This is a genomic window from Sulfitobacter sp. THAF37 (genome assembly GCF_009363555.1).
In the GTDB taxonomy this organism is placed as follows: domain Bacteria; phylum Pseudomonadota; class Alphaproteobacteria; order Rhodobacterales; family Rhodobacteraceae; genus Sulfitobacter.
Genome location: NZ_CP045374.1, coordinates 57672 through 113926, shown reverse-complemented (window position 1 = coordinate 113926; position 56255 = coordinate 57672). Strand labels below are relative to the sequence as shown.

55 protein-coding genes (2 of these 55 cut by a window edge) are annotated in these 56255 nt (G+C 62.9%); 20 read left to right on the top strand and 35 right to left on the bottom strand.

The window, feature by feature from the left end; all coding sequences use genetic code 11:
• Both FIU94_RS18475 and FIU94_RS18470 read right to left on the bottom strand, forming a co-directional pair.
• A protein-coding gene (locus FIU94_RS18475) for a YVTN family beta-propeller repeat protein (protein WP_152467300.1) crosses the window boundary here: on the bottom strand, positions 1-671 show its 5' portion. Its footprint begins 289 nt before the window's first position; the window shows 671 of its 960 coding nt (coding positions 1-671); the start codon lies at positions 669-671; its stop codon lies off the left edge, out of view.
• Positions 668-1810, bottom strand: coding sequence for an ABC transporter substrate-binding protein (locus FIU94_RS18470; protein WP_152467299.1), 1143 nt, complete (start codon positions 1808-1810; stop codon positions 668-670). The genes FIU94_RS18475 and FIU94_RS18470 overlap by 4 nt, the downstream gene beginning before the upstream one ends.
• Before the next feature lie 177 nt (positions 1811-1987).
• Between FIU94_RS18470 and pedF the strand changes: the two genes are divergently transcribed.
• On the top strand, positions 1988-2686 hold the full coding sequence (gene pedF, locus FIU94_RS18465; protein ID WP_152467298.1) for a cytochrome c-550 PedF: 699 nt from the start codon (positions 1988-1990) through the stop codon (positions 2684-2686).
• A gap of 4 nt (positions 2687-2690) precedes the next feature.
• A complete protein-coding gene (locus FIU94_RS18460) occupies positions 2691-3593 on the top strand; it encodes an ABC transporter substrate-binding protein (protein ID WP_152467297.1) in 903 nt (300 codons plus the stop codon).
• A 163-nt stretch (positions 3594-3756) separates the two neighbouring features.
• On the opposite strand, the gene FIU94_RS18455 is transcribed toward FIU94_RS18460, so the two are convergent.
• On the bottom strand, positions 3757-4623 hold the full coding sequence (locus FIU94_RS18455) for an FAD:protein FMN transferase (RefSeq protein ID WP_254702682.1): 867 nt from the start codon (positions 4621-4623) through the stop codon (positions 3757-3759).
• A 2-nt stretch (positions 4624-4625) separates the two neighbouring features.
• The gene (locus tag FIU94_RS18450) at positions 4626-6722 is read right to left on the bottom strand and encodes a 4Fe-4S binding protein (RefSeq protein WP_152467364.1); all 2097 of its coding nucleotides are present in this window, start codon (positions 6720-6722) and stop codon (positions 4626-4628) included.
• Between the two features lie 108 nt (positions 6723-6830).
• Between FIU94_RS18450 and FIU94_RS18445 the strand changes: the two genes are divergently transcribed.
• Positions 6831-7607 (top strand): ABC transporter permease, encoded by a 777-nt coding sequence (locus tag FIU94_RS18445; RefSeq protein WP_152467295.1) that lies wholly within the window; start codon positions 6831-6833, stop codon positions 7605-7607.
• On the opposite strand, the gene FIU94_RS18440 is transcribed toward FIU94_RS18445, so the two are convergent.
• The 6 genes from FIU94_RS18440 to pqqA are packed head-to-tail and all read right to left on the bottom strand — an operon-like array spanning position 7604 to position 11420.
• Positions 7604-8308 (bottom strand): VWA domain-containing protein, encoded by a 705-nt coding sequence (locus tag FIU94_RS18440; RefSeq protein ID WP_254702681.1) that lies wholly within the window; start codon positions 8306-8308, stop codon positions 7604-7606. The two genes, FIU94_RS18445 and FIU94_RS18440, sit on opposite strands and share 4 nt — an antisense overlap.
• Positions 8309-8324: 16 nt before the next feature.
• A complete protein-coding gene (pqqE, locus tag FIU94_RS18435) occupies positions 8325-9410 on the bottom strand; it encodes a pyrroloquinoline quinone biosynthesis protein PqqE (protein ID WP_152467294.1) in 1086 nt (361 codons plus the stop codon).
• A complete protein-coding gene (pqqD, locus tag FIU94_RS18430) occupies positions 9394-9672 on the bottom strand; it encodes a pyrroloquinoline quinone biosynthesis peptide chaperone PqqD (protein WP_152467293.1) in 279 nt (92 codons plus the stop codon). Before pqqD ends, pqqE begins: the two co-directional genes overlap by 17 nt.
• Positions 9672-10415, bottom strand: a complete 744-nt coding sequence (gene pqqC / locus FIU94_RS18425; RefSeq protein WP_152467292.1) for a pyrroloquinoline-quinone synthase PqqC — start codon at positions 10413-10415, stop codon at positions 9672-9674. The genes pqqD and pqqC overlap by 1 nt, the downstream gene beginning before the upstream one ends.
• Positions 10412-11299 carry a pyrroloquinoline quinone biosynthesis protein PqqB gene (pqqB, locus tag FIU94_RS18420; protein WP_152467291.1) on the bottom strand — a complete coding sequence of 296 codons (888 nt, stop codon included), beginning with the start codon at positions 11297-11299 and terminating at the stop codon, positions 10412-10414. Before pqqB ends, pqqC begins: the two co-directional genes overlap by 4 nt.
• A 13-nt stretch (positions 11300-11312) precedes the next feature.
• Positions 11313-11420 carry a pyrroloquinoline quinone precursor peptide PqqA gene (gene pqqA, locus FIU94_RS18415; RefSeq protein WP_152467290.1) on the bottom strand — a complete coding sequence of 36 codons (108 nt, stop codon included), beginning with the start codon at positions 11418-11420 and terminating at the stop codon, positions 11313-11315.
• A 168-nt stretch (positions 11421-11588) separates the two neighbouring features.
• Here pqqA and FIU94_RS18410 point away from each other — a divergent pair, with 168 nt between their 5' ends.
• Positions 11589-11984 carry a cytochrome c family protein gene (locus FIU94_RS18410; protein ID WP_152467289.1) on the top strand — a complete coding sequence of 132 codons (396 nt, stop codon included), beginning with the start codon at positions 11589-11591 and terminating at the stop codon, positions 11982-11984.
• A gap of 13 nt (positions 11985-11997) precedes the next feature.
• Positions 11998-12519 carry a CoxG family protein gene (locus FIU94_RS18405; RefSeq protein ID WP_152467288.1) on the top strand — a complete coding sequence of 174 codons (522 nt, stop codon included), beginning with the start codon at positions 11998-12000 and terminating at the stop codon, positions 12517-12519.
• A 34-nt stretch (positions 12520-12553) separates the two neighbouring features.
• Here FIU94_RS18405 and FIU94_RS18400 read toward each other — a convergent pair whose 3' ends face one another.
• From FIU94_RS18400 to FIU94_RS18365, 8 genes are all read right to left on the bottom strand, one after another.
• Complete coding sequence (locus tag FIU94_RS18400; RefSeq protein ID WP_152467287.1) at positions 12554-13567, bottom strand: ABC transporter permease; 1014 nt, start codon at positions 13565-13567, stop codon at positions 12554-12556.
• Entirely contained in the window at positions 13564-15066 is a 1503-nt protein-coding gene (locus tag FIU94_RS18395; protein WP_152467286.1) for a sugar ABC transporter ATP-binding protein, read from the bottom strand. The genes FIU94_RS18400 and FIU94_RS18395 overlap by 4 nt, the downstream gene beginning before the upstream one ends.
• Positions 15067-15130: 64 nt before the next feature.
• Positions 15131-16210 carry a TMAO reductase system periplasmic protein TorT gene (torT, locus tag FIU94_RS18390; RefSeq protein ID WP_152467285.1) on the bottom strand — a complete coding sequence of 360 codons (1080 nt, stop codon included), beginning with the start codon at positions 16208-16210 and terminating at the stop codon, positions 15131-15133.
• Between the two features lie 79 nt (positions 16211-16289).
• Positions 16290-17261 carry a biotin-dependent carboxyltransferase family protein gene (locus FIU94_RS18385; protein ID WP_152467284.1) on the bottom strand — a complete coding sequence of 324 codons (972 nt, stop codon included), beginning with the start codon at positions 17259-17261 and terminating at the stop codon, positions 16290-16292.
• A complete protein-coding gene (locus FIU94_RS18380; RefSeq protein ID WP_152467283.1) occupies positions 17251-18126 on the bottom strand; it encodes an allophanate hydrolase subunit 1 in 876 nt (291 codons plus the stop codon). The genes FIU94_RS18385 and FIU94_RS18380 overlap by 11 nt, the downstream gene beginning before the upstream one ends.
• Positions 18123-19502, bottom strand: a complete 1380-nt coding sequence (locus tag FIU94_RS18375; protein ID WP_152467282.1) for an acetyl-CoA carboxylase biotin carboxylase subunit — start codon at positions 19500-19502, stop codon at positions 18123-18125. Before FIU94_RS18375 ends, FIU94_RS18380 begins: the two co-directional genes overlap by 4 nt.
• A 1-nt stretch (position 19503) precedes the next feature.
• On the bottom strand, positions 19504-19737 hold the full coding sequence (locus tag FIU94_RS18370; RefSeq protein ID WP_152467281.1) for an acetyl-CoA carboxylase: 234 nt from the start codon (positions 19735-19737) through the stop codon (positions 19504-19506).
• An 18-nt stretch (positions 19738-19755) separates the two neighbouring features.
• Positions 19756-20544 (bottom strand): 5-oxoprolinase subunit PxpA, encoded by a 789-nt coding sequence (locus FIU94_RS18365; protein ID WP_152467280.1) that lies wholly within the window; start codon positions 20542-20544, stop codon positions 19756-19758.
• A 121-nt stretch (positions 20545-20665) separates the two neighbouring features.
• Between FIU94_RS18365 and FIU94_RS18360 the strand changes: the two genes are divergently transcribed.
• Entirely contained in the window at positions 20666-21565 is a 900-nt protein-coding gene (locus FIU94_RS18360) for a LysR family transcriptional regulator (RefSeq protein WP_152467279.1), read from the top strand.
• A 23-nt stretch (positions 21566-21588) separates the two neighbouring features.
• On the opposite strand, the gene cls is transcribed toward FIU94_RS18360, so the two are convergent.
• The 10 genes from cls to FIU94_RS18310 all read right to left on the bottom strand — a co-directional run bounded on the left by cls (position 21589) and on the right by FIU94_RS18310 (position 33779).
• Positions 21589-23022 carry a cardiolipin synthase gene (gene cls, locus FIU94_RS18355; RefSeq protein ID WP_152467278.1) on the bottom strand — a complete coding sequence of 478 codons (1434 nt, stop codon included), beginning with the start codon at positions 23020-23022 and terminating at the stop codon, positions 21589-21591.
• A gap of 179 nt (positions 23023-23201) precedes the next feature.
• On the bottom strand, positions 23202-23882 hold the full coding sequence (locus tag FIU94_RS18350; RefSeq protein ID WP_152467277.1) for an endonuclease/exonuclease/phosphatase family protein: 681 nt from the start codon (positions 23880-23882) through the stop codon (positions 23202-23204).
• A 186-nt stretch (positions 23883-24068) separates the two neighbouring features.
• Positions 24069-25007, bottom strand: coding sequence for a phosphatase PAP2 family protein (locus tag FIU94_RS18345; protein WP_172975956.1), 939 nt, complete (start codon positions 25005-25007; stop codon positions 24069-24071).
• 88 nt (positions 25008-25095) lie between these two features.
• Positions 25096-26001: a hypothetical protein gene (locus FIU94_RS18340; protein WP_152467275.1), complete on the bottom strand. Its 906-nt coding sequence runs from the start codon at positions 25999-26001 to the stop codon at positions 25096-25098.
• Between the two features lie 2 nt (positions 26002-26003).
• The gene (locus tag FIU94_RS18335; protein WP_152467274.1) at positions 26004-26846 is read right to left on the bottom strand and encodes a bifunctional 2-polyprenyl-6-hydroxyphenol methylase/3-demethylubiquinol 3-O-methyltransferase UbiG; all 843 of its coding nucleotides are present in this window, start codon (positions 26844-26846) and stop codon (positions 26004-26006) included.
• A gap of 3 nt (positions 26847-26849) precedes the next feature.
• Positions 26850-28040, bottom strand: a complete 1191-nt coding sequence (locus tag FIU94_RS18330) for a glycosyltransferase (RefSeq protein ID WP_152467273.1) — start codon at positions 28038-28040, stop codon at positions 26850-26852.
• Entirely contained in the window at positions 28037-29734 is a 1698-nt protein-coding gene (locus FIU94_RS18325; protein ID WP_152467272.1) for a hypothetical protein, read from the bottom strand. The genes FIU94_RS18330 and FIU94_RS18325 overlap by 4 nt, the downstream gene beginning before the upstream one ends.
• Entirely contained in the window at positions 29706-30698 is a 993-nt protein-coding gene (locus FIU94_RS18320; RefSeq protein WP_152467271.1) for a glycosyltransferase family 2 protein, read from the bottom strand. Before FIU94_RS18320 ends, FIU94_RS18325 begins: the two co-directional genes overlap by 29 nt.
• Before the next feature lie 614 nt (positions 30699-31312).
• Entirely contained in the window at positions 31313-32395 is a 1083-nt protein-coding gene (locus FIU94_RS18315; RefSeq protein WP_152467270.1) for a ParB/RepB/Spo0J family partition protein, read from the bottom strand.
• A complete protein-coding gene (locus tag FIU94_RS18310; RefSeq protein WP_152467269.1) occupies positions 32373-33779 on the bottom strand; it encodes an AAA family ATPase in 1407 nt (468 codons plus the stop codon). Before FIU94_RS18310 ends, FIU94_RS18315 begins: the two co-directional genes overlap by 23 nt.
• Positions 33780-34364: 585 nt before the next feature.
• On the opposite strand from FIU94_RS18310, the gene FIU94_RS18305 reads away from it, so the two are divergent.
• From FIU94_RS18305 to FIU94_RS18290, 4 genes are all read left to right on the top strand, one after another.
• On the top strand, positions 34365-35642 hold the full coding sequence (locus FIU94_RS18305) for a replication initiation protein (protein ID WP_152467268.1): 1278 nt from the start codon (positions 34365-34367) through the stop codon (positions 35640-35642).
• 112 nt (positions 35643-35754) lie between these two features.
• Positions 35755-36459, top strand: coding sequence for a TetR/AcrR family transcriptional regulator (locus FIU94_RS18300; RefSeq protein ID WP_152467267.1), 705 nt, complete (start codon positions 35755-35757; stop codon positions 36457-36459).
• Entirely contained in the window at positions 36449-36928 is a 480-nt protein-coding gene (locus FIU94_RS18295; protein ID WP_152467266.1) for a DUF3237 family protein, read from the top strand. Before FIU94_RS18300 ends, FIU94_RS18295 begins: the two co-directional genes overlap by 11 nt.
• Positions 36929-36971: 43 nt before the next feature.
• Positions 36972-38345 (top strand): aminotransferase, encoded by a 1374-nt coding sequence (locus FIU94_RS18290; protein WP_152467265.1) that lies wholly within the window; start codon positions 36972-36974, stop codon positions 38343-38345.
• Between the two features lie 7 nt (positions 38346-38352).
• Here FIU94_RS18290 and FIU94_RS18285 read toward each other — a convergent pair whose 3' ends face one another.
• From FIU94_RS18285 to FIU94_RS18265, 5 genes are all read right to left on the bottom strand, one after another.
• Positions 38353-40026 (bottom strand): NAD(P)/FAD-dependent oxidoreductase, encoded by a 1674-nt coding sequence (locus FIU94_RS18285; protein WP_152467264.1) that lies wholly within the window; start codon positions 40024-40026, stop codon positions 38353-38355.
• A 5-nt stretch (positions 40027-40031) separates the two neighbouring features.
• The gene (locus tag FIU94_RS18280) at positions 40032-40832 is read right to left on the bottom strand and encodes a carbon-nitrogen hydrolase family protein (protein ID WP_152467263.1); all 801 of its coding nucleotides are present in this window, start codon (positions 40830-40832) and stop codon (positions 40032-40034) included.
• Positions 40833-41160: 328 nt separating this feature from the next.
• A complete protein-coding gene (gene pcaF, locus FIU94_RS18275; protein ID WP_152467262.1) occupies positions 41161-42360 on the bottom strand; it encodes a 3-oxoadipyl-CoA thiolase in 1200 nt (399 codons plus the stop codon).
• Positions 42357-43052: a 3-oxoacid CoA-transferase subunit B gene (locus FIU94_RS18270; RefSeq protein ID WP_152467261.1), complete on the bottom strand. Its 696-nt coding sequence runs from the start codon at positions 43050-43052 to the stop codon at positions 42357-42359. The genes pcaF and FIU94_RS18270 overlap by 4 nt, the downstream gene beginning before the upstream one ends.
• A complete protein-coding gene (locus tag FIU94_RS18265) occupies positions 43052-43771 on the bottom strand; it encodes a 3-oxoacid CoA-transferase subunit A (protein ID WP_152467260.1) in 720 nt (239 codons plus the stop codon). The genes FIU94_RS18270 and FIU94_RS18265 overlap by 1 nt, the downstream gene beginning before the upstream one ends.
• A gap of 105 nt (positions 43772-43876) precedes the next feature.
• Between FIU94_RS18265 and FIU94_RS18260 the strand changes: the two genes are divergently transcribed.
• The 3 genes from FIU94_RS18260 to FIU94_RS18250 all read left to right on the top strand — a co-directional run bounded on the left by FIU94_RS18260 (position 43877) and on the right by FIU94_RS18250 (position 46685).
• The gene (locus FIU94_RS18260; RefSeq protein ID WP_152467259.1) at positions 43877-44638 is read left to right on the top strand and encodes an IclR family transcriptional regulator C-terminal domain-containing protein; all 762 of its coding nucleotides are present in this window, start codon (positions 43877-43879) and stop codon (positions 44636-44638) included.
• A gap of 71 nt (positions 44639-44709) precedes the next feature.
• The gene (locus FIU94_RS18255; RefSeq protein WP_152467258.1) at positions 44710-45762 is read left to right on the top strand and encodes an MBL fold metallo-hydrolase; all 1053 of its coding nucleotides are present in this window, start codon (positions 44710-44712) and stop codon (positions 45760-45762) included.
• Complete coding sequence (locus tag FIU94_RS18250) at positions 45759-46685, top strand: 3-hydroxyacyl-CoA dehydrogenase NAD-binding domain-containing protein (RefSeq protein WP_152467257.1); 927 nt, start codon at positions 45759-45761, stop codon at positions 46683-46685. Before FIU94_RS18255 ends, FIU94_RS18250 begins: the two co-directional genes overlap by 4 nt.
• Here the strand turns inward: FIU94_RS18250 and FIU94_RS18245 are convergent.
• Both FIU94_RS18245 and pobA read right to left on the bottom strand, forming a co-directional pair.
• Positions 46682-47779, bottom strand: a complete 1098-nt coding sequence (locus FIU94_RS18245) for a Xaa-Pro peptidase family protein (protein WP_152467256.1) — start codon at positions 47777-47779, stop codon at positions 46682-46684. The two genes, FIU94_RS18250 and FIU94_RS18245, sit on opposite strands and share 4 nt — an antisense overlap.
• A gap of 77 nt (positions 47780-47856) precedes the next feature.
• The gene (gene pobA / locus FIU94_RS18240; RefSeq protein ID WP_152467362.1) at positions 47857-49029 is read right to left on the bottom strand and encodes a 4-hydroxybenzoate 3-monooxygenase; all 1173 of its coding nucleotides are present in this window, start codon (positions 49027-49029) and stop codon (positions 47857-47859) included.
• Between the two features lie 163 nt (positions 49030-49192).
• On the opposite strand from pobA, the gene FIU94_RS18235 reads away from it, so the two are divergent.
• The 7 genes from FIU94_RS18235 to FIU94_RS18205 form a co-directional block, all read left to right on the top strand.
• Positions 49193-50077, top strand: coding sequence for a helix-turn-helix domain-containing protein (locus tag FIU94_RS18235; protein ID WP_172975955.1), 885 nt, complete (start codon positions 49193-49195; stop codon positions 50075-50077).
• Positions 50078-50165: 88 nt separating this feature from the next.
• Positions 50166-51746 (top strand): ABC transporter substrate-binding protein, encoded by a 1581-nt coding sequence (locus FIU94_RS18230; protein ID WP_152467254.1) that lies wholly within the window; start codon positions 50166-50168, stop codon positions 51744-51746.
• 189 nt (positions 51747-51935) lie between these two features.
• A complete protein-coding gene (locus tag FIU94_RS18225; protein WP_254702691.1) occupies positions 51936-53501 on the top strand; it encodes an ABC transporter substrate-binding protein in 1566 nt (521 codons plus the stop codon).
• A gap of 117 nt (positions 53502-53618) precedes the next feature.
• Positions 53619-54599, top strand: a complete 981-nt coding sequence (locus tag FIU94_RS18220) for an ABC transporter permease (RefSeq protein WP_152467253.1) — start codon at positions 53619-53621, stop codon at positions 54597-54599.
• A 1-nt stretch (position 54600) separates the two neighbouring features.
• Positions 54601-55563 (top strand): ABC transporter permease, encoded by a 963-nt coding sequence (locus tag FIU94_RS18215; RefSeq protein WP_152467252.1) that lies wholly within the window; start codon positions 54601-54603, stop codon positions 55561-55563.
• Positions 55564-55566: 3 nt separating this feature from the next.
• A complete protein-coding gene (locus FIU94_RS18210; protein WP_152467251.1) occupies positions 55567-55968 on the top strand; it encodes a hypothetical protein in 402 nt (133 codons plus the stop codon).
• Positions 55969-56019: 51 nt separating this feature from the next.
• On the top strand, positions 56020-56255 hold the 5' end (the start) of the coding sequence (locus FIU94_RS18205; protein ID WP_152467250.1) for an ABC transporter ATP-binding protein. 745 nt of this gene lie beyond the right edge of the window; 236 of the gene's 981 nt are visible here — the first part of the coding sequence; it begins with the start codon at positions 56020-56022; its stop codon lies off the right edge, out of view.

Here is a 56255-nt window from a genome sequence, read left to right as displayed (position 1 = left end):
ACGCGGTCAGGATGGACGCCCTGAACGGCGAATTCGATCTTGGCCTTCTCGGACTGATCCGCCACGTCGAATACCGTGATTGTCCCCCCGATTTCGGAGCTGACCCACATTTCGGTTCCGTCCTTGACGAACTCCGCATGGCGCGGGCGGCTGTCGACCAGCGTATTGGCAAAAAGCTTTTGCGTCTCCGTGTCGATCCAGTGCGCCATGTTGGTGGTCTCTGATGTGGTTATGGCGATCTTGCCGTCAGGCGACACCGCCATGCCCTCGGGCTCCACGCCCACGTCGATCTGCGCGATCACCTTGCGGGTCTCGGTATCGACCACCGTGGTTATCGCGTCATCCTCGTTGGCAATATAGAGGTGGCGATCATTGGGATGCAGCACGAACTGCTCCGGGTCGTCGCCCGACGGCAGATCGTTTAGGATTTCGCCAGTCTCCGGGTCCATCACCTGTACCGCATTGCTGTCGGATGCGCAGATATAGACCCGGCTATAATCCTTGGAAAAGATGATCCCGCGCGGTCTTTCTCCGGTTTCGTAGGTCTGGACGACCTCCAGCGTCTCGGTCGAAATCACAGAGATCGTGTCGTCCTTTTCATTGGTGACCCAGATTTCACCAGCATGGGCGGCAGGGGCCATGAGGGCAAGTGCAACGGCAATTCTGATCATTCGAAAACCTCGCATGTGCTTTCCGGGCGGTCGAGACCCAGACTGTCCATTTCATTGACCCGATGCAGAAACCCCTCAAGCGGGGCCTGCGCGACCAGCGCACGCGGATGCGCCACGGCGATGGGCTGGCGCAGTTGACCGTTCCAGTCGCGATAGGTCAGGGGACGCCCCTTGAAGCCCGCCAGTTCAAATTCATCAGACAGGATATAGCCGCGCAGGGTGTCGACATCGCTGGCGTTGGTACGGGTAACCGCCTCGCCCAGCGTGCGCAGGGCGGCCCATGCGGCGTAGTCCTGCGCGTTCATCTCGCGCCCGTTCCGTTCGGTGAATCGCGACTGCAACTGGGCGGCGCCCCATTGTTCGATCACCGGCGACCAGGAGACCGCACTCAGTCCTTCGGATCCCACAACGGGACGCGCCGCCCAGGTGTTGTATAGAACATAACGCCCGAAATCATGGACTTCGTCGGCCAGGATCAGCGCATCGTAATCGCCAAAGTCCTGGGTAAACAGCGGCACCTCCTGTGCCGCGTTGCGCCGCATGTCGGCGTCAAAGACCCACGACTTTTCGCCTTTCAGACGAAGCCCGAACTTGGTCAGGGACCGCCGCATCGCCTCGGCATAGCTCTGGTCGGCGGCATGGGTGCCGACGATCATCACCAGATCCGTCCAGCGTTTCTGAACCAAGAGCTGCGCCAGCGCATCGGTGCGCATCGCGTCCGAGGCACCGGTATGAAGCACATTGGCGCGGCAATCGCCACTGCGAAGATCGGGATCACCGGCAGATACATTGAACAGCAGCGCCCCGCGCGCTTCGGGCAGATCGGCAATGCCCAGCATTTCCGCGGCGCTGGCATCTATCACCAGATAGGGCGTAACCCCCAACATCTCGCGCGCGACCGGCAAAGGGTCCTCTCCCTCGGCCACGGCAGCGGTGATCAGCTCATAGGTCTGGCCCAGAAACTTGCCGGTGGTCCGGTTGTCCTCCAACCCGGTGCGTGCGCCTGCAAGGCCGCTGTCCTCGGGAACCGGATCGAGATTCGACAGAGTTGGCGGCCTTGGCTGGGCGATCGTCAGATAGCCAACCGTCAGGCTCGTCTCTGCGCAAAGGAGAGCCGGAGTTAGCGTTGCTATCGCCATCAAAACTAATCGACGAAAGAGGTTTGATCGTATCATGAAGCCAGAATAGTCAGACCGTGGGACTTGTCTCTAGGACGTTGGTCTCGTTTTGATCGAGACACAACCAAAGTCCAATATCGCCCTGCCCCTCCTGTACCTTAGGAAGGTGGCAACAAATATGGCACAGGGAATCGCGATATGACGGGTACATTTGGAAGATCACTTGCTCTGGGCACGGCTCTGGCCGCTGCCGCCACTCTGGTTCTGGCACATGGTGACGTGGCGCCACAAGCCGTGGACACAACCGGTCTGCCTGAGGTGGGCGAGGACTGGCTGACCGAAAACCCCTATCGCGCGGACAAGGTCGGTGAAGATGTCTGGCTGCGCGCGATCGAGATTGGCGCATCGGGATACAACCAGAACTGCGCACGCTGCCACGGTCTCGAAGCGGTTTCGGGCGGGCTGGCACCCGACCTGCGGTACCTTGAGGCAGAAGAATACGGCGACGAATGGTATGCCGAGCGTTTCCGCGATGGATACACCCAGAACGGCATCACCAAGATGCCCGCCTTTGGCGAGCTGCTGGGCCAGGAAGCTGCCTGGGCGATCCGGACCTATGTCGAAGCCCGGCCTGATGAAGGCGCGCTCGATGACTACACGGACGAACTCAAGGGCCTGCGGGATCAGATTGCCGGATATGCCACCGACGCGTCCGGTGCCGACCAGGATGCCCTTGTCGCCCGGCTGAGCGAGATTGCAGCCGAGGTGGAAACCGGGTCCGGCGCACCGGTAGCCGACAGTGTCGCCTACCGCGCGGCTTACCTGATTGATGGCACACCCGAAGGCTACAAGGCGGCTGAAGAGGCATTGACGATTGGTCTGTCCGCTGCACACTAGGTTCATGGCCAAACGCATTCTTCCGACCCTTTCGCTGGTTCTGAGCCTGCTCCTGACGGGGCAGGCCCAGGCGGCTGACCCCTGTGCGGATTACGTCCCGCAAGCCAAGCCGCAGAATGTCGGACGCGACATCGTCGGCCAGGAACTCGACCAGATCGTCGAGCAGGGCCATATGCTCTTTGCCGTCTACGAGGATTATCCGCCCTATTCCTGGCAGGACGGCAGCACGCCGCGTGGCGTCGATGTCGACATCGCGCGCCTGATCGCCGAGGACCTGGGTGTCGAGGCACGGTTCAACTTTGTCGCCGCGGGCGAAAACCTGGACGCCGACCTGCGCAACAATATCTGGAAAGGCGCGCTGATCGGCGGTCGCATCTCCAATGTGATGATGCGCGTGCCCTACGACAGCGCCTTCAAGTGCCGGGTCGAACAGGTCGTGTTTACCGGCCAATACGCGGGCGAAAGCATCGCGATTGCCTATTCAAAAGCAGACTATCCCGAAGACAAGCCAGTCCCCGCCTATTTCCGGTTCGACCTCGTCGGGGTCGAGAACGACTCGATCTCTGACTTCTACCTCTCGGGCTTTGTTGGCGGTCAGCTGCGCGCGAACATCCGCCGCTACCCGTCCACAGGCGCCGCGATGGGGGCACTGGACGCGGGCGACGTCAAGGCCGTGATGGGGCCGCTGGCAGAGCTTGAGTATGGCCTGACCGACACAACCGCCGTTCATCAGCCACCACTGGCCGGTTTTGCAGTCAGCCGCTGGACACTGGGCGTGGCCGTCAACTTCCGCTACCGGCCATTGTCCTACGCCGTGGACGACGCGATTTTCGCCGCGCTTCAGGACGGACGCATCGCCGCGATTTACGCCAGCTATGGCCTCAGCCACAGCGCACCCGAACGATGATGACCTCGGTCTGACATACCGGACCCGCATGTCTCGGTCGATTATCGCGCTCATCTGAAAAGGCGATGACCGGCCACACGGTCATTGCACCAAACGAGAGACTCTCCCGGCAACTGGATTGGGGCGGAATGATCTCCGCCCCATTTTTTTGGGCAACGCCCGGTCAGAGAGAGGTCAGATCGCCTTGCCAGTCGACGAGCGTGACGCGCCGCACACCCGCCGCCTGACGAACCTGCCGGATCAGGGGCATATCCGCCAGCACCAACGCGGTGGACAATGCGTCGGCCATTGCGGCGCTGTCCGCCTCCACGGAAACGGTAGACCAGCGCGGCTGTCGTGTGGGGTGCACGATGTGACCGCCGCCCCCAAGGGGGGTTGCCAGCGGGCTTGAGGTTGCAATGGCACCCCGGTTCAGCCTGCGCGTCGCCAGCAAGCCATACTGCGGGTCTTCCACGCCCAGGCGCCAGTCGCCGCCGGTGGCGCGATATTCACCGATGTTGACCAGGGCGTTCTGGAATCCTGCACGTGCCAGTGCATCCGCCACGGCATCTGTTGCGAAGCCTTGCGCGATCCCGTTGAAGGTGAGAGCTTGTCCCGGTGCCAGACGGATCCTGTCCATGTCGAATGAAAGCCGGCCCCAGCCGACCAGATCGAATGCACCCTCCGGATCGTCGCCCGCGGCCATGGCGCGCCATACCGGTTGCACCGTCGGATCGAACAGACCTCCGGTCATCCGGTGCGCCGTATCAGCCAGGCCGAAAAGCCTCCTTAAAGGTGCCGAAGGCCGCAGATGCCCTTGCCGGTTCAGGCGAACCAGTTCTGAGCTGGGCAGGAACAGGGAAAAGCGCTGCTCCATCTCCCTCACGATCCGCTGCGTCCGATGCAGCGCCGCTTGCACAGCCTCATCGGGCCCGAACAACGTGATCGCCACCTCGGCGCCAAATGCCCGGCCCTGCCAACTATGCGAATGGCCAAGCGCCGGTGTCGCGGCGAAGGCTGCGGAAATGGTCAGAAAACGCCTGCGGTTCATTTTCATTCTGCCGCCAACTCCCGTCCACGCCCTTTGGCGGCCAGCACCAGCGGCACGCAACGGGCGGGATCATCATGGATAGCCACGCAATCAAGGCATTGGAAACACTCCGAATACTGGATTTCCCCGGTCTTCTTGATCGCCCCGTAGTTGCATTTGACCCGGCACAACTGGCAGGGCGACCCGCAGTCTGCCCTGCGCGCGATCCAGTCGCGGCCACGGATCAGCCCACCGATCGCCATCACGGCTCCCAGCGGGCACAGATAACGGCAGAAGCCCTTGAACAGCACCATTGAGAACAGCAGCAACGCCACCGCATAGGCCACGTAATACCATTCGCGCACGAAATAAGTGGTTATGGCGGTCTTGAACGGTTCCACCTCGATCGCCTTGTCAAGCGCGGCGGGCGCGCCGAACAGCAGCACCACCAGACCGGCCAACACCCCATACTTCAACAGCTTCAGCCGCGCATCCCAGACGCCCCGCGGTTTGATCACCGGCAGGCGCAGCAACCGGCCCAGATGATGGGCAAATTCCTGCATCGCCCCGAACGGGCACAGCCAACCGCAAAACAGCCCCCTGCCCCACAGCACAAAACCCACAATCGTCACCGCCCAGATCAGCAATGAGAACGGATCGTAAAGCAGGAAGGCAAGACTGCCGCCGTCCAGCGCGGTCCGTGCCACGGCAAGGGGTGTCGCGATGGAAAGTTGTCCCTGCCCCCACCAGCCGATGAAACCCAGCACCACCGCCAACACCCCCAACCGGAACGGTGTGAAGAACCGATGCCCCGCCAGCCGGTTCATGCCGAACAGCAGTAGCCCAATGAGCCCCGCAAGGAACACCGTCAGCGCAACCAGATCAACCGCGCGATTGCGCAGCGCTTCGACCCAGGGCGGGGCGGGCTTGATGACCTCCGGACGGGAATAGAACCGCTCTGGCACACGGTGGGTGGAGGTCAGGGTGACCGAGCCTATCTCAGGCTGAAAGCTTCCGTGTTCGCGCAGCGCGTCTATCTTGAGCGTCCATTCCGATGTCGGATCGAATCCCAGCCGCCGGTCCGTCCGCAGGATCAGCGCGGCGCCGTCATGCAAGGCTTCGGGCAGATCGTCGTTCAGGTCGACATAAATATCGCTGTCCCGAAAGGCGATGGGAAACCCCCCCTGTTCGGCGCTGATCAGGTCGGGTGATGTGTTGCGCACGAAATCTTCGGTCACCAGCCCGTGTCGGCCCGTCTCGATCAGCAGCACGGGTTCGTCGGTGTCGGAAATCTCCAGAAAGTTCTGCAACTCTTCGAACGCGCCATCGCTCAGCACCGCCCGCGCGATCGAGGGCGCGCCGATGTCGATCACCCATAGATCGAGGTAAGGTGCCTCTGGCGCCTCTTTCGCCTCTGGATCGTCGTCTTCCCACAACGTGCCCGCAAAGGCTGCGTCAACTTCGGCATTGCTCACAATCTTGCGTGTGGCAATGCCCTCGGCCACCAGATCGTCCCAGCTCAGCGTCTCCCGGTAGTCGCGGTCGGGATAGGCAGGCGGACCGGTGGAAACACCGCTCATTTTTTCGCGTGCGACCTGCAGTGTCGCGGCCAGAATGCTTTCGTGCGCGATCCGAACAGATGCCGTGCCCTTTGTCACTCCGTCGAGATAGACCAGCGCCGATCCTTCGGCAGCACCGCCATAGGGCGACCCCACGACCAGCGTGTCGGAAATAGAATGTCCGCGGTATTGCTTGAAGTAGTCATAGAACAACTTCTCCGGCAGACCCGAGACAAAGATCGGTTCGTTATGCGAAATCAGCTGGACGTCAAGAAACCTGCCATCGAGATCAAGCACCACCAGCATGTTGATCGAAGCCCCGGAAAAACCCGGGAGCGGCGCCATCGGCTCGGTCTCAAAGACATAGCCCGCCTCGGCGCCCCCTGAATTCAGCAACTGCCAGACACCCTTGTCATTGATCCGTTCGCCCAGGCTCATGGGCGGTACGATATAGGGTTCCAGAACGTCGCGCGGCAAGGGACCATCCTGCGCGGCAGCGATGCCCGCGCACCATAGCAGCCCCGCCAGCAGCACCGCGGTTATCTTTCCCAAGACCTTCATCATCGGTAGCCTATGCCGAGCCAGCGCCCCGCCCTATGCGACCTTGGTCTGAACCTTGGTAATACTTCTGTGCGGTCGGCGCGGTTCCATGCAAGGCTGACAGCCGACATGAACCGCACGCCCGCCGATATCAAAGCAGTGAGCCTGTCGCTGGTCGGCTTCGCCGCCCTGTGGTGGATTGCGGCGTGGCTTGGGGATGACCCCGCCGTGCTGCCTGACCCGGCAGAAGTCTGGCAGATCTTTCTGAAGGAAACCGCGTCCGGGGTTCTGCCGCATCATTTCACCGCCACCCTTCTGCGCGTCGCAGCGGCGTTCTTGCTGGCCTTGGGCATTGGCATCGTCCTCGGGATCGCAATGGGGGCCAACGCCCGGGTCAACCGATGGCTGTCAACCTGGGTCGTGCTTCTGTTGAACATCCCGGCGTTGGTGGTGATCGTGCTTTGCTACCTGTGGATCGGCCTTAACGAGGTGGCCGCAATCACAGCGGTCGCACTGAACAAGACAGCGATGGTCGCCGTATCCCTGCGGGAGGGGATGCATGCGCTGGATCCGAAAGTGCGCGACATGGCGCAGGTTTTCCGAATGGCGCCCCTGACGCGGCTGCGCTACATCATCCTGCCGCAACTCTGGCCCTACTTCGCGGCCTCGGTGCGCAACGGGCTGGCAATCATATGGAAAATCGTGCTGGTGGTGGAATTCCTGGGTCGCAGCAATGGCATCGGCTTTCAGATCCACCTCTATTTCCAACTTTTCGAGACCGGTTACGTGCTGGCCTATGCGCTTAGCTTCGTGGCCTTCATGCTCCTTCTCGAAGTGACCCTGATCAGCACGATAGAAACCCGCGCCACCCGCTGGCGACTGGGGACCGCAGCACGGAAGAGCTAGTAAAGCAGCGCACAGCCCAGGGTGCGTTCCATCGCGGCGACAAGTTCATCCACAGTCTCTGCGTCCACATATTCCCCGCCGGTTTCGGTGGCGAGGCATTCAGCGATACTGATCGTCTTGTTGTAGCCGCTCACGCCCTGGCTGTCCCAACCGAAATGTTCGCCCCGCACCTTGAAACCGATCACATGCACCGTGGTCGCCACACCCTCGGCGGCAATTTCGGTTGCAAGCCTGCAGGGCTGTCCGCCGCAGGTTTCCTTGCCGTCGGTCACCAGCACGATGGTTGCCGGTTTGCGGGTGTGATCTAGGGTTCGCGCCGCGAGGCCGACCGCGTCGGTCAGGGCGGTCCTGCCCTCGGGCTGCAACCCTTCGATGGCATCAATGATGGATGACGCGGCATCCGGACGAGGGGCAAACTTCAGGTCTATGCCGGAACAGACCTCCGTCGCCGCGCCCGGCCCGTAAATGATGAGCCCGATCCGCCGGTTCGGGGCAATCTGCGGCATGACCGAACGCATCGCACGGCGGGCATCAAAGATGCGCGGTTCCCCGATCTGGTTGAACCCGGTCTCGGCCATCGACCCGGATCCGTCAAAGACGATCATCGCATCCTCTGTACAATCCGCAACGAGCGGGGCCGCCACAAGTGACAGCGCCGCAGCCGCAGAAACCGTCCGCACCCAGACACCGGAAAACACCATGACCTTGCCACTCCCGCTACCCCCGATAGACGTACTCGGGTGCTGAAACCGCGTGTATGTCCTGCTCCAGCAGCGCATCCAGCACCGCACGGCCTTCGGACTTGCGGCAGACCGGATCTGGGGCCGCAGCATTGCCCAGGATCGCCATCGCCTGACAGCGGCAACCGCCGAAATCTATATCCCGACGTTCACAGGCCTGACACAGATCCGGCAACCAGTCGGTGCCACGATAGGCGTTGAACGCAGGGCTGTTGTACCAGAGTTCCGAAAGCGACTGGTTCAGCACTGTATCGAATGTCAGATGCGGGATCGTTTCGGCCGCGTGACAGGGCAGAACCGTACCATCCGGCGTGACGTTCAGGCCCGTGGAGCCCCAGCCATTCATGCAAGCCTTGGGAAAGTCGGAATAATAGTCCGGCGGCACGAAGTCGATCACCAGTTCGCCGCGCAATTCTTCCACGGCTTTCGCCACCGTCACCTTCGCCGCATCGACCTGCGCCCGGCTTGGCTGCAGTTGTGCGCGATTGACCAGCGCCCAGCCCTGGAACTGCACGCAAGCAATTTCGATCCGCCGCGCGCCAAGGCGCTGCGCCATCCGGATCGTGGCGGGCAGATCGTCGAGATTTGCCCGGTGCATCACGGCATTCAGGGTCAACGGAAAGCCGATGTCGGCAATCACCTCGGCCACATGCATCTTGCGGTCAAAACCACCTTCGTAGCCGCCGATCCGGTCCGCCATCGCGGCGGTGACACCCTGCAGCGACAGCTGCACGTGATCAAGCCCGGCCTCGTCCAGCGCCTTCAGGCGACGTTCCGTCAATCCGATGCCCGAGGTGATCAGGTTTGTATATAGCCCCGCCTCACGCGCAGCCACGACAAGCTCGACCAGGTCGCGCCGCGAGGCAGGCTCTCCCCCGGACAAATGCAGTTGCAGCACACCAAGGGCGGCGGCCTGACGGAACACATCCGCCCAGGCTTCGGTCGAAAGCTCCTTGTCCTTCGCGATCAGCTCGGTCGGGTTCGAGCAATAGGGGCAGGCCAGCGGGCAGCGATGGGTCAGTTCCGCCAACATCGCCATCGGCGGATCAACGCGGTTTGACATGCACCATCCCTTTCTCGACCAAATCCTTGACGAAAGCGATCACGTCGGGTTCGATCACATCCAGCGGCGCGTCATAGACCTGTGCCAAAGCCCGCGAAATGTCCGCAAGGTCGGCGGCGCCGTCCAGTTGCCCCAGCACCGCCACGCCCACCTGATCCAGCATCAAGACGCGCTCAGGGCCCAGCAGGACTTCGGTATCCCGCACCTTGTCGAAATGGGTCCGCACGCCGCGGGGCAGAAAAGGCACATCATCGCGCTGCATCAGCCCAGCCCCTGGCCCGGCTGCCAGCCACCGGGCGGAATGCGCCCCGGTTCGACATAAGCGGACCACAGCGCGTCAAGCTGCGCCCAAAGCACCTCGGTCTTGAAGGTCAGCGCAGCCACGGCGGCGTCCTGATCGGCGCGGGTACGGGCGTTGTCCATCACCCATTGCAGGCCAAAGGCCACGTCCTTCGGGGCTTCGGTCAGACGGTTCCGGAAATAGGACAGGGTATCGGTATTCGCGAAATCATAATGTTCCAGCAGGCCCGCAATACGGTTCTTGTGAATGGCCGGGGCAAACAGCTCGGTCAGTGACGAGGCCACCGCCGGCAGCAGTGGTTCGTCCCGGACGAACCGCACGTAGGCATCCACCGCAAATCGGGTCGCGGGCAGAATGCCGACCTCCGACCGCACGTAATCGGGGTCAAGCCCGACGCCTTCGGCCAGTTTCAGCCACCGTGCGATGCCGCCCTCTCCGGGCGTACGGCCATCGTGATCCTCGATCCGGGAGCGCCAGATGCGGCGCAGGTCGGGGTCATTCACACGCGACATGAAGGCCGCGTCCTTCATCGGGATCCGGGTCTGGTAATAGTAACGGTTGATCACCCAGGCGCGCACCTGATCCGGGGTGCAGCCGCCGGAATGCAGAAGATCGTGAAACGGGTGTTTGTCGTGGTACTGGCGTTCTCCGACGGCGCGCAAGCGGGCCTCGAAATCTGCCGGGCTGTCGGGCGTGTCTGTCACAATGTGATCTCCATCCCGTCACTGGCAATCTCCCAACCGGCCGCCAGCACCGATGCCCGTTCGGGACTGTCAGGCTGCAGAATCGGATTGGTGTTGTTGATGTGGATGTACATCCTGCGACCTGCGATATCTGCCAGCCGCTCAAGACTGCCGAGCGGACCATTCTGCGGCACATGCCCCATCCGCGCCCCGGTCTTTTCGCCGGTACCGGTGCGCTGCATATCGTCGTTGTTCCAGACCGTCCCGTCAAAAAGCAACAGATCGAACCCCTGCAAACGCCGCTTCAGCCAATCGGGGATCGCAGCGCATCCGGGCACATAGGCCACCCGCCGCCCGCCGCTTTCCAGGATCAGACCCACCGTCTGCTCGCCAACCTCTTCAAGGTTCAACTCATCACCTTCAAGAAACAACGCAACCTTGCCGGGCACCGCAAACGGCGTGATGGTCAGACCGGGCACAGGTTCAAAGCTGGCATCGAGTTCGATCCGTTGTTGTTTTACCAACTCGGGGTCCAGAACGCCGAACACGGAATTGCTGTTCAGAATGTCGAGGCCGCTGGCCGTCGCATGGACCGTAAAAGGCGTCTTTTCCCGCAAGGTCAGCGCACCGGCGATGTGATCAATGTCGCCATTGGTCAGCACCAGGGCCGCAATCGGCGTGTCGCGCAGACCACGCGGGTGCAACTGCGGCGTCCTGTCCAACTGGCTGCGGATATCAGGAGAGGCATTCAGGACGACCCAGTCTCTCCCATCGGGCGACACCGCGACAGAGGATTGTGTCATCCGCGGGATCAATCCGGCGCGGGCGTCCGCACAATTCCTGCAGCCGCAATTCCATTGGGGCAGCCCGCCGCCGGCGCCTGCCCCAAGTATCACCAGTTTCATGTCTGTGGTGTGATCAGATCAGTTCACGACCGGCGTCACGATCATCGTCCTCACCGGGACCGTACATGTTGATCTCCATGCCGCACTTGATTTCGCGCGCCTTAGGTTTGTTCCACGCCATTGCATATTCCTCCCTGTTACTCGCCACACCCTAACGGGAATCGGCATCTCTAAATATGCGACTTTAGGACTATGTAACACCCGGCACTTTAGTCCAAAAGACCAACGTCTAATGGATCGGCACCAGCCGAGAACCTACAAATGCAGCGCACAATCAAAAGGTCCGTTCATGCGCTTACTCAAAAGTCTTCTGACCACCGCCATCCTGACCATGCCCCTGTCAGCCCTTGCAGAGGGCGACGCCGAAAAAGGCGAAAAGGTCTTTCGAAAATGCCGAGCCTGCCATGAGGTCGGGCCGGAGGCCAAGGACAAATCCGGCCCAGCCCTGAACGGTATTGTCGGTGCCGCAGCGGGCGCATCCCCGGACTTCGGTTATTCCAAAGCGATGAAGGAAGCTGCCGAAACAGGGCTCATCTGGGACGAAGCCTCGCTCGCTGCATTCCTCACCAAACCCCGCGAATTCCTCAAGGGTACCAAGATGTCCTTTCCCGGCCTGCGCAAGGAAGCGGATGCGGCGAATGTGATCGCCTATCTGGCCCAATTCGAAGCCGTGTCGGAAAATTGAAAGGACATCAAAGATGAACCTGAGTGATACCAAAACCATCAATGCTGACCGCGAGACCGTTTTCGCGGCTCTGCTGAACCCGGAAGTGCTCAAAGCCTGTGTGCCGGGTTGTCAGGAAATGTCCGGCTCGCCCGAGGACGGGTTCGAGGCAACGGTGGTGCAAAAGGTCGGCCCGGTAAAGGCGACCTTCAAGGGCGCAGTGCAGCTCTCCGATATGAACCGTCCCGAAAGTCTGACCATCACCGGCGAAGGCAAGGGCGGTGCCGCCGGATTTGCCAAGGGCGGCGCGAACGTCCGTCTGGAAGCGGACGGCGACCAGACGATCCTGCACTACGAAGTCGAGGCCAAGGTCGGCGGCAAGCTCGCACAACTTGGCAGCCGGATCATCGACGGGTTTGCCAAGAAAATGGCCGATCAGTTCTTTTCCAATTTTCAGGAAGCCGTCGGCGGGCCAGACGAAGCCGCGCTTGCCGGTGCGGAAGCGGAGGCTGAACCGGCAAAGCCGAAAGGCTGGTTCCAGAGACTGAAAGGCTGATCCGAGGTCGATGCCGTGCGCTTTGCTGCCCGGCTCATCTTCCGCTCATGATCATGCGGAAACGAAGCTGGTCAAAGATCACCGCAAGGATCAGCAGCGCACCAAGCAACACCATCTGCATGTAGGAACTGACCTGCGCGAGGTTCATGCCGTTCTGGACCAGGATGATGAAAAAACCGCCCAGGACAACGTTTTCAACGCGCCCCAGCCCTCCTCTTAGCGACACGCCGGCGATGACGCAGGCCGCGATGGATTCAAGCGCGATTGTGCCGCCCAGATTGGCTTCGCCGGATTCGACGCGGGCGGTCAGCAAAAGACCCGTCAGCGCCGCAATCAGAGAGCATAGGATATAGGCCATCATCAGCGTGCGCTTGGTGTTGATCGCCGAAAGATGTGCGGCCTTGATATTGCCACCAACGGCATAGACCTGCGCGCCCAGCCGGGTACGGGCCATGAAAACCCACATCACGGCGATGCATAGGAGGGCGACAACCACCGGCACGGGTATCCCCCAAAGCCGACCAAACCCAAAGACGTTGCCGAACTCGAACGGCAGACCGGACACTGGAATGCCCCCTGTCAGGAACAGGGCAAGCCCGGCCCCCACCGAAGAGACGCCCAGCGTCATGATGAACGGCGACACGTCGAACACCGCAACCCCGATACCGTTGATGCCACCCACGATCAGGGCCGCCCCAAAGCCCGCAAATGCGCCGATGGCAATCGCCAGCCAGATCGCATCCGGGAAAATCGGCGCCATCGCCACCATGACCGTGGCCGAGATGACCGAGCTGAGCGCGATGACCGTCCCGACCGACAGGTCGAAACCCCCGGAAATCAGCACCAGCATCTGCCCGAGGGACACGAGGATCAGATAGACGGACTGCCGCCCGACATTGACTAGGTTCTGAAGGGTCAGAAAACGGTCCGACAGGATCGCGAATACCACAACCGCGATGCACAGGAAAAAAGGCAGAACCCCAAGCCGGATGAACAGCCGCTTGAGAAGGTTGTCCTTGGGTCCGTCGTCGGTCTGAGCGGTTGTCATACGGTCTCTCCGGTCTCATTGAAAAAGTTGCGCAGGACATTGTCTTCTGTCCGCTTCTCGCCGGTCAGTTCAGCGGTGATCCGCCCTTCGGCCATCACCAGCACGCGGTGTGACAGGTTCAGCACTTCGGGAAGATCGGATGAGACGACGATCACCGCCTTGCCTGACGCCGCGATATCGGCGATCAGCCGGTACAGGGCTGCACGGGTGCCCATATCGACACCGACAGTCGGCTCGTCAAAGATGAAAAGATCTGCGTCATGACCAAAGCTCTTGGCGAAAAGCACCTTCTGCTGGTTGCCGCCCGACAGTTGCGCGACAGGTTTCGGGCGGTAACTTTCCTTCAGCTCGACGGTCTCGAAAATCCCGGCTGCGGTCGTCCGCAACGCCCGCGGGCGGATCATCGGGCCCCGCGCTTCGCGTCCCATCATCAGGTCGATGTTCAGGTTCTGCCAGGAGGACTTCGCCAGATCGAGCCCTTCACTCTTGCGGTCCGAGGAAAGGTAGTAGATCCCCGCCCCGATCACGTCGCGCGTTGCCGTCGCGGTCAGATCCTTGCCTTTCCAGCTGACACTGCCGCTGCGAATTTTCTGCAGGCCCATGATCGCGCGAAACATGCGCGACTTTCCTGAACCGACAAGCCCCGCGATACCCAGCACCTCACCGCGTCTTGCTTCCAGGGATGCACCCCGGACGCCCCAGGAATGCAATGCGTCAATGCTCAGCAGAACATCTTCGGGGTCATGGGGGATATCGGGGTAAATATCCTTGATCGCACGCCCCGCCATCATCTCGACCAGGGTTGCCTCGTCGGTCTCTTTCATCGCCGTCGTGCCGATATAGGCCCCGTCACGCAGAACCGTGACACGGTCGGCGATGCGTTCGAATTCGTGAATCCGGTGCGAGATGTAGATGACTGCAACGCCCTGCTTTCTCAGCTTCAGGATCGTCTTGAACAGATGGTCCACCTCGCGATCGGTAAGCGACGCCGTCGGTTCGTCCAGGATCAGCACCTTTGGCGTGCCATGGAAGGCCTTGGCGATTTCCACCATCTGCTGCTGCGCGCGCGACAGCTGCGCCACCGGCGCGTTGACAGGAACATCAAAGCCAAGCTGGTCGATCAGCGATTGCGCCTTGCGTCGCATTTCGCCGTGATGTGTGAACGGCCCGATCCCGGGCTCGCGCCCCAGAAACATGTTCTGGGCCACCGTCATCGTCGGGATCAGGGAAAATTCCTGAAAGACAGTATAAATGCCGGCCGCCTGCGCATCCGAGACCGACGAAAAGCGAACCGGCTGTCCGTCGACAAGGATTTCGCCGTCGCTGGGCGTATTGGCCCCCGCCAGCAGCGAAATGAGCGTCGATTTACCGGCGCCGTTCTCGCCGAACAGCACATGAACTTCGCCTTCCTTCACATCGAAATCGACATGATCCAACGCCACGACCCCCGGATAGGTACGCGTCAGGCCCTTGGTCTGAATGACGGGAATGTTCGGCATGATGGGAAAGATCACTTTTGAGGTGTGCCGGGCAGACGAACCTGCCCGGCGCATGAGTTGGCGATTATTCGACCGAAAAAACGGGCGAGAAATCCTCAGGCGGCAGCACGGTGCTGCGATCCAGATCAGCGATATTGTCCTGGTTCACCACAAATATCTTGGGGCCGACATGCTTGACCACGTCCTCTTCTTCGAGGATGCGCACCGCCTGATCGACAGCCATACGCGCCTGAATGACCATGGAATCCGCCGGCGCCGCGGTGATGAACCCACGCTCGATCCCGGTCCAGACACCTGGCGTCAGGTAAAACGCCAGAATGCCCGTCTGATCCATCAGACCGCGCGACCGGATCACACCCTGTGCGGCTTCCGCAGTCACCGCCGTCCCCGCGATATAGTCGACATCGGGATTGGCCTGCAGGACGTCCTCCACAAGTTTCAGCTGTGCTTCCTTGCCGGTGTCGCCATAGCGGGGCTCAAGCACCTTGACGGCGCTCCCCTCGACGGCGGCCATGAAACCGGTGTTCGCGGCTTCAACCCAACCGGCACCCGCCGGACCCGGGAACCAGCCCACGGTGACTTCATCGCTCCCGGACGGATGCTTTTCGGCGAGGAACTTGCCGATTTCCGAGCCCATCGTGTTGAACGACACCAGCGCCTTGCCCGCGATATCCTGCGAAGACACGCCGTTGATCACGTCGATAACCGGAATGCCCTGCCCCGCGACTTCGGAGATGACCGAATTCAGACCGTCATAGGAGATCGCGCCGACGATGACGGCATCCGCACCACCCGCGACGCAGTCCTCGATCTGGCTGATCTGGTTCGCCAGTTCGGTATAGCCACCAGCCTCGGTCACGTTGAGTTTGACACCCAGACGGCGCGCCTCTTCGACCAGGCCGTAATCAACGCCAAGCCAATAGGCGTCCTTCATATGGGGCAACACCGCACAGATGTCCCAGGCCTGCGACGCCTTCTCCAAAGCCTCGTATGTGATGGGCGTGCGTTCCCCGTCCGCGGCGAACGCGGGCGTCGTTTCTTCGGCTTCATAGGGAAACCAGGTCTCTTGCGCGAAACCGACGGCAGGCAGACCTGCGACCGCCAATGCCGTGCCGAGCGTGAGCTTTTTCAGTGTTTTCGTCATTTTTCGTAACTCCCCTTGAGTTTATTGGCGATCATTGTGGCCGCCATTTTAGTTGGCTTACGTCGTGTCCGGCCGCGCCCTAGCTGAGCGCGCTCCGGATCTTGTCGAGCCGGGCCGTGCGCTCTTTGCGTGCGCTCAGCGCCGCCTGCATATCGACCTGCTTGAATCTGACGGGTGTGTTCGGCTGCAGCTGACCGATCAGATCCATGTCGGCAGAGATGATCGCGCCGATGGTGAAATATCCCCCACCGGACACCGCGTCGCGATGAAGAACAATCGGTTCGGACCCGCCGGGGATCTGGATGGACCCGTAGGAATAGCATCCGTCGACGATATTCGACGGATCCGATCCGGCGCCGAAAGGCTGTTCACGCTCCACGAATTCCATCGGGTTGCCCCCGCGAAAGCGATACCCCATGCGGTCCGCTTCGGGCGCGACCTTCCATTCATCATCAAAGAACTGCTTTTGCGACCCTTCCGTCAGCCGGTGCCAGTACAGCCCCGGCAATACGCGCAGCTCTACCGGCTTGGGCAGCTCTGCCAGCAGCGTACGATCCAGCGCGCGTTCCTTTGCGGCTGACGTGGCCTGCCCCACCGGCACCGTGTCTCCGGCGGCCAGGGCGCGGCCTTCGAAACCGCCAAGCGCGCCAATCGGATAGGTCGACCGACTGCCAAGAGCGGGCGGCGTATCAATACCGCCGGCGATGGCGATATAAATGCGCGCACCGGTTTTCAGATAACCGAACTTCAGCGTCTGGCCCGCCTTGACCGTAAAGGAGGACCAGCAGTCGCGCTCTTGCCCATCGACCAGAACAGGCATTTCCGCGCCACCGATGGCGACCAGCGCATCGTCGTTGAACTTCAGCTCCGGCCCCATGAAGACCGCTTCCAGACCGGCGGCATCCTCGGGATTGCCGACCAGCATGTTCGCGATCCGCATCGCCGCACGGTCCATCGCGCCGCCTTCGGGAATGCCCAGGTGAAAATATCCGGGCCGACCCAGATCCTGAATCGTGGTCAGCAGGCCGGGTTTGACAACTTCAAACGTCATTGAGGGCCTCCATCAGTTTGGCATTGGTTGCTTCGATGTCGCCGTTGAAATCTTCCAGATCGAAGATCACGGATGCGCTCCGGGGTTCATAGGTGCCCTCTTCGACCTCTTTGACGATCCTGTCGTATTCGTCGCGGTCGATGGGCTTGAACTTCACGATGTCGCCGGGGCGGAAGAACACCATGAAATCCTTCAGGTAACTCACCTCTTCGTCGGCATCGAAAATCGTCATCGGCGTGATGCCGAACATCTGGTAGCCGCCCGCGCCCCGCACCGAATAGATGCACGAAAAACACCCGCCATATCCGACAGTCTGCTTTGGCGTATCCGTACGCGGCTTGAGGTATTTCGGCACCTCGATCTGCTTTTCGCGTTCGACGAGCTGATAAAGGAACGGCAGACCGGACACAAAACCAACCATCGACACGAACCAGGGCGCGGAATGATGCGCCTCGATGAACGCCTCGACGCTGTCGTACCCGTTGATCCGCGCGGCATAGTCCAGATCGGTGCCGGTGGGGTCCTGGTGACGTTCACGAAACCGCATGACGCAATCATGGGTCCATGGATCCTGATAGAATACCGGTACCTCGATGATACGTGTCTCCAGCCGCTTTTCAGCGTTGATCGCCTTTTCCTCCAGCTCCTTGAGCTTGGCCATCATATCTTCTGGCGCGATCACCTCGGGATCATAGCGCACCTGAAAGGACGCATTCGCAGGGCAGATTTCCCGCACGCCCTCAATGTCCGCATCGCGCGCCGCGTTGCTCATGGCGAGGGACTTAAAGAAGGCGTCGAGCGACATTTCCTCGTCCATCTCGACGAAAATATGTTCATCGCCGCCGTATGAATATCGTGTCTTCACGTTGCTCCTCCTGTCTGATCAGCAAGGTTGCCCGCATCGAGCCATGGCTCCAGCCATTGCGTATGGATGCGGCCCGCGCGCACATCCGGCGAAGTCGCCAGCGCCTTGTGCAGCGGTATGGTGGTTTTCAATCCACCAATTTCGATTGTCTCAAGCGCCGTCTGCATCTTGTCGATGGCGGCTTCGCGGTCCTGCGCGTGCACGATCAGCTTCCCGATCAGAGAATCGTAGAAGGGCGGAATCTGGTAGCCCTCGTAGAGAAAATGATCGAGCCGGATACCGTCGCTTTCGGGCAGCTCCAGTTTGCCCACGACACCCGGAAACGGCATGAATTTCTTCAGCGGATCTTCGGCGTTCAGCCGAACCTCTATCGCGTGACCCTTCAGCGTGATGTCCTCTTGCTCTACCGTCAGAGGCTCGCCGCCAGCAACGCGGATCATCATGGCCACGAGGTCCAGACCGGTGACCATTTCGGTCACGGGGTGTTCGACCTGAATGCGCGTGTTCATTTCGATGAAATAGAACGCGTCATCCCTGCTGTCGTAAAGGTACTCGACCGTACCTGCCCCGCGATATTGCACGGCCTCGGCCAGATCGACGGCCGACTTGCACATGGCGGCCCGTGTCGCGTCGGGCAGGTCAAAGGCAGGCGCTTCCTCCCAGACCTTCTGACGCCGGCGTTGCAGCGAACATTCCCGCTCAAAGCAGTGAACCGCGCGTGTGCCATCCGCCAAGATCTGCACCTCGACATGGCGCGGCTCCGTGATGACCTTTTCGATATAGATCCCACCATCACCAAAGGCGGCCTCCGCCTCTTGCCGCGCTTGTGGTGCAAGTTTCTTCAGCTCCTCCGGCGTCTCGGCGATGCGAATACCGCGACCGCCCCCACCGGCGCTTGCCTTGATCATGACCGGATAGCCGATCTGCTGGGCGATATGGGCGGCCTTGTCCATGTCATCCACCCGACCGTCCGAGCCGGGCACCAGGGGAACACCGGCTTTTTCCGCGGCCTGACGGGCGGACACCTTGTCGCCCATGCTTTGGATCGTATCGGCGGATGGGCCGACAAAGATCATGCCGGCCTCCTCGACCGCGCGGGCGAATTTCGGGCTTTCCGCCAGAAACCCGTAGCCCGGATGCACGGCGTCCGCGTTGGCATCTTTTGCCGCCTGCACAACCGCATCGACGTTCAGATAGCTTTTCGACGCCGGCGGCGGGCCGATGCAGACAGCTTCGTCCGCCATCCTTGCCGCCAGCATTTCAGCATCGGCTTCGGAATGCGCCTGAATGGTATGAATGCCAAGGCCCTGCGCCGCGCGCACAATCCGCACGGCAATCTCGCCCCGGTTCGCGATGAATAGGCGTTTGATGTCCATCTTACTTCAACGTCGCCAGAACGTCGCCCGCTGATACAGCCGCTTCATTCTCGACCGCATAGCCACCAAAGGTGCCATCGGCTTCGGCCTGAACCTCGATGAAGGACTTCATGACCTCGACCAGGCCGATGGTTTCGCCAGTGGCGACTTTGTCACCTTCGGATTTGAACGGTGGGTCTTCCGGCGACGGCTTGTGGTAGAACGTGCCCGGAACGGGTGCTTGAATATCTGCCATGAGTGTTTCTCCTTATGATTAATCGCTGGCGTTCTCTGCCAGCACGTCGCGCGCCGACGCGATGCGGATACCGTTGTCTGTCAGCGTCTTTCGGATCGCCGTGAGGGTCTCTACCGCACCCGGCGTGTCGGAATGCACGCAGATGGATTCAAACGCCACATCCACGACCTTGCCGCTTTCGGTCTCGACCTTGCCTTCCTGGCAGGCGCGCAGACACTTCTGTGCGATCGCCTCCGGATCGGCAGCGGCCCCCTTCCGGGTAAAGATGATCATGCCGTCATCGCCATAATCCCGATCCGCAAAGAACTCGCGCACGACCGGATGCGAATGCCGTTTGGCGACATCATAGGTCAACGCCGGTCCCATGCAGTAGAGGATCAGATCGGGGGACGTGGCCTGCAGCGTCTCGACCAGGTGCCTGGACAGATCCTCGTTCGAGGCCGCCTCCATATAGAGCGCCCCATGGGGTTTGACGTGCTGCAGCGGCATGTCGTGCCGCCGTCCGAATTCGCGCATCGCGCCGACCTGATAGAGGATGTCGTTGACCAGCTCTTCGTTCGTGGCGACAATCTTGCGACGGCCGAAGCCCTGCAGATCCTTGTAGGCGGGATGGGCTCCCAATGCGACACCGTGCGCCTTGGCCAGCGACACCATCCTGTTCATCGAATTCGGATCGCCCGCATGGAAACCCGTTGCGATATTGGCAGAACTGATCAGCGCCATCAGTTCTTCGTCAGGCGCGTCCCCATAGCTCCAGTGACCAAAACCTTCTCCCATATCGCAGTTCAGATCGATAACCTTGCGCATCGCGACACCCCAGAAATTTACCGTTTCGGAAAGGATGCTGCGCGATTCAATGTTTGTAAAATTGAATTTTCCGGGGCACATTTATCGGAAAATCCGATAATGAACCAATGGACGCAGATGCATGAAATTAAGGCAATTAAAGTACTTCGTCGCCACGGCCGAGACGGCCCAGGTCAGCAGAGCGGCGACCGCGCTGTCGATTTCGCAATCATCCGTGACGACGGCAATCAGGGATCTCGAAGCGTCCCTGGGCGCCAAACTGTTCCACCGGACGCAGCAGGGCATGGACCTGACGGATGCCGGTCGCGAACTGCTGGCATCTGCCTATGTCATCCTGGGAAAGCTGGAAGACGCAAAGAACTTGCGCCATCGCGATACGGACTCGTCAGGGACCATTCGCATCGCCGCCAGCTATACCGTGATGGGGTATTTTCTGCCGTATCATCTGGATCGGCTGCGGCGCCTGCACCCGAATCTCGAAATACAACTGCATGAACTGAACCGCGACAGCATCGAGGAAGGACTGCTCGGAGACCGCTTTGACGTCGCCGTAATGCTGACGTCGAACATCACGAATGCGCGTCTGGACAGCGAGACACTCTTGCGATCCACCAGACGGCTCTGGGTCGCAAGCGGGCATCGGTTCGAACAGCGCCGCAGCATCAGCTTTGAAGAGATCGCGGAAGAAGAGATGATCCTTCTGACCGTCGATGAAGCCGCCAACACCGCCATGAAATACTGGAGCTCGCAGGCGACACAGCCGCGCATCAGCCTGAGAACCAGTTCAATCGAAGCGGTGCGGTCCATGGTGGCCAATGGCCAGGGCATCACCATCTTGACCGACATGGTTTATCGGCCCTGGTCGCTTGAAGGAAAGCGGATCGCCACGGTTTTGCCTGGAACACCTGTGCCCACCATGGATGTCGGTCTTGCCTGGCGGCGGGGTGCTGCATTCTCGCCTCAGATGGACATGATCTATGCCTATTTCCACAAGGCATTCAATTCACCCTTCTCGGCGTGATCCATTGGATCAGGGCAATGCCATCACAGCACCGGGCCAATCGTCGCGATGACATTGTTCCAGATGCGCCGATGCCGGGGCCATGCGGCAACCAGATCCAGCGTCACGGGATCCGACCGGGCGATGTAATCCCGCTGGCGGTCACGGACGGCGCGCGTCACGCCCTCATCCTGCAGAACGATATTGTTCTCATAGTTCAGATCAAAACTTCGCAGATCGAGGTTCGATGACCCGACCAGGGTCACCTTGGCATCCACGACCAGCGTCTTGGCATGCAGGAGGCCATCCTTGAATTCGTGTATCATGCATCCCGCTGACAGCAGCCTGCGGTAATAGCTTCGGCTCACCGCCGCGACAATCCAGCTGTCGTTGAGCTTGGGAAAGATCAGCGTCACCGCGACGCCACGATGGGCGGCGGAACACAAGGCATCCAGAACCGTCGCATCCGGCACGAAGTACGGGGTCGAAAGCGTCAGCTCCTTCTCGGCACAGCCGATGAGCGCGGAAAAAAGCTGCGGCGTGGCGCTGCGGCGTTCGGTCGGGCCGTCCCCCATCACCAATGCGGGAAAACCACCTTCGATCGGGTTCGAAGCCAGCGTGAACCCATCCAGATTTTCGCCGGTCGCCTGCATCCAGTCGCTCAGAAACAGAAGCTCGTTCTGCGCGACGATCGCCCCTTCGAGGCGCAGCATGATATCGACCCAGGGTGCGAATCTCGCCTTGATCGAGAACTCGGGGTCGGCAGCGTTCCGGCTGCCGCAGTAGGTGATCTTGCCGTCAATGACCGTGATCTTGCGATGATTGCGCAGATCAATGCGGCTGGTCAGCATCGTGCGAAGGGGCTTGTCCATCGGCAACGCGACCGCCATCTTCACACCCGCATCTTTCATCTGCTGCCACAGGGGCGACCTGATCAACGCCCGTGACCCAAGGCCATCTGCCATCGCCCGGCAGGTCACGCCCCGCTGTGCGGCGCGGATCAGCGCCCGTGCGACATCCGTACCGGTCCGGTCCTCCAGCCATATGTAATACAGCAGGTGAACATGGCTTTGGGCCGCCTCGATATCGGCGATCAGATGCGCCTGCGTGGCCGCCGCGTCGGCCATCAGTTCGGCGCGGTTTCCCGCGACCGTATGAAAACCATTGATCGACCCCGCATAACGAAAGGCCGTCCGGTAAAGCGGATCAATCAGTCGCTCGGTAGCGTCCGGCGTCCCCATCAGATGGGACGCCTTGGCGCGGATCTGGTCAAAGACTTCGCCGTGACGCCTGTTCGCCCGGCTCCCGAGGTCGATCTCGCCAAACAGGAAGTACACGATGCCCCCGACATAGGGCAGCACCGCCAGGATGATAAACCACGCCAGCCGCGCCTGTGGCGACAGATCATCGCGCAGCAGGATGCGCAGCGTAAAGCCGATGACGGTCACCACATGAAGGGCAAGCAGAAGCGCCGCCATCAAGGGCCCTGCGTGACTGCGATGTCGCTACCAAAGGACATATGATCCACACCACCCGGTGTTGCCTGTAGACTCATGTCTTATCCGTGATTGTTCCGCCCCGCCAGCCTTCTGCTCAGGCCGCTCTTGCCCGCCCGGCAGCGCAGCCGCGTTGCGCGCAACACCCATCGCAAACAGGATCAGGACCCTGCCGACGGCTCTTCGGGGTCAAAGTCCAGCACGATGGGCAGGTGGTCCGAGGCCCGCGCGGCAAGCGCCGACCGGTGGACCCAGGCCGCCCCTGCGTGCACCGGACCAAAAAGCAGAAAGCGGTCCAGCGCCGCCACCGGCCGCGCACTGTGAAAGCTCTTGCCCGGCACGATCGCCCGCGCCCCGGCGGGAACATCGCCCCTGCGCCATTCATTGAAATCCCCGGCAACGATGAGCGGCGTCCGCGCCGCCGCCCCATGCGCCCCAAGCACCGCCATCTGGCGCCGCCTGACCGCCCCCGCCAGCGCCAGATGCACGCCGATCACCCCAAGCCCAGGCCGGTCGAACTGGGCGCGCACCGCCCCGCGCGGCTCCAGTGTCGGCAGCGCGACCCGACCGGTTTCGGCCAGCGACAGCGCGTCACGGTAAAGGATGACGTTGCCGTGCCAGCCGTGGCTATCGGGTCTCAGCGCCACGTCCGCGATGCGGTAGCCCGCCTGGGCCAGACTGCCCCCGCCCAGCACGCCTGCCCGCCGCCCGATCCGCTTGTCGGCCTCCTGAAGAACCACGATGTCGGCGTCGATCTCGGCCAGCACCGCGACGATCCGCGCGGGGTCGCGGCGCCAGTCCAGCCCGACCGCCTTGCGAATATTGTAGCTCGCGATCCTCATTCGTGCTGCGGCGTCCCGCCCCCCGTGATCACCGCGGCCAAAGCGGAAAACAAAGCAAATTCATCACGACATGCGGTCTGGGACACGGGGGCTGGCTCATCTCTTGGCAAAGGTCTGCGCAGCAGATGATAGGGCAGCGGGGCCGCGCGGGAAATCCGGTTTCACCCGGACCCTACCGAAGACCGGTCAACGCCTTCCGGAATTCAGGAACAGCCCTGCCAGATAAAGGGCCGCGAAGAAAACGAAGACACCGCCGACGAAGTCCAGGATATGATGCGCGCCGTGGATGTGGATCGCCGGGATCATGGCGATGTTCAGGATCACGATCGGCCAGAACGCCACGGTGCGGAAGGCGAACCACACCGTCAGGCACGCCATGACCGTATGATAGGACGGAAACGCCACCACACCTTGCATCGTCTCGTTCGAGATCACGGGTATCCCGTTCAGCGCGGCCTCCTTCAGCGCCTGACCATAGCTGGTATTGGTCACCAGGCGGATCGCCTGTTCGGCTTCTGCCGGAATGGGATAATGGATGCCCATGCTGAAGTTCGGGAAGATCTGCCAGACCACGAAGGTCAGGAATAGCCCGATCATTCCGGTAAGCAGCAGCATGTCGAGCCGCGACGCCCGCCCGGTCGCGCCCAGCAGGACGATGACAAGGATAAGCTGCGCAAAGGAACTCAGGTAGATATGGCTCAGCACCCGGCCAAGCCAGGCATGTTCCCGCGCCAGCCAGGCCACCGCATCGGGCCAATGGTAGCCAAAGTAATGATCGAACCCGAGCAGGAATTCGTCCAGCACCGGCTCTGGTCGCGGCATGTAGATGTGAAAGACGATACCCATCGACACGCCGAACAGCGCATAGCCGGCCAGTGCGACCGTGATGCAGGCAAAGCGTTCCGCGTTCTTGCAGGCTCTCAGGTAGATGCCGATCCCCAGCAGGCCAAGGGCGGCCCCATAGATGTTGAGAAAGCTCATCCAGTCAATGGCCTGCGACCGCCAGAAGGACAGGACCACCACCGCCACGAATGCCGCCAGACCCAGCGACAGATACTTGATTTCGCCGTTTCTCAATGGCGCCGGGAACGAACCCGATTGCTCTATGATGCGCGCGTCAGTCATGGATGGCCCCATTTGCCCCTTTCTACCCGTTGATGACGGATAAACTGGCCAAGAATGTGGCAGGCAGCGGTCCATTTATGGAAATACGTCATGTTTTCTCGTGACGCATTCGCCAACCCAGACCAAAAACAGCCACATCCCCCAGAACCGACAGGGCGCGGTGAAGCAGCGCAATGGCAAGCCCCGACCCTTCGCCGACGCTGGCGGCAAGCCCCAGCACGATGATGCTGTCGCGCACCCCGATGCCCCCCGGCGCGCCCGGCATGACAAACCCCAGGACCCAGGCAAAGGCAAAGACGAGGATGCAGGTCACCAGACCGGGCGCTGCATCCGGGCTGACGGCCAGTGCCGTCGCCCACAGCGAAAGGCCAAGCATCGGAAAGGTCGTCACGTGAAAGGCAAAGGGCCCCAGCAATTGGCGCAGACCGGGGTGCGGGATGTCCAGCTTGCGCAACCTGCGTTTCAACACCGCAGCCCCGAGCGCACCCGCGACGATCAACGCGCCCGCGATCAGCGGGGGGTTCAGCCAGGTCCCGACACGCGGAAACTCTTGGGCGAGAACAGGCAGGGTGTCCGGCAGGACCAACAGGAGCGCGGCGGTCACGGCAAACCCGGCGGCGAGGGTAAAGCCGATCTCGAACACCATCGACGCGGCCAGAACGCCGGTTGTCAAACCGTCGCGGCGGCCGATCACCAGACGACCGAACAGATGCGCCACATTGCCGGGAATGTACTTGCCGATCTGGGATACCAGCGGCTGGCTGCGGGCGCGGCGTGGTGCAATGGTCACCTGCCAGAACAGCAGGATGCGGTGCCATGCTTCGGCGGCAGCGAACTGGGATATCACATAGCAGCACAGGGCCAGCGACACGCCAGCCCAGAGCGTCACGGAGGACGGGTCGAGCACGGGCAGATGGGGAGCCTGCTGCACGATCAGCCAGCCGATCCAGCCAAGCGCCAGAACCGTCCCGGTGAGGCGAAGCGCGCGTTTCATGATCAGGTCTTGCGGGCCACGACCAGATAGCCGTTCCCCAGATCGGTCTGCAGAAACGGACGCTGAAGCTGGGCCGCCAGCCCCATGGCCGCCGCCATCGGCCTGGAGGCGAACAGCTTCCAGAAACGGCTTTCAACCGACCGGTCGCTGCCGCTTTCGTCGGTCAGATCATCGGCGGATTTGTCGGATTTCGCGGCCTGTTCCAGCGCCTTGCCATACGCGCGGGCGCGCAGGACCTCCATCACGTTGGCCAGGGGAAAGCCGTAGCATTCGAACTTTTCAATGGTGAAACCCGCGCTGGTGATGGCCTCTGTCAGACCTGTTCGGGTGTAGCGCCGCACGTGACCGGCCCAGACATCCGCCGCGTTCCAGCGCGACGGGTGCGCGGGGGTGGACAGGATCATCCGCCCCCCCGGTCTGAGATATTCGCGCCATTCGGCCATGGCTTGCACGTCTTCTTCGAGGTGTTCGATGACTTCGAACGACATGGCCAGATCGAAGCTGCCGCGCCAGTCGGGATCCAGCTCCGCCTGCAGGCGCATCGGGCTGCCGGGGCCAGCAAGCCGTGCCGCAAGATCGAGCGCGGGCTGTGCGCGGTCGACGCCGACGGCATCGAAACCTTTCGCGGCCAGTTCGGCCAACAGCGCCGCAGGGCCACAGCCAATGTCGACCACGCGGCAGGGGGCGATAGCGGCAATGTGATGCAGCACGCGGGCCCGGCGCAGCAGGTAACGCGGCGCCGGAACCCAGTTGTGGGTCGGCAAGGCCGGGCCATAACTGCGGTGCCAGACAGCATCATCAGAGGGGGTCAGCCGATCCATTGCGCAAACACCTGCTGTACTCATCTGTCAGGTCCTTCCGACCAGGGGCGCGATTTTCGCGCAGAGGATTTCACCGATCCGGGCAGGCTGCGCGACCTCCAGCCTGTCGCGGTGCATGGCCGGAAAACCAGCCGACCTGAGGCGGTCGATCGCATCGAGAATGGCAAAGGGGTCAGCGGCGGGAACAAGCTGCAGCGCCGGGTCGGCCTGCGCAAAAACCTCGCGCATGGCGGGGCCGTCGCGGGTGATCACCGCCCTGCCGGCAAACAGGCTCTGATAGACCTTGTTGGGGACGACCCCGGCGGCCTTGTCTGAGGTGCCAAAGATGCCGAGGCAGATATCGGTGGTCTCGATCGCCTGGGCGAGCTCCGCGTAAGGCACCCAGTCGTCCCATCTGACATGATCGGATTTCTCGGCGGCAAGGGCATGCGCGACACGCGGCCGGTCCTGGCCGCTGCCGATGATGTGCCAATCGTACTGCCGCCCCCGTTCGGACAGGGCGGCGGCCAGAATCGTTTCCACGCCATGCAGCGGGATGAGCTGACCGTAGAACAGGACGCGCGTGCGGCCCTCATGAGGCACATGCGGCGCGACATGGGCAAAGGCCCCCGGTTCGACGCCCACGGGCACGGCATCGAATTTCTCCGGGTCCAGTCCCAACACCTGCGCAATCCGTGCGGCGTGAACTTCGGTGTCCAGCAGCACGGTATCCACGGCGCGGCAGGACAGACGCTCTAGCGTCCTGAGGCACCGTGCGACAAACCCGCCGGATGGCACCATCTTCCGGTCGTTCACGACGGTATCATAAAGCGACAGGAACAGGTCCAGCACCACGGGCCGCCCCCGCAACCTGGCAAAGGGCCACAGCACGATCACATCGAACTGGCCCAGGTAGGGAACGATCACCAGATCGTGCTGCGGGGCGCGCAGGTAACGAACGATCAATACCGGATAGGCCAGCAGCAGGCTGAGCAGGCGCAGCGCCATCTGCGCGCGGCTCAACTGGCTCTTGTCCGCGTCCGCTTTCCAGATGTCCGCGTGGATTTCCGTCACCTCGGCGCCGGCCTCGACAAGGCCCTCACGCAGGATGCGCGTGCGCGGTTTGCCCAGATCGTAACTGCCCCAGAGGACCACGCGCAACGGCTGATCCGACGCCGCGGCGCGCGCGATGTCACGGGGGACCGCACATGCGGCAAGAGGTGTGGCGATCTGTGTCATAGCCGCCAGAAACCAGCATATAGCCCGGTTTCAGGCAATGAGATTTGGGCGGCTCCGGGGGCGGTGTTCCAGATAAGTCGCACTTTGGCACCTTCCGGGCCGCGGATTTCGGTGCCCCCGCCCCCAAGCGTCACCACGTCGCCACGGGATACCTCGGTGGTGCCGATCATGACCGGCGTGTCCGCCTCGACCCGGTAGGTCCCGGCAAAAGGCATTTCCGCCGTCGCCCTGCCGTTTTCGATTGTCACATCCTGCCCCGCGAGCCAGATCACCCCGGCATGGTGCACATAGCTTTGGCGCAGGGTCCGCGCATCCTCCGCCAGCAATCCCAGCAACCGGCGATCACCCTGTTCGGGCCGCAGCGCCGCGTAAAGCTCGGCCCGGTTGGTCAGCAACAGGGGCGGACGATTGTCGGCGATCAGATCGGCAAAGACGGGTTTGCCCGCCGCGCGATAGGTCACGATACCCCAGGTCGACATGAAGAACCCCTGTCGGTCGAAACTTGCGATCATGCCGTTCTGGTCGATGTAAGTGACCGGTTCGGGAAACAGCCGGTGAACTTCGGCAATGGTGGCGTGCTGGTCCGCGTTGCGCTCGGCCAGGGCTCTTTGGGTCTGGATCAGACCGCTTGCGATCATCAGCACCAGGGCGAGCTTGCGGATCAGCCCCCCCTTCACCGCCCGTGCCCCCACCGCGACGGCAACCATCAGCGGCGGCACCGCAAAGGGAAAGAAATAGGGAAAGGCGTTACGGTACACCACGACAGACAGGACAGGCACGGCGAAGCACCACAAAACCACTTTCAACCGCGCACCGGGCGCACGCAGAAATCCGGCACAGATCAGCAGCACGGCGCCCAGACTGAACATCAGCCACAGGGACGCTTCGGGCCAACGGGGCAGCAGACCGCTGCCCCCGATCGAGATGCGCGCGGCATCCCCGAGGTTGGTCGTCGTATCCGCCCCCTCGGCGGGCGTGATGCCGGAGGCGTGCCAGAAGAACCCCACAGCGGCGATTGCCAGCGCCAGCAGAGCTGCGGCAAGGCAACGCAACACGATGCCGGGGTCGGTCCGGCGCCACACCAATGCACCGACAAAGACCGGCAGATAGAGTGCGGACTTTACCGTGACGAGCAGCGCAAGGGCACAGAGCACCGCAGAGACAAGGATATGCAAAAGGCCCATGCGCGTGGTCATCATGAACGCCAGGGCGCACATCAAGAGCCCCGCCGCCATGGGATCGGCACGAAAGCTGGAGCCATGCGCAATGGCAAACCCGGAGGTGACAAAGCCCAGCACCGCGATGTCCGCGGATCGTTCCCCCGCGAGCGTCACCGCAATCCGGTGCAGGGCCAGGCAGCTTGCGACGAAGAAGCCAAGCATGACGAGGCGGGCGATTGCGATCTGATCGACCTCGTTGCCGGACACATCTGCCAACCAGCCGAAAGCATGGACGAAAACGGTCTGAAGCGGCCGGTCCAGCCGACCGTCCAGATTGGCATGGACATGGGAAAGGAAATAGAACTCGTCCCAGTTCACGTTCCGGGTCCAGCTCATGCCGGCCATGGCGACCAGCATGCACAGGATCACCAGCCGTATCGCGGTGCGGCCAATGTCATCGGCGCTGATGGACTGAACCTGCGCAGCCGACGGCAGGGAAATGCCTTCAGGATGCATCGGCGAAATCGACGGCATGGATGACCTTGCCGGTTTGGCGCGGGCGCTGCGGCTGGCGCAGCAGGTCGCGGGCGCGAATGTCTTCCAGCAGGCTGCGGTTCGCGGCGATCAGATCGGCCAGGATACCGACGGCAAAAAGGATCGTCGCCACGGCCAGAAACGCACCCGACAGGACCAGAGACTGAATGTGGCCCGCGCCGCCGTCGGTGGCGTAGAAATAGACAAACCGTCCGACACCGGCCAGCGCAGGCAGCAAAAAGAAGCTCGCAAGGGTCATGAAGAACCGCAATGGCGCGTAGATCACAAAGACCCGCAGGATCGTCTTGACCGAGCGCATGATATACTGGCCCATGCCGCGAAACAGTCGCGAGGGGCGTTTCACCGTGTTCACCCGCACCGGAACAGAAGTCATCGGTATCCGCTTGCGACCGGCCTGAATGATTGTCTCCAGCGTATATGTGTAGGTGTTCACCACGCAAAGCCGGGCGGCGGCATCGCGTGCGTAGGCGCGGAATCCGCTGGGTGCGTCGGGAATGTCGGTGCCGCTGGCCACGCGCACGACCCAGCTGCCCAGTCGCTGCAGGACCTTCTTGACCGGCGAAAAGCTCTCGATTTCGCTGATCGGGCGGGCACCGACGACGATCTGCGCACGCCGTTCCAGCACCGGTTCGATCAGGGCCGGAATATCGTCGGCACAATACTGGTTGTCCGCGTCGGTATTGACGATGATGTCGGCCCCAAGGGTCAGACATTCCTCGATCCCGGCCAGAAAGGCACGGGCAAGGCCGACATGGCTGCTCATCTGGAGGACGTGATCGGCGCCGGCCTGTTTTGCCACCTCGACAGTGCGGTCGGTTGACCCATCGTCGACCACCAATACCTCTACGCTCGTAACGCCGCGTATCCGGCGCGGCACCGCCGCGATGGATTCCGCAAGGGTCTCTTCTTCATTCCAGGCCGGAATCTGGACGATCAGTTTCATATTCTGCTCCCACTCAGCTTGATCGTGTTTTTCAGGCTAGTGGGGCAGAAATTGGGCAATAAGGCGCAAATTCGGGGTCCTGTCGCATAGGTCCGCGAATAGATGGCCACGCCACGCATTGTTTTCACGTCGCCTGCCTTGTCCGGCTTTACCCCTTACTGCTCAACCCGAATCGCACGAAAAATAGCTAAGTATCTGATATATTTTCGTTTTATCCGGAGCTCCTTGAAATTGGCTTCGCCAGGTGGTCGGGTTCCGTCCCTTTTTCGCCAGTCGGCGCTCACCCCCATTTCAGGATCAAGGGATACAGACCCGCCCGCATGACGAACGACAAAAGCGCCACATCTTCAAAGATTTTCAGCGCCGCAGAGGTGTCCAGTCCCCGCTTTCGGAGATAAGATCGGCCTCGGCTGGCGGGGTGATGCGGAGAAGCGCCTTTCAGGCCGCGGCGCTTTTTCATGCTTTATCGCGCAGTAACCGCCCCGCAGTAGCGCCAGGCCTTATGTCCGATAATCTGCCGACAAAGGCTCTGGCCATGCTTCTCACCCCTCCCCGCCCTGCCGGGCCGGTCGGGAGTCAGGGAGGTTTCGCATGCGAAACCCCACCTTGAGGGTTCAGATTTCCTCAAGCAGGAATTTGATCCGGTCCATGACCAGTTCAACCATCTCGTCGTTCACGTGGGGCCCCCGCAGCCGGATGGCATAACCGTCCTCGGTCTTCACCTTTTCCATCGTGACCTCATTGGCAAGCTGAACCGGCGCCGAGCGTGTGACGGCCTTGCGGGGCCGCCCGCCGCGCGTCCGGTCGCGCTCGCCCTCCTCGACTGCCACGATCAGTGGCTCCAGCACCGCCCATTCATCGGCTGCGGAGCTGACCCTGTGTTCCTCCAGCGCGTCGCGCATCGGCTCCCCCTGCCCCGCGCGCAACCCGGTCGCAATCCGAAGGCACTGGCGTTCGTTCAGCTGCGCGCCGAACCGCAGCATGTCCCCCAGTTCTTCATGCACCAGCGCAAAGGACCGGATCTTGGACCGCTTCGCCTTGCTCGCCGCCGCGTAAAGCTCCGCCACGGCCTCGTCCACCGTGCCAAAGACCCCGTCATGCACCGCGATGGCCGCCACCCTGCCCCGCTCGTACTGGCTCAGCCCCGTGCGGATTTCGTTCTCTTCGATCATCGCCCGGATTGCATTGGCAAGGCTGCCGGGCTCGCGCACGAAAGCAGGGATCGTATTGAACCGAGCCCCGCCCGACAGCTCTTGCAATTCGCGCATCGCGGCCAGACGGCGGAAGCCCGAGATCAGCGCGAATTTCCCGGCGTCTTCCGGGTTCGTCGGCTCGAACACTTCGATCGGCAGACGCACCCCGTGATCCAGGATCGAGCGGCGCAGTTCGGCCAGATCCTCCTCGTCCAGCTCCATACGGTCCCGCGTCAACGCATCACCGCGGATGTCCTCCAGCGGGATTTCCAACACCACGAGCCCCTTTTCACGGGCCTCGCGCAGCAGCCTGGCATCCGCCTTGTCACGGGCCTGTTCCTCGCGCAGATGCTGGGGCAGGGGGTCCGCGTGGCGGGCGGCATCCCCCGCGACATCGGCAATCGGGATGCGCGATCCAAGGCGGGAGGTTTCGCGTGCGAAACCCTCTTCGATTTCCTTCAGCTTCTCGACCGAAGGCGCCTCAAGCTGTTTCCGTCTCGCCATTTCCGGCCTCCTCCTTGCGTTCCTGATCGTCGCGCCACCATGTGCCAAGCAGGATTTCCTTGAACTCCGCATAGGTGCGGTCAAAGGTCTCTCTGCCGCGGGTATAGGTCTCGCGGTTGTAGTCGCGGTAATCGGCTTCATAGATGCCGCTCACGCTCTCCCCGGCCTGACCGACCATCGCCGTGAATTCCTGCCGGTAGGCGTTGGTCATGTCCCCGAAATAGGCCTGAATGACATTCGCCATGTCGGTCTGCTGGCTTGCGTCAAAGCGGGTGATGATCGCGCGGACCACATCCCATTCAAACTTCATCTCGGGCAGCCCGTTGTGCCGCCGCGCGGCGTTCTCGCCCTCTTCGATGGAGGCGAACGTGCTGTAGAGCATGTCAAAGAAACGGCCCGTGGAATCGAATTCGAGAAAGGACGCGCCCAGCGGGACAAGGATGATATCCGCCGCCGCCAGCGCATTGATCGTGAGGTAGCCAAGCGCCGGGGCCGTATCCACCAGGATGATGTCGTATTCGTCCAGCGCGCCGCCTTCCTCCAGCGCCGAGGTCAGCGCATCCCACAGCGCCCAATGCCGCAACGCCATCCGCCAGACGGGGATCTGGAATTCTGCCCAATAGAGGTTCAGCTGCGCGCCGATGAGGTCGATATTGGGCCAGTGGGTTGGCTGCACCACGTCTTTCAGAGAGGTTTTCAGCGCCTCGGTCAGGGTCTCATCCATCGGAATTTCCGGATCGCCCGATGTCGCCCGGATCTTGTTCTCCGCCGCTACCTGCGTGGCAAAGTCCTTGGCCAGAAGCGGGAAGATGGTCTGCCACTCATCCTCCACCTTGCCGCCCATGATCGACGTCATGGAGCCCTGGGAATCCAGGTCCACGACCAGCACCTTGTAGCCATCGAGCGCGGCCGACATGGCGAGGTGGGCACCGGTCGTCGTCTTGGATACGCCGCCCTTGAAATTCGCGACGGCGACGACCTTGGCCGGCAGGCCTTCGGGGCGATAGGGGCGGTATTCCTTGGTGCTGACGCCCTCTTCGGCGAAGTGCTGGCGCAGCGTCAGGATCTCTTCAAGACTGAACCGCCGGGCATTGCCTGACCCTTCGCCCTGGGGCAGTTCCGGATGTTTGTTCAGGACCCGTCTCAGGTGAGCAGGCGCGACGGGGATCAGATAGCGGCAAATTTCCCAGGTGGAGAATTTTCGCAGCTTCTTCTTCCCATCGGGGGCATAGCCCCGCTCGGCCAGATCGGCACGCCCGCGTGCGGCAAAGGCGGCGGCCTTGGCGAATCGGGCGGTGTCGACAGGATCGCTCAGCTTGGCCGCGGCGGCTTTGGGGTCGAGATTGAAATAGGGGGGCAGGGGTGGGGATGACTTCTTGTCCATGTCAGGGTGCCTCTGTCAGATCATCATTATTCGATGTTATCGCCGTAATAATGGCACATCTTAATGGCGGTGTGAATCGCCAAGATACCTCAGATGTTTTGGGGGCGGTCTTGGGTTTCGCATGCGAAACCGTCTCTAATAAGCCTATCATAAAGAAGAAGACAGCAATATAGGTTGTAGATTCTTTAGGTACTTTAGAGGCTTTAGGATAGGATAAGATTTATTTACCAAATACTTACATGCAGTACGGTACCTGTATGCAGGACAATAGGCACCCGTCTCCGGGTCGAAGGGGGCCCGGGTACAGGGTAAGGGGCCCCGATTCGCGGGGGCAGGGGGCCCAGCGAGCGGGAGAGCCTGTTTAGGCTCTGTTTTCAGACTCTCGCGCGATGCGCCGTCCCGTATACGGGTCCCTTTCATCCGGCCCGCGTTGCCAAAGGAACCCGTTTGCAGGATCAGCCTGCAGGCCCGCAAGGGTCCCCAGAGAAGTGTTGAGCACGGGCACCTTTTACGCCATACTCTGCGCCAAAGTCACACCCAAGAGCGGCCACCGCCACCCAAGTGACGACAGAGCAGGGCAGACCGATGGAACGGACCATTCCCCATGAAAAGCTGACAGGTGCATTGCGCCGCCAGTCGGTGAAAAAGAACGTCGCCGCAATTCATGTGTCGGGCAAGCTGACGCTGTTGCAGCGCAAGCTCAGCAATGTGCTGCTGCTGAATGCCTACGACAGGCTGGTCACATCCAGCAGGCATCAGATCGACGCCCGGACCCTGTGCATGATGGTGGGGTACAATTCCAACGACATGGACACGCTGAAACAGTCGCTGCGCAGCCTGGCGGAAACGACGGCGGAATGGGACATGCTGGATGCCAACGGGCGGCAGGAATGGGGTGTGTCGGCGCTGTTGTCCTATGCGAAACTGTCGGGCGGGGTCTGCGAATATGCCTATTCGCCAGCATTGGCCGAGAAGCTTCACGACCCCAAGGTCTTTGCCCTGATCAACCTGAACATCCAGCGGCGCTTTACCTCGGGCCATGCGCTGGCGCTTTACGAAAACTGCTATCGCTTCGTGCGCACCGGGTCGACGGGCTGGTGGCCCATCGACCTGTTCCGCCGCCTGATGGGAGTGGACGGCAGCGCCTATTACGAGAGCTTCAAGCACCTCAACGCGAAGATCATCAAACCCGCCGTGGCGGAGGTGAACAAGACCTCCAACATCCTGATCGAGCCGGAGCTGCACAAGATGGGCCGTCAGGTCAGCGACATCCGTTTTCGGATCAGGGAGAACCCGCAGCTTGCCATGCTCGACATCGACGATGGCGAAGGGCTGCGGCAGGGGCCGGTCTATGCCAGCCTGATGGAACTGGGTGTCAGCGACCGGCTGGCGCGGCAGTGGATCTCTGAACATGGTGAGGTGTATGTCGCTGAAAAGGTGTCCTATCTGAAGGGCAGGGGGGCGGTGGAAAGCCCGATCGGCTATCTTCGCGCCGCGCTGCGCGATGACTACAAGGCGCCCGCGCCCCCCGAACCCAGCGACCGTGCCAAGGCGGCGGCAAGCGCGCGGATGACCCAGGCGCGCGAGGTCGACAGTGCCGAGGCCGCGCGTGCGCAGCTGGTGGACGAAGAGCGCAAGGCGCGTGCCGCGATCATGGCGCGGGTGCAGGAGATCGTCGCGGCCCGCAGCCCCACCCAGCGCGATGCCGACCGCCGCCTGTTTCTGGCCTGGCTCGACGACGAGCTGCTGAAATCCGAGTTTTCACGGCTGGGCTGGAGGTCGGCGCTGTGTGTGACCGAGATGGTCGCCTTCTGGCGGGACATGATGCCGGACGCATTCGACGGGCTGGAGACAGCAGCCTAGCAAAGCACCGATCCCGAAGGCGGTTCGGGCCTGCCGCGCCTGCGCGGATGAAGCCGATTGACTCATAATTTTTATGCGCTAAAAAATTTTATGAGGTAAAAGGACATCTGTCATGGTCGTGGACTCCGGTTTGCGGGATCGCAAGAAGGCCAGGCGCCACGACGACATCGTCGCGGCGGCGATCGAGCTGTTCGGGCGAAAGGGCGTCGATGCCACCACGATCGCGGACATCGCCGCGGCCTGCGAGGTGTCGGCGCCGACGGTGTTCAACTATTTCGGGTCCAAGGACGGTCTGCTGGTCGCCATCATAGAGGACGGCACACGGCGCAAGCGCGAGACCGGATCGCTGCGGCCCGTGCTGCGGGATGTGCCCCTGATCGACGTGGTGGTGGATCTGTTTTCCACGATTTCGCAGGAGACGCTGGATATCGCGTCGCGGCGGGTCTGGCGCTATGCCGAGGCGTCGGTGATCCGGCGGCCGGAGACGGAGCTGTCGGCGCGCTACCGCAACACCTCGCGCCTGCTGGTCGATGCGATTGCGGCGCGGCTTGGTGCCTATGCGCTGCGCACCCGATCCGGGGCGGAGATGGATGTGCGGGTGCTGGCGCGGATGCTGCACGATCTGTGGATGCCCTGCTATCTGTCGCTGATCACGGAGCCGCAGATGACCCTGGCCGACCATGACGCGCTGGTGTCGGCGCGGATGCAGCCTTTTCTGGCCTGCGTCTTCGATGACGCGACCCTTGCCGCGCCTGCGGTCGCGGGGATGGACGCTGACCTGACGCTGTTTGACGGGAGGATCACCCATGCGCGGTGAATGCCCCGACATCACGACCCTGGGCGCGCCGCTGTCGCCCGGTCAGCCCCGTCTGACGCGGGTCTGTTCGATCCGGGCCGAGATCGGACCGGCGACGGAATTCGACACCAGCCGGGGCACCGGCCGGGCGATGTTCCCGATCACCGGCGGCGCGGCCGCGGCGTCGGACTGGCGCGCGACGATCCTGCCCGGCGGTGCGGATTTCGCGCGCCGCCTTGCGGATGGCACCTACGAGATCGAGGCGCGCTATTTCCTGGAGCTGGAAGATGGTACGGTGGTGATGGTCCATAACGCCGGGCGTATGGTGCCGCAGGCTGATGGCAGTTTCCACGGCCGCACCCGCGCCGAGCTGGAGGTGCCGCCGGGCCCTCATGCGGCGCTGGCCGATATGGTGCTGTTCGGCACCGCCTATGCGCCCGCCGATGACGAGGGCAACGTATTCATCGAACTTTGGCACGCCGCGGTCTGAGGGGCCGCGCGCAGCCCGGGTCGAACATTTGGAAAGGATCGACATGACACGTCTGAACACACGCAGCGCCTGGGAAATGGACCGTGCGCATCTGCTGCATCCCTACACGGATTTCGCCAGCTTCAAGGAAGAGGGCAGCCAGGTCATCGAGGGCGCCAGCGGTATCCATGTGACCGACAGCAGCGGGCGCAAGCTGCTGGACGGGATCGCGGGCCTGTGGTGCGTCAACATCGGTCATGGCCGCAAGGACATGGCAGAGGCCATCGCCAAACAGGTGATGGACATGCAGTATTACAACCCCTTCGGCCACAGCACCAATGTTCCGGCGGCGGAGTTCGGTGCCTGGCTGGCCGATCATGCGCCGGGCGATCTGAACCACGTCTTTTATTCCTGCGGCGGCAGCACCGCGAACGAGGCGGCGGTGCGGATCGCGCATTTCTACCACGAGATGCGCGGCAAGCGGACAAAGAAAAAGATCATCTCGCGCAATTACGCCTATCATGGCGCGACCTATTTCGCGGCGAACCTGACCGGGATCGAGGGCACCAAGACCGGGTTCAACCGGATCGCGGATGACATCATCCGCTATGTCTCGGCGGCGAACATGTACGCCAAGCCGGAGGACCAGACCGAGGCGCAGTATTGCGACCACCTCGTGCGGGAGTTCGAAACGGCGATTGCGAACAACGGCGCGGACAATATCGCCGCGTTCATCGCAGAGCCGATCATGGGCGCGGGCGGGGTGCTGATCGCCCCCGCGGGTTATCACAGGCGGATGAAGGAGGTCTGTGCGCGCCACGACATCCTTTATATCGCGGACGAGGTCGTGACCGCCTTTGGCCGGCTGGGCCACTGGTTCGCGTCCGAGGCGGTGTTCGACTGCCAGCCCGACATCATCGTATCGGCCAAGGGGATCACATCGGGCTACATTCCGCTGGGCGCGACGATCCTGTCGGATGAAATCTACGATGTGATCAGCCATCCGCAGGCGGAGGGTGCGACGTTTTCGATGGGCCTGACCTACTGGGGGCATCCGGTGGCCTGCGCCGCGGCGCTGAAGAACGTCGAGATCATGGAGAACGAGGGGATGCTGGCCAATGCGGCAAGCTCGGGTGCCTATCTGCAAAAGACCGCACAGCGGCTGGCGGATCTGCCCGGCGTGGGCGACGTACGCGGGCATGGCCTGATGTTGGCGGTGGACATGGTGGCCGACAAGCAGACGCGGGCGGGCATGGACCCGGCTCTGGGTTGCGGCCAGCGGATTTTCCAGAAATGCGTGGAGCGGGGCGTGATCGTGCGGCCCGTGGGCGACCGGCTGGTGCTGTCCCCGCCGTTGATCATCACGCCCGAACAATGCGACCGGATCGTCGATGTCCTGGGCGAGGCGATCGGTGAATTCGCGGGCGAAATCGCCTGAGCCAGGCCTAATCCCCCAGGTCGATCGGGCCGTGTTCCGGGTACATGTCGCCGGGGCCGGGATTGCCGGGCCGGGTTGCGCCGCCCATGTGGGTCATCACCCCCCAGACCGCGTTCAGCGCGGTCTGCACGGCGCCCTCGACCCAGGCAGGGGTCCAGCTGATGCCGTCGCCCGCGATGAAGAGGCCCTTTTCCTGCGGCGGCATGTCCGCCTGCATGAAATGGCCGAACATGCGGTAGTTGTAGCGGTAATGGCCGGGCAGGGCGCCCTTGAACGCGCCGAGGAAGTTCTCGTCGCTTTCCCAGCTGACGGTGATCGGGTTGCCGACGATGTGGCTGGCGATATCCACCTGGGGGTAGATCTTGCGCAGCACGTCGAGCGCCAGTTCGACGCGGCGGTTGACCGACAGCGGCTCCATCTTCAGCGCATCCGACATCCATGAATAGGTCAGGCAGATGACGGCGGGCTCGTCCGGGCCGTTTTCGAACAGATAGGTGCCGCGGGTCATCCGGTCGGTGAGGGTGACGCTCATCCGTTCGTGCCCGGTGGCCGGGTCGCGGTCGCGCCAGAAGGGGCGGTCCACCATCACGAAGGTCTTGGACGACTGCATGTAGCGGGTCCGGTCCAGTGCCATCCACATGTTCTGGCTGAGCAGCCGTTCGTCAAAGTCGATGGCGGTGCTGAGCACCCAGCTTTGGCAGGTGCTGATCACCGCGTCGTAGCGTTCGGTGCGGCCCCAGCGGTCGCGCAGGATGAAGGGGCCTTCGTCGCCTTCGCGGTGGACCGCGACGACGCCGGGCAGGGTGGAACCGCCATGCAGCTTTTGCAGCGAGGTGCCTGCGGGCCAATGGGCCATGCGGTCGGGCTGGCGTGTCCACAGGCCCTTTGGCACCTGCTGGACGCCGCCAACCATGTACCGCTGGTCGTCGTCGAAGCCCAGAAGGTTCACACGCAGGATTTCCAGCATCGTGTTGGCAAAGTCGCTGTCCCAGCCCCCGGTGCCGAAGCCGACCTGGCCAAAGACTTCGCGGTGACGGAAGCTGAGCCTGCGGAAGGCGTCCGAGGAGGCGATGAAGTCGTAGAAGCTGCGGTCGTCCCAGTCGCGCACGATGGGATTCCACAGCTCCTTGACGCGGGCGGCGTCGCGGTCGCGCACGGCGGCGCGCAGGGCCGAGAACTGCACATGATCCTCAAGCGCCTGATCGTAGGCGTCGCTGACTTCGCGGTAGAGCGGCGGCAGGTCATCGAGGCTTTCTGCGTAGAGCGTCTGGCCCGCGAGGTCGATCACGGTGGACCCCGCGGCGGGCGTCAGGGGGTTGGGAAAGGGGCGGGAGGCGATGCCCAGCCTGTCCACGTAGTGATAGAAGGCGGTGGAGGAGATCGGAAAGCGCATGCCGCCCAGTTCGGCGATGGCGCCGTCGGACCCTTCGAAAGCCTGGCTGCGCAGGCGTCCGCCAAGCTGGCCCGCCTCGTACACCACCGGGTGCAGGCCCAGTTTCATCAGCTCGTAGGCGCAGACCATGCCGGAAATCCCGGCGCCGATGATCGCCACCTTGCTGCCGTGGCTTTCCGCCGGGACCGAACCGATGCCGTCGGGGTGCTTGATCCACTGATCGTAGGCAAAGGTGAAATCGGGGCCGAAGGCGGTGACGGCGGGGGCGGGTCTGTCGGGGTCGTGCATCGGTGTCAGTCGTCCTCTGGGGCGGGAAGGTAGACGTCGGGCCGCCGGTCCGCCAGGTAGTTCACGCCCTGCCGTACCTGCGCGATGCGGGCGCGGTCAAGCGAAGCGGCGATCAGCCCTTCGCCGGTGCCGGCACGGGCGAGGTCCGCGCCAGACGGGTCGCAGATGCAGGACAGGCCGCAGTAGTCAAAGCCGTCTTCGCGGCCGATGTAATTGGCGTAGGCGACGAAGATGCCGTTCTCTTCGGCCCGCGCGGGCACGAGGCGGTTCGGCACCGACAGGTAGGGTGCCATGTTGGCGGTGGGCACCAGCAGCGCCTCGGCCCCGTCCCGGGCACTGGCGCGGGCCAGTTCGGGAAATTCGATGTCGTAGCAGATGGCGAGCGCGACGCGCCAGCCGTTCAGCGTGACGACCGGGCTGCGGGCAGGGCCGGGGTGAAACTGCGTTGCGTCCACATCGCCGAAGAGGTGCGTTTTGCGGTAGGTGCAGAGCGCGGCACCGCCCGCATCCACAAGCTGCGCCGCGTTGTAGAGCCGGTCACGGTCCCGTTCGGGGAAGCCGAAGAGAATGGCGAGGCCCGTCTGCCGGGCAAGGTCGGCCACCGCGCGGGCCAGTGCGCCGTCGCGCGGCTGGGCCAGCTGCGATACGGCCCCGGCACCGATGTTGTAGCCGGTGAGGTACATTTCGGGGGTGATCAGCAGATCGCAGCCAAGCGCGCGGGCATCCCGTGCGGCACGCGCCAGCCGGTCCAGCGCGCGCGGCGGGTCCGTGCGGATGGGCGGGACCTGCATGCAGGCGATCTTCATGGGGTCATCCTGTTGTCCTGTCTGCCGGGTGCCGAACCCTGGCGTTCTGCCCATCAGTTCGATTTTCGCGCCCGATCGTCAACCGGGTTCCGGGTGCCAGCCTGGCACCCTGCGCGGCGTGCCGCGGAAATGACGGGGAGAAAAGGAAAACGGCGGCACCCGGGAGGAGGTGGATGCCGCCGCTAATCCGCGTCGGTCCAGGGAGGAGGAGAAGACCGACTACAAGAAAGGTTATATCGCTAACGCTGCAGCTGCACAATAGCCGGGCCATGACATTTCTGCATTGCAGCATTGCGGAAACAGCGGGGCTGCGGCCCCGCTGCCCCGGTCAGACCGCTTCGATTGCGACGGCGATGCCCTGGCCCACGCCGATGCACATGGTCGCCAGTGCTTTCTGACCCGGTTCCAGCCCCAGCATCGCCGAGCCGGTGATGCGCGCGCCGGACATGCCCAGCGGATGACCCAGCGAGATGGCACCGCCATTGGGGTTCACGCGCGGATCGTCGTCGGCGATGCCCAGGTCGCGCAGGGTGGCCAGCCCTTGGGAGGCGAAGGCTTCGTTCAGTTCGATGACCGAGAAGTCCTGTTGCTTGAGCCCCAGCCGCGCCATCAGCTTTTTCGACGCGGGGGCGGGACCGATCCCCATGATGCGCGGCGGCACCCCGGCGGTCGCGCCGCCCAGCACCTTGGCAATGGGTTTCAGCCCGTGTTTCTCGACGGCCTCGGCGGAGGCGATGATCAGCGCGGCGGCGCCGTCGTTGACACCCGAGGCGTTGCCCGCGGTGATCGTGCCATCCGCCTTGACGAAGGGTTTGAGCTTTTGCAGCGCCTCGGGCGTGGTGTCGGGGCGGGGATGTTCGTCCTGCGACACAACGACCGGGTCGCCCCTGCGCTGCGGGATGCTGACCGGGACGATCTCTTTGGCGAGGCGGCCGTTTTCCATGGCGGCCCCGGCCCTGTGCTGTGACCGCAGGGCAAAGGCGTCCTGGTCTTCGCGGGCGATGCCGAAATCTTCGGCCACGTTTTCGGCAGTCTCCGGCATGGAATCGACGCCGTACTGGGATTTCATCAGCTTGTTGACAAAGCGCCAGCCGATGGTGGTGTCAAATACCTCGTTGCTGCGCGAAAAGGCGGCGTCGGCCTTGGGCATCACGAAGGGCGCGCGCGACATGCTTTCCACGCCACCGGCGACGATCAGATGTGCCTCCCCGGCGCGGATCGCGCGGGCGGCGGTGATGATCGCATCCATGCCCGACCCGCAGAGGCGGTTGATCGTGGCGCCGGGCACCGCGTCGGGATAGCCCGCCAGCAGCAGCGACATGCGGGCCACGTTCCGGTTGTCCTCGCCCGCCTGATTGGCGCAGCCGAAGAGCACTTCGTCGATGGCGGACAGGTCCATGTCGGGGTTGCGATCGGCCAGCGCCCGGAGCGGGATCGCGCCGAGGTCGTCCGCCCGGACGGAGGAGAGCGCGCCGCCGTAGCGGCCGATGGGGGTGCGGATGTAGTCGCAGATGTAGACGTCGTTCATTCCAGATCCTTTGGTACGTTCAGGTCGGCCACCTGGCCGTCGGTGTGAAGGGTTGCGCCGGTGACGGCCTGCAAGGCGTCCATTTCGAGGCCGGGCAGTTTCTCGCGCAGGACAAAGCCGCGGTCGGTTACGTCGATCACGGCGAGCGAGGTATAGACGCGCGTGACGCAGCCCACGCCGGTCAGCGGGAAGGTGCAGGATTCCACCAGCTTGGGGCCGCCGTCCTTGGTCACGTGGTCGGTGACGACCGCCACCCGCCGCGCGCCGTGCACGAGGTCCATCGCGCCGCCCACCGCCGGGACGCCCTTGCTGCCCACGCGCCAGTTGGCCAGATCGCCGTTCTGCGCGACCTGGTAGGCGCCCAGCACGGCAAGGTCCAGATGCCCGCCGCGCACCATGGCGAAACTGTCGGCGTGGTGAAAGAACGCAGCGCCCGGGTTCAGGGTGATCGCTTTCTTGCCCGCATTGATCAGGTCCCAGTCTTCTTCCCCCTCTGCCGGGGCCTTGCCAAAGCCCAGCACCCCGTTTTCGGTGTGATAGGTTACATCGCGGCCTTCGGGCTGGAATTTGGCGATCATCTCGGGGAAGCCGATCCCGAGGTTGACGTATGATCCGTCCTCGATGTCCTGCGCAGCGCGCCAGGCGATCTGTGCGTTGGACAGTTTTTCCTTCATGATGTCGAACTCTGCCATCAGTATACCACTCCCGCGCGTACCAGCACTTCTTCCTGTTGGGGGTCCGTCACTTCGACCACGGCATCGACAAAGATGCCCGGCGTGATGACCTGTTGCGGGTCGATGCAGCCGGGCTGTCCCAGCGCGCTGACCTGCGCGATCGTGGTGTCGGCGGCCATGGCCATCAGCGGATTGAAGTTCCGCCCCGCCATCCGGTAGGTCAGGTTGCCCGCCGTGTCGCCCTGCTGGCCCTTGATCAGGGCGAAGTCGGCCTTGAGCCAGCGTTCGCGGACGTACATCTTGCCGTCGAATTCCTCGGTCGGTTTGCCCTCGGCCAGTTCGGTGCCGTAGGAGCTGGGGGTGTAGAAAGCGGGTATGCCGGCCCCCGCCGCGCGGATGCGTTCGGCCAGGGTGCCTTGGGGCACAAGGTCGAGCGCGATTTCCCCCGCGAGGTATTTTTCGTTGAAAGCTTCGGCGTTCGAACTGCGCGGGAAGGAGCAGATCATTCTGGCCACCATGCCGGCCTTGATCATTGCCGCGATGCCGATGCCGCCATTGCCCGCGTTGTTGTTGATCACCGTGAGGCCCGAGGGGCTGCCGGTGTCGCGGTAGCGGTCGATGAGCGCGTGGATCAGTTCGACCGGCGCGCCGGAGCCGCCGAACCCGCCGATCATCACTGTCGCCCCGTCTGGTATCTGCGCAACCGCATCGGCTGCGGAAGAAACGGTCTTGTCCATGTGAAGTCTCCGATTGTTGCCATTGGTCTAGCGGGCGGGCGACCGGGTTTCGAGTGCTTTGTGCGCTTATCGACATTTGTTCGTAATGTGATACTGAGTGTGCTCATGGTGAACAAATCGGGCGATACGATTTCGTCGCTGGCCAAGGGGTTGCGGGTGATCGAATGTTTCGGGGCGGAGGCCCCGAAGCTGAGCATCAGCGATGTGGCGGCGCGCACCGGGCTGGACAGGGCGACGGCGCGGCGGTGCCTGTTGACCCTGCACGCCGAAGGATATGCGGGGTACGATGGCAAGTTCTTTACCCTGACGCATCGGGCGTTGCGGTTGGGGATGGGGGCCATTGCGTCGCTTGAACTGCCGCAGATCGTGCAGCCCTGGCTGGATCAGCTGACCGAACAGATCGGGCAAAGCTGTTCGGTTGCGGTTCTGGACGAGACCGAGATCGTCTATCTGGCGCGGGCGGCGCAAAAGCGGGTCATGTCCATCGGGCTGATGCCCGGTTCGCGGCTGCCGGCGCATTGCACCTCGTTGGGGCGCATCCTTTTGGGGGCGCTGCCGGAGGGGGAGGCACGCGCGGTCATCGACGCCTCTGACCTGTCGCCGCGCACCGCCTACAGCCTGACCGACCCCGATGAGATCATGGCGCGGATCGACGCGGCGCGGCAGGCGGGCCATACGGTTGTCGACCAGGAGGTCGAGGTCGGGTTGCGGGCTATCGCCGTGCCGCTGCGCAACCGCGCGGGTGCCGTGGTTGCCGCGCTGAATGCCGGGATGGCGGCGACGCACCGCGACCCCGGCGAGATTGCGCAGAGCTGCCTGCCGCCGATGCTGCGGGTGCAGGCCGGGATCGCGCGTATCCTGGCCTGACGGGGATGCGCACACGGCTTGTTGCAACCCTGACGCCCGCCTCCTAGGGTGCCGCAACATCAGGAGACACCATGACAGACCAGCCCCAGGACGCGCTGCGCTTTCCGTTCGAGACGATGCCGGAGTTCGGCGAAATAACCGAGGTGCGGCCCGGCATTCTGTGGACCCGTGTGCCGCTGCCTTACCGGCTGGACCATGTGAACATCTACCTGATCCGTGACGGAGAGGGCTGGGCGGTCATCGACACCGGCATTCAGACGGACGCGGCCAGGCAGACCTGGGAGCATATCCTGGCCGGTCCGCTGAAGGGCGCGCGCATCACCCGCGTGATCGTGACGCATTATCATCCCGATCACATCGGTCTGGCGGGATGGCTGTGCGACCGTTTCGATGCGCCGCTGCTGACCAGTTTCTCCACGTTCATGGGGTGCAAGGTGATCTCGCAGGGGGCGAGCGAGAGCATGACCCGCTACAATTTCGATTTCTACCTCAGCCACGGCATGACCGAGCAGGCGGCCGGGGTGGTGGCGATCCAGGGCAACGAATACCTGCGCCGGGTGGGGTCCCTGCCCAAGTCCTTCCTGCGGTTGCTTATGCCCGACACGCTGGAGATCGGCGGGCGGGCGTTTCGCGTGATCACCGGAGACGGCCATGCGGCGGAACAGGTGATGCTGTATTGCCAGGACGAGGGGCTGCTGTTTGCCGCCGATCAGGTGATCGAGAGAATCTCGCCCAACATCAGCGTTTTCGCCGATGAGCCGAACGGCGATCCGCTGGGGCATTTTCTGCGCGCGCTGCGGTTCCTGCGGGCCGAGATTCCGGATGATGTGCTGGTGCTGCCGGGGCACCGGCGGATCTTTCACGGGTTGCACCAACGCTGCGCCGAGCTGGAGGCGCACCATCAGGAAAGGTGCCAGCGGGTGCTGGACGCCTGTGCCGGGGGGCCGAAGTCCATCGCGGACCTTGTGCCGGTGCTGTTCACGCGTGACCTTGACCCCCACCAGATGAGCTTTGCCTTCACCGAGACGCTGGCGCATGTGAACCGGCTGGTGCGGCGGGGTGAGATCACCGCCGACGTCCGGGACGGGCGCATTTTTCATGTGCTGAGCGGGGCGGCCGAATGACGGACGACCGCGACCGCGCGACAGTTGCCATTGTCGGGGCAGGGCTGATCGGCGCGGCCTGGGCCGCGTTGTTCGCCCATCACGGATTTGCAGTGCGCCTGTGGGACCCTCAGGCCGGGGCGCTGGACCGGGCGGCGGAGGCGTTGCCGCGTCTGTCGGCGCAATTGTCGGAAATTTCGGCGGCGCGGGGTGGGCCGGGCGACGTTCGCCGCTGCGATACCCTGCCGCAAGCGGTGTCGGGGGCCGTGCTGATCCAGGAAAGCGCGCCTGAGGATGTGCCGCTGAAACACGCGCTGCTTGCGGAGATCGAGACGGCGATGGTGCCCGAGGCGATCATCGCGTCGTCCACCTCGGCGCTGACGTGGTCGGAACTGGCGCCGGGGCTGGCTGATCCGGCGCGGCTGATCACCGCGCATCCGTTCAACCCGCCGCATCTGGTGCCGCTGGTTGAGCTTTTCGGCAGCGATCCGGCGCGGGTGGACGCGGCAGAGGCGTTGTACCGTGCGGCGGGCCGCGTGCCGGTGCGGCTGCGCAAGGATGCGACGGGGCACATCGCGAACAGGCTTGCCTCCGCCCTCTGGCGCGAGGCGGTCCACATGGTGCAGGAGGGCATCGCGGATGTGGAGGCGATCGACGCGGCGCTGGTCAACGGTCCGGGACTGCGCTGGTCGGTGCTGGGGGCGCATATGGCCTATCATCTGGGCGGCGGGCCGCAGGGGATGGCGGGATACCTCGATCATCTCGGCCCCAGCCAGGAACGCCGCTGGGCATCGCTGGGCACACCGTCCCTGACGCCAGAGGTGCAGGCGGCGCTGATCGACGGGGTCGCCCGCGAAGCCGAAGGGCGCAGCATCGCGGAGCTTGAGGCGGCGCGGGACGCTGCGTTGATCGCGCTGCTGCGCGCGCGGACGTCCGGAGCCTAGCCAAAGACCTGTGGATCGCGCGGCAGCCGGGTGATGGACCGGGCGCCAGTCTCGGTGATCAGCACGTCATCCTCGATCCGCACACCCAGCTTGCCGGGGTGGTAGAGGCCGGGTTCGATGGTGATGACCATGCCGGGTTCCAGGGGCGCGTGGTTGCCGCGCATCAGCTGCGGGGCCTCGTGCACGTCAAGCCCGAGCCCGTGGCCGACCTTGTGACGGATGTTGTCGGCAAAGCCCGCGGCGCTGAGGTGGTCCTGCACGGCCATGTCCAGATCGTGGGGCGTCAGGCCGGGGCGGCACATGTCGCAGGCCAGCCGGTTGGCGCCAAGCACGGCGTCATAGAGCGGGCGGTGATCCTGCGGCACGTCCTCGCAGAAATAGGTGCGGGTGATGTCGGCGTTGTAGCCGTTCAGCTTTGCGCCGAAATCGAAGAGCAGCGCATCGCCGCGCTGCACCTTGCGGTCGGCGGAGGGCACGCCATGGCAGTCCGCCGCCGCCGCCCCGGCCAGGACGATAAGGTCGAAGGCCGCGCCTTCGGCCCCGCGTTCCAGCATGTTGATCAGCAGCTTCGCGCGGATCTCGGTTTCGGTCAGGCCCGCGCCGATCTGGCCCAGTGTCGCGGTCAGCGCGTCCTCGCTGATTTTCACCACCTGTTCGATGGCCGCGACCTCGGCCTCGTCCTTGTGCAGGCGCAGCGGCAGCAGGATGTCGCTGCCGTCCGTCATGTCGGTGCCGAAGGCGCGGGCGAGGGCCGCTGCCTCGAACTGGCGCATCCGGCCGCTTTCCACGGCAAGCGTGGTCAGCCCTGTCTGGCGCGCGAGGGTTGCCAGCGCGTCGGCATAGCCGTCCGCATCCTGCCAGAACACGGTTCGCGCCTGTGGCATCCGGGTGGTCCACATGTCGCGTTCCAGCGCCGGAATCGCCGCGTGCACCGCGCCGGTGGCGGTCACGATCAGGATTGTAGGCCGTTCCATCAGGCCCAGCCGGACCCCGGTGAGATAGTAAAAGTTCGGCCCCGGCACCATCGCGATGGCGGGGCAATCGTGATCTTGCAGCAGTTTGGTCAGTTTGCCGATGCGGCTGTCGAAATCCATGCGGGGTCCTTTCATGCGTCCGCGCCAACCTTGCGCATCCGCGACCGGATGCCAAGCGGTGCGGGCAGGCCCGGGGATCAGTCCAGCGGCAGGCCGACGTAATTTTCTGCGATGGCGCGAGAGGCGGCTTCGGAGCTGCGCAGGAAGTCGAACTCGGCCCGCTGCATCCGCTTTTCAAAGGGGGAATTTTCGGGGAACTGGTGCATCAGCGTGGACAGCTGCCAGGAGAAGCGTTCGCACTTCCAGACCCGCTGCAGGACGGTCTGGGAATAGCTGTCGATCAGGGCATCGTTGCCGTGGTTGTAGTGCGCGTCGAGTGCGCGGTGCAGAAGGCGCACATCGGCGACCGCCAGGTTCAGGCCCTTGGCGCCGGTGGGCGGCACGATATGGGCCGAATCCCCGGCCAGGAAAAGATTGCCGTAGCGCATCGGTTCGGCGACGAAGGATCGCATCGGCGCGATGCTTTTCTCGAAGGATGGTCCGGTTTCAAGCTGCGCGGCGGCGTCCGGGCCGAGGCGGGACGCGAATTCCTCCCAAAAGCGGTCATCGGACCAGTCGGCCACATCGTCGGAAGCATCGCATTGGATGTAATAGCGGCTGCGGGTGTTCGACCGCATGGACGCCAGGGCGAAGCCGCGGTCATGGTTGGCATAGATCAATTCGTGCGAGACCGGCGGTTTCTCAACCAGGATGCCGAGCCAGCCAAAGGGATAGACACGCTCGAAGGTTTTCAGCACATCCGCCGGGATCGCCTGTCGCGACACGCCATGAAATCCGTCGCAGCCCGCGATATAGTCGCATTCGATGACGACCTTGCCGCCGTCATGGACGAAGTGGACGCTGGGGCGGTCGGACTTGAGGTCGGTCGGGGTGACATCATCGACGTTGAAGAAGAACTGCTGTCCATCCTGCATGCGCTTTTCGAACAGGTCCTTGGTCATTTCGGTCTGGCCGTAGACGGTCACGGTCTTGCCGGTCAGTCCGGCCAGGTCGATGCGGTGGCGGTCGCCGTCGAAAGCCAGTTCGAAGCCGGAGTGCGGCAGCCCCTCGCGATGAAGGCGGTCGGCGGCGCCCGCCTCCTCCAATGCCTCGACGGTGCCCTGTTCCAGAACACCGGCGCGGACGCGCCCTTCGATATAGGCGCGGTCCTTGCGATCCAGCACGATGGTGTCGATCCCGGCATTGGCGAGAAGTTGCGAGAGCAGCAATCCGGCGGGACCGGACCCGATGATGCAGACGGATGTCCTGATGGTCTTGCTGGTCATGAAGTCGGGCTCCGCTGCGTGCTGTGGGGGTGTCCGGGATCATAGCGGGATGCGCGCGGCGACAAATGGACAGCAGGCGCGAATTTTTGTACTATCCGATCAGATCGGCGATTTTTCGACCTGTGATCGGATCAAAAAGGGAAAATTGTTGCCGGACCGCATCCCCACATATGAACTGTACGGCGAATACCTGGCCGGAACGCGCAGCGATCCGGTGCACCATGAGACGATCCGCGAGCGCAGCAGCAAGCATGATTGGACGATCCGTCTGCACCGGCACCGGAAGCTGGCGCAGATCTTTCTGTTTCAGACGCCGGGGGTGGCGATCCGTCTGGGGGACCTGAATTTCCGCAGCTCGGAACCGGTGATCCTGATCGTCCCCCCGGACATCGTGCATGGCTTCCTGTTTCCCCCCGAGATCGTCGGCGATGTGATCAGCCTGCGGCTGCACCTGCTGGAACCGGACACCGCCGCGCGCCTGCATGGACTGGTCGCGGCGGGGGGCGCTTTGCTGCCACGGCAAAGCGCGCCGCATTTCGATGCCATCGACGCGCTGATGGGGCAGCTGCGCGGGGCGCTGCGCGACTTTGGCGCGGCGCGGGCCGAATTGCTCGACACGCTGGTCCGGCTGGTGCTGATCTATCTCGAATCCGACCGGCGCGGCGCGCAACCGCTGGGGACGCCGCCTGTCCGGCAGGACCAGACCCTGCATGAAAGCCAGGTGCAGGCCTTTTGCGCGGCGGTGGAGGCGCATTTCGACAGCCGGATGACGCTGGACGCCTATGCCGAGGCGATCGGCGTTTCGGTGCCGCATCTGAACCGATTGTGCCGCCGCATCCTGGGCACCACGCCCAACGCCCTGATCCGGCAGCGTCGGATGGTCGAGGCGAAACACCTGCTGGAGTTCACCCGCCATTCCGTTGCCGACATCGCCGCGCGGGCGGGATTTTCGGATCCGGGGTACTTCAGCCGCAGCTTCCGGGCCGACACCGGACTGACGCCTGGCGCGTATCGCAGGCAGCAGGGCGGCTAGGCCGGGGGTGCCGTTGGGGAAATCAGGGTTGCCAAACCCGTTCGTTTCCAAAAAACTGCCGGGAGACAAAAAATCTAGGGAGTTCAATATGACCAAGACGATCACGTTGCTGTCGACCGCGATGCTGCTGTCTACCACGGCGCTGGCCCAGGCCGAGACGCTGCGGTGGGCGCGTGCAGGCGATGCGCTGACACTCGATCCGCATTCCCAGAACGAAGGGCCGACCCACACGATTCGCCACCAGATGTACGAGCCGCTGATCATCCGCGATGTCACCGGCGCGTTCGAACCGGCGCTGGCCACCGAATGGGCGCCGAAGGATGACGACCCGAACGTCTGGGTCTTCAAGCTGCGCGAAGGGGTGAAGTTTCACGACGGCGCTGACTTTACCGCCGAGGACGTGGTGTTCAGCTTCAACCGTGCCCAATCCGAGAATTCGGACATGAAGGAGCTGATCAATTCGATCACCGAGGTGCGTGCGGTGGATGATTACACCGTCGAGATGGTCACTGACGGGCCGAACCCGATCCTGCCCAGCAACCTGACAAACCTGTTCATCATGGACAAGGACTGGACCGAGGCGAACAACACCGTCGATGTGCAGGACTTCGAAGGCGGCGAGCTGACCTATGCCACCACCAATGCCAACGGCACCGGCCCCTACAAGCTGGAAAGCCGCGAGCAGGACGTGAAGACGGTCATGACCCTGAACGAAGACTACTGGGGCAAGGACCAGTTCCCGCTGGAAGTGACCGAAATCGTCTACACGCCGATTCAGAACGCCGCGACCCGTGTCGCCGCCATGCTGTCGGGTGAGGTGGACTTCCTTCAGGATATGCCGGTGCAGGACCTTGAGCGGGTGAACAACGCCGACGGTCTGACGGTCAAGCAGGCCCCGCAGAACAGGGTGATCTTCTTTGGCATGAACCAGGGCGCCGATGACATCGAGGCCGATGATGTCGAGGGCAAGAACCCGCTTGCCGACGCCAAGGTGCGCAAGGCGATGTCGATGGCGATTAACCGTGATGCCATCCAGCAGGTCGTGATGCGCGGGCAATCCCAGCCCGCCGGGATGATCGCGCCGCCCTTCGTCAACGGCTGGACCGAGGAAATGGATGCCGAATCCCAGACCGACATCGAAGGTGCGAAGAAACTGATGGAAGAGGCGGGATATGGCGACGGCTTCTCGATCCGCCTTGACTGCCCGAACGACCGCTACGTCAACGACGAGGCGATCTGTCAGGCCGCTGTCGGCATGCTGGGTCAGATCGGCGTGACCGTGAACCTGGACGCCAAGCCCAAGGCGCAGCATTTCCCGCTGATCACCGACGGCAAGACCGACTTCTACATGTTGGGCTGGGGCGTACCGACCTACGATTCAGAGTATATCTTCAACTTCCTCGTTCACGGTCGCGAGGATGACATCGGCACCTGGAATGGCACCGGCTATGACAATGACGAGCTGGACGCGATGATCAAGAGCCTCGCATCCAACACCGATCTGGAGGCCCGCAATGCGGACATCGCAGAGATCTGGCGCGTGGTGCAGGATGAGACGCTCTATATTCCGATCCACCACCAGGTCCTGAACTGGGGCATGGCGGACGGTGTCGGGATCGAGGTCGACCCCGAGGATCAGCCCAAGGTGAAGTATTTCACGATGAACTGATGGGCCTGCAAGGCGATGGAAGGGGCGGTGTCACGGCACCGCCCTTTTTCAATGCATCCGCGCTTTTGCGATCTGCCAGCCCATCCATGTCTTATGACACATTTGTGAGCAGGCCCATGTTCCGATTGCGTCAGCGGCCGGAGCGGCTAGCCTGAGGGGCATAACAATTTTCCAAAAAGGATCTCCGCCATGCCGAGACTGACAACTGTGCTTGCGCTTTGCCTCGGGATGGCCGCCCCCGCGCAGGCCGCCGAATTCACCTGGGCCGAAACCACCGATCCGCAGACGATGGACCCTCATGCGGTCAACTCGACCCCGGTTCTGGGCTTTCTCAACAACGTCTACGAAGGGCTTGTGCGCCGCAACAAGGACATGGAGATCGAGCCTGCCCTTGCGACATCATGGGAGCCGATCGGCGAGGGAGACGGCTGGCGGTTTACCCTGCGTGAGGGCGTGACGTTCCACGACGGCAGCGATTTCACGGCGCAGGACGTGCTGTTTTCCTACCAACGGGCCAGTTCCGAACAGGCCGACACCGCCAGCTGGTTCGCGCCGGTGTCCGAGGTCAACGTCGTGGACGACTATACGGTCGATATCATGACCACCGCGCCGAACCCGATCTTTCCCGACAGCATCGCGAACTGGATGATCCTGGACAGTGGCTGGGCCGAGGCCAACAACGCCACCCGCCCCGACAAGGAGGCCGGAAACCATGCGACCCTGAACACCAATGGCACCGGGCCGTTCCGCGTGACCGCGCGTGAGCCCGGCCTGCGCACGGTGCTTGAGCCTTTCGAGGGGTGGTGGGACGAGGCCGCGCATAACATCACGCGGGCCGAGCTGACGCCGATCCAGAACCCCGCGACCGCGGTGGCGGCACTGCTGTCGGGGGACGTCGATTTCATCAACCCGGTGCCGATCCAGGATACCGAGCGGCTGAAGCAGAACCCGGACGTCAAGGTGATCCAGGGGATCGAGGCGCGGGTCATCATGCTGGGATTCCCGCATGAGGCCGAGACGCTGAAGTTCTCGGAAGATGTGACCGACGCGAACCCCTTTGCCGACGCGCGGGTGCGTCGGGCGGTGGCCCATGCGGTCAATGTGCCTGCGATCCTGCGGACCACCATGCGCGGGAATGCCGAAGAGGTCAGCCAGCTGGTCAGCCCCGCGATGCGCGGGTACAGCGATGCGAATGCCGCACGGCCTGCCTATGACCCGGATCAGGCGCGCGCGCTGCTGGCCGAAGCGGGGTATCCGGACGGGTTCTCCTTTGGTCTGAAATGTACGAACGACCGGTACCTGAACGACGAATCCGTCTGTCAGGCGATTACGGGCATGCTGGCGCAGGTCGGGCTGCGGGCCACGCTGGACGCGATGCCGGTGCAGAACTATTGGCCGGAACTGCGGGCAGACAACTATGACATGTTCCTGCTGGGCTGGTCGCCGGGCACCTTTGACGCCGAACATCCGATCCGTTTTCTCGCCGCCACGCCCGACGAAGAGGCACGGCTGGGGTCCTGGAACTTTGGTGGCTATTCCAGCGCCCGGATCGACGAGCTGCTGCCGCTGATACAATCGGAGATCGACGAGACCAGGCGTCAGGCCATGCTGGACGAGGTTGCGCAGATCCTTCAGGACGACATGGCCTATGTTCCGCTGTATGTGCAGCCGCTGATCTGGGGCGCGCAGGCGAACATCGACCTGACCCAGCGGCCGGACAACTTTTTCATCCTGCGGTGGGTGACGGTGAACTGAAGGGGGCCGCCCGGAACACCGGCTTGCCAGGCGGGAAGGTGTCGCGTATCGCCTCAATCTCATGGCTGCCGCCGTGTAAACCTTGACCTTCGGCTTCACAGATAGTCCACTCGATCAATGCTTGCCTTCGTAATCCAGCGCGTCATTCAATCCGCCCTCGTCCTGTTGGTCGTGGGGCTGGTCGCCTTTTCCATGTTCCGCTTTGTCGGCGACCCCATCGACAACATGCTGGGGCAGGAGCGGACCCAGGCCGACATCGACCGGCTGCGCAGCCAGCTGGGGCTCGACCAGCCGTTCCCGGTGCAATACGTCAAGTTCCTGGGCAACGCGGTGCAGGGCAACTTTGGTGTCAGCTACCGTCAGGGGCGGCCCGTGGCCGACATCCTGCTGGAACGCGCCCCGGCCACGCTGGAGCTTGCGGCGGTGTCCGGCTTTCTTGCCATTCTCATCGGCATCGGGCTGGGCGTCTTTACCGCCATCCGACGAGAAGGCTTTGCCGCCAATGCGATCATGTCGCTATCGCTGATCGGGGTATCGCTGCCGACCTTTTTGATCGGGATATTGCTGATCTACCTGTTTTCGGTCGAGCTGGGGTGGCTGCCCAGTTTCGGGCGCGGCGATACGGTGCGGGTGGGCGGCTGGTCCACCGGGTTTCTCACGGAATCGGGGCTGAAGGCGCTGATCCTGCCGTCGATCACGCTGGGGCTTTATCAGATGACACTGATCATGCGGCTGGTCCGGTCCGAGATGCTGGAGGTGCTGCGACAGGACTACATCCGCTTTGCCCGTGCCCGCGGGCTGCGGGAACGCGCGGTGAACTTTCGCCACGCGCTGAAGAACACGCTGGTCCCGGTGATCACAGTGACCGGCCTGCAACTGGGCAGCATCATCGCCTTTGCCATCATCACCGAAACGGTGTTCCAGTGGCCCGGCGTCGGACTGCTGTTCATCAACGCGATCCAGTTCGTCGATATTCCGGTGATGGCGGCCTACCTGATGCTGATTTCGGTGATGTTCGTGGGCATCAACCTGGTGGTGGACCTTCTTTATTTCTCGATCGACCCGCGCCTGCGGGCGGACCGGACAAAGGCGCACTGATATGACCGATACGCAAATGCCCCCCGACACGCCGATCGCGGTCAAGGACCCCTCGCGCCTCAGCCTCGCGCTGCAGAGCGATTTCGTCTACAAGTTCCGCCGCTCGCCCGTGGCGATAATCAGCTTTGCCGTGGTGACGATCATGGTGCTGGCGTCCGTCTTTGCGCCGCTGGTTGCGCCTTACAATCCATTCGATCCCTCGTCGCTGAACCTGATGAACGGCTTTTCCCGGCCGATGACGCCCAACGCGTTCACCGGGGACACCTTTTGGCTGGGCACCGACGATCAGGGGCGCGATGTGTTCTCGACTATTCTCTATGGGTTGCGCATTTCGCTTTTCGTGGGGGCGGCGGCGGTGTTGTTTGCCATGGTGCTTGGCATCACGCTGGGGCTGATTGCGGGCTATGTCGGCGGCTGGACCGAGACGATCATCATGCGCATCGCTGACGTTCAGCTGACCTTTCCGGCCATTCTGGTGGCCATGCTGATCTTTGGCATCGCCAAGGGGATCACCCCGGTCGAATACCGCGACCAGATGGCGATCTGGGTGCTGATCATCGCCATCGGGCTGAGCGACTGGGTGCAGTTCGCGCGTGTGGTGCGGGGTGCGACGCTGGTGGAGAAGAACAAGGAATACGTGCAGGCCGCGCGGCTGATCGGGCGGCGGTCGCCCGCGATCATGGTGCGGCACATCCTGCCGAACGTGCTGTCGCCGGTGCTGGTGATTGCCACGATTTCGCTGGCGCTGGCGATCATTGCCGAGGCGACGCTGAGCTTTCTCGGCGTCGGCGCCCCGCCCACGCAGCCGTCGCTGGGCACGCTGATCCGGATCGGGCAGGGGTTCCTGTTCTCGGGCGAATGGTGGATCCTGCTGTTTCCCGCCGTGACGCTGCTGGCGCTGGCCTTGTCGGTGAACCTGCTGGGCGACTGGCTGCGCGACGCGCTGAACCCGAGATTGCGGTAAGGTATGAGCTTGGTCGAGATCCTGCAGCCCTTTCTGCTGCCGGTGGTGGTCGGCGCTGTGGGCTATGCCTCTTTCGAGGCGCGCCGCTACTTTGAGACGCGGTGTCGGCGGCTGAGGCTGCTGGTGGCGTTTTACGACGGGCGGTTCGAAAGCCTGCGCGTCGAGCGCAAGAAGTCCGCGATCGAACAGTTCTTCATTGCCGGAAAATATGCCGCCGATACGGCAGATGTCGCCTTTACCGTGGTTGATGGGTATCTCAGGGAAAAGGGCTATCCGATGCGCCTGCCGAAGCCGGATAGCGCACCACCTCAGCAGGTGGAAGCATCACGCCAGGCTGACGCCGCACCGGCCTTGACCAGGGCCGATTCAGACGATGACGATGGGAGGACCAAAACGCATGATTGACACCTTTTTCTGTCTGCCTTGCAATGTATGCCCGCCTGATGGTGAGATCAATTGACCCAACCCATCCTTTCCATTCGTGACCTCACGGTCGAAATCCCCACGCGCCACGGCATCCTGCGGCCCGTTGACGGGATCAGCTATGACATCGGCCGGGGCGAGGTGCTGGGCATCGTCGGGGAATCCGGCGCGGGAAAGTCCATGGCGGGCAATGCCGTGATCGGTCTGCTGTCGCCGCCCGCGCGGATTGCCAAGGGCGAAATCCACGTCAATGGCACCCGCATCGACCG

Coding starts and splice junctions, on each gene's coding strand:
- FIU94_RS18320 (WP_152467271.1), bottom strand. CDS start 30,698: ATGAAACTGATCGTCCAGATTCCGGCCTGGAATGAAGAAGAGACCCTT.
- pqqD (WP_152467293.1), bottom strand. CDS start 9,672: ATGCAGCGCGATGATGTGCCTTTTCTGCCCCGCGGCGTGCGGACCCAT.
- FIU94_RS18365 (WP_152467280.1), bottom strand. CDS start 20,544: ATGCGCAAGGTTATCGATCTGAACTGCGATATGGGAGAAGGTTTTGGT.
- FIU94_RS18210 (WP_152467251.1), top strand. CDS start 55,567: ATGAGCTTGGTCGAGATCCTGCAGCCCTTTCTGCTGCCGGTGGTGGTC.
- FIU94_RS18470 (WP_152467299.1), bottom strand. CDS start 1,810: ATGGCGATAGCAACGCTAACTCCGGCTCTCCTTTGCGCAGAGACGAGC.
- FIU94_RS18335 (WP_152467274.1), bottom strand. CDS start 26,846: ATGAGTACAGCAGGTGTTTGCGCAATGGATCGGCTGACCCCCTCTGAT.
- FIU94_RS18215 (WP_152467252.1), top strand. CDS start 54,601: ATGACCGATACGCAAATGCCCCCCGACACGCCGATCGCGGTCAAGGAC.
- pqqE (WP_152467294.1), bottom strand. CDS start 9,410: ATGTCAAACCGCGTTGATCCGCCGATGGCGATGTTGGCGGAACTGACC.
- FIU94_RS18315 (WP_152467270.1), bottom strand. CDS start 32,395: ATGGCGAGACGGAAACAGCTTGAGGCGCCTTCGGTCGAGAAGCTGAAG.
- FIU94_RS18450 (WP_152467364.1), bottom strand. CDS start 6,722: ATGAAGGTCTTGGGAAAGATAACCGCGGTGCTGCTGGCGGGGCTGCTA.
- FIU94_RS18340 (WP_152467275.1), bottom strand. CDS start 26,001: ATGAAACGCGCGCTTCGCCTCACCGGGACGGTTCTGGCGCTTGGCTGG.
- FIU94_RS18280 (WP_152467263.1), bottom strand. CDS start 40,832: ATGAAGATCGCCTGCATGCAGGTCCCGCCCATCCGCACGGACCCGCCG.
- FIU94_RS18250 (WP_152467257.1), top strand. CDS start 45,759: ATGACGGACGACCGCGACCGCGCGACAGTTGCCATTGTCGGGGCAGGG.
- torT (WP_152467285.1), bottom strand. CDS start 16,210: ATGACGAAAACACTGAAAAAGCTCACGCTCGGCACGGCATTGGCGGTC.
- FIU94_RS18385 (WP_152467284.1), bottom strand. CDS start 17,261: ATGACGTTTGAAGTTGTCAAACCCGGCCTGCTGACCACGATTCAGGAT.
- FIU94_RS18295 (WP_152467266.1), top strand. CDS start 36,449: ATGCGCGGTGAATGCCCCGACATCACGACCCTGGGCGCGCCGCTGTCG.
- FIU94_RS18290 (WP_152467265.1), top strand. CDS start 36,972: ATGACACGTCTGAACACACGCAGCGCCTGGGAAATGGACCGTGCGCAT.
- FIU94_RS18440 (WP_254702681.1), bottom strand. CDS start 8,308: ATGGTGTTTTCCGGTGTCTGGGTGCGGACGGTTTCTGCGGCTGCGGCG.
- FIU94_RS18370 (WP_152467281.1), bottom strand. CDS start 19,737: ATGGCAGATATTCAAGCACCCGTTCCGGGCACGTTCTACCACAAGCCG.
- FIU94_RS18230 (WP_152467254.1), top strand. CDS start 50,166: ATGACCAAGACGATCACGTTGCTGTCGACCGCGATGCTGCTGTCTACC.
- FIU94_RS18395 (WP_152467286.1), bottom strand. CDS start 15,066: ATGCCGAACATTCCCGTCATTCAGACCAAGGGCCTGACGCGTACCTAT.
- FIU94_RS18225 (WP_254702691.1), top strand. CDS start 51,936: ATGCCGAGACTGACAACTGTGCTTGCGCTTTGCCTCGGGATGGCCGCC.
- FIU94_RS18350 (WP_152467277.1), bottom strand. CDS start 23,882: ATGAGGATCGCGAGCTACAATATTCGCAAGGCGGTCGGGCTGGACTGG.
- FIU94_RS18270 (WP_152467261.1), bottom strand. CDS start 43,052: ATGGCAGAGTTCGACATCATGAAGGAAAAACTGTCCAACGCACAGATC.
- FIU94_RS18360 (WP_152467279.1), top strand. CDS start 20,666: ATGAAATTAAGGCAATTAAAGTACTTCGTCGCCACGGCCGAGACGGCC.
- pedF (WP_152467298.1), top strand. CDS start 1,988: ATGACGGGTACATTTGGAAGATCACTTGCTCTGGGCACGGCTCTGGCC.
- FIU94_RS18410 (WP_152467289.1), top strand. CDS start 11,589: ATGCGCTTACTCAAAAGTCTTCTGACCACCGCCATCCTGACCATGCCC.
- FIU94_RS18220 (WP_152467253.1), top strand. CDS start 53,619: ATGCTTGCCTTCGTAATCCAGCGCGTCATTCAATCCGCCCTCGTCCTG.
- FIU94_RS18405 (WP_152467288.1), top strand. CDS start 11,998: ATGAACCTGAGTGATACCAAAACCATCAATGCTGACCGCGAGACCGTT.
- FIU94_RS18255 (WP_152467258.1), top strand. CDS start 44,710: ATGACAGACCAGCCCCAGGACGCGCTGCGCTTTCCGTTCGAGACGATG.
- FIU94_RS18325 (WP_152467272.1), bottom strand. CDS start 29,734: ATGCCGTCGATTTCGCCGATGCATCCTGAAGGCATTTCCCTGCCGTCG.
- FIU94_RS18245 (WP_152467256.1), bottom strand. CDS start 47,779: ATGGATTTCGACAGCCGCATCGGCAAACTGACCAAACTGCTGCAAGAT.
- FIU94_RS18445 (WP_152467295.1), top strand. CDS start 6,831: ATGAACCGCACGCCCGCCGATATCAAAGCAGTGAGCCTGTCGCTGGTC.
- cls (WP_152467278.1), bottom strand. CDS start 23,022: ATGGCGGCGCTTCTGCTTGCCCTTCATGTGGTGACCGTCATCGGCTTT.
- FIU94_RS18300 (WP_152467267.1), top strand. CDS start 35,755: ATGGTCGTGGACTCCGGTTTGCGGGATCGCAAGAAGGCCAGGCGCCAC.
- FIU94_RS18375 (WP_152467282.1), bottom strand. CDS start 19,502: ATGGACATCAAACGCCTATTCATCGCGAACCGGGGCGAGATTGCCGTG.
- FIU94_RS18460 (WP_152467297.1), top strand. CDS start 2,691: ATGGCCAAACGCATTCTTCCGACCCTTTCGCTGGTTCTGAGCCTGCTC.
- FIU94_RS18455 (WP_254702682.1), bottom strand. CDS start 4,623: ATGAACCGCAGGCGTTTTCTGACCATTTCCGCAGCCTTCGCCGCGACA.
- FIU94_RS18305 (WP_152467268.1), top strand. CDS start 34,365: ATGGAACGGACCATTCCCCATGAAAAGCTGACAGGTGCATTGCGCCGC.
- FIU94_RS18400 (WP_152467287.1), bottom strand. CDS start 13,567: ATGACAACCGCTCAGACCGACGACGGACCCAAGGACAACCTTCTCAAG.
- FIU94_RS18345 (WP_172975956.1), bottom strand. CDS start 25,007: ATGACTGACGCGCGCATCATAGAGCAATCGGGTTCGTTCCCGGCGCCA.
- FIU94_RS18330 (WP_152467273.1), bottom strand. CDS start 28,040: ATGACACAGATCGCCACACCTCTTGCCGCATGTGCGGTCCCCCGTGAC.
- pqqB (WP_152467291.1), bottom strand. CDS start 11,299: ATGAAACTGGTGATACTTGGGGCAGGCGCCGGCGGCGGGCTGCCCCAA.
- FIU94_RS18265 (WP_152467260.1), bottom strand. CDS start 43,771: ATGGACAAGACCGTTTCTTCCGCAGCCGATGCGGTTGCGCAGATACCA.
- pqqA (WP_152467290.1), bottom strand. CDS start 11,420: ATGGCGTGGAACAAACCTAAGGCGCGCGAAATCAAGTGCGGCATGGAG.
- pcaF (WP_152467262.1), bottom strand. CDS start 42,360: ATGAACGACGTCTACATCTGCGACTACATCCGCACCCCCATCGGCCGC.
- FIU94_RS18285 (WP_152467264.1), bottom strand. CDS start 40,026: ATGCACGACCCCGACAGACCCGCCCCCGCCGTCACCGCCTTCGGCCCC.
- FIU94_RS18260 (WP_152467259.1), top strand. CDS start 43,877: ATGGTGAACAAATCGGGCGATACGATTTCGTCGCTGGCCAAGGGGTTG.
- FIU94_RS18310 (WP_152467269.1), bottom strand. CDS start 33,779: ATGGACAAGAAGTCATCCCCACCCCTGCCCCCCTATTTCAATCTCGAC.